Below are 57671 nucleotides of genomic sequence, written 5' to 3'. Positions count from 1 at the left end.
CTGTCCTATTGATTGTTGATGATTACCCCGAAAACCTGCTCAGCATGCGAGCGTTGTTGCAGCGTCAGGATTGGAGAGTCATGACCGCAGCCTCGGGTGTCGAGGCCCTTAATCTGCTGCTTGAACACGAGATCGACCTGGTTCTTCTGGATGTGCAGATGCCCGACATGGACGGTTTCGAAGTGGCACGCCTGATGCGCGGCAGCCAGCGCACGCGGCTCACGCCGATCATTTTCCTGACCGCCAACGAACAATCCCAGGATGCGGTGATCAAGGGTTACGCCAGTGGTGCCGTGGATTACCTGTTCAAACCGTTCGATCCGCAGATTCTCAAGCCCAAGGTCCATGCGTTGCTGGAACACCAGCGCAATCGCCGGGCCTTGCAGCGCCTGAGCCAGGATCTGGAAGCGGCCAGGGCGTTCAACGCCTCGGTGCTGGACAACGCCGCCGAAGGGATTCTGGTGGTGGATGAGAGCGGTTGTATCCGCTTCGCCAACCCGTCTACGTGCCGTCTGCTCAATGCCACCGCCGAGCAATTGCAGGGCATGCCATTGCTGGACTTCCTGCAAAAGCCGCACATCCCCGAGTGGGTCGACTCCGATATCCATATTGCCTACAGCCGTGGTGAAACCTGGCGCGCGCACGATGCTGTCCTGCGCACCGCGCCTGGGCAGCAGGTGTCGGTGGCCTTGTCCTGTGCGCCACTGCCTGAGGAGCAGAAGGCGATGGTGGTGACACTGCAGGACATGTCGGTGGTTCGCCACTTGCACCAGCAGCTTGAATTCCAGGCCGTCACTGACCCGCTGACCGGTTTGCTCAACCGCAGGGGGTTCTATCAGACGGCGGAAAACCTGTTGATGCGCAGCGAGCGCCTGGAAAGCAACTGGGTGTTGCTGTACCTGGATCTCGACGGTTTCAAGCGGGTCAATGATTCCCTGGGCCATGACGCCGGTGACCGGGTGTTGCGCTGGGTGTCGGAACAATTGAAGGCGTGCCTGCGCCCGTTCGACATCCTGGCGCGGCTGGGCGGTGACGAATTCACGGCCCTGCTGGACCTGGAGCTGCCGGAGCACGCGGCCAAGATTGCGGAAAAACTCATCGAACGGGTGTCGATCTGTCAGCAGATCGAAGGCATGGACGTGGCGTTGGGCGCCAGTATCGGCATTGCGACGTATCCGGATTGCGGGTCCAATCTCGACGGTTTGCTGCGCGCCTCTGACATTGCCATGTACGAAGCCAAGCGTGCCGGCCGCCAGCAATATCGTTTTTATGATCACGAAATGAACGGTCGAGCCCGTTCACGGCTGATGCTCGAGGAAAGCGTGCGTTCGGCCATCGAAAACCGTGACTTCAATATGGTCTACCAGCCCCAGGTGTCCATCACCGATGGACGGATCCGTGGGTTCGAGGCGTTGTTGCGCTGGCAGCACCCCAGCGTCGGCGATGTTCCGCCGGGGTTGTTCCTGCCGCTACTGGAGGAGGCGCGGTTGATCAGTCGGCTGGGCAGTTGGATCTATCATCGCAGCGCGGCCCAGCGCAAAGTCTGGGAGCGCATGTTCGCCGACGACCTGGTGTTGGGGGTGAGCCTGAGCAGCACCCAGTTCGGCATGCCTAACCTGGTGACCGAATTGCGCCAGGTCCTGGACCGCCATGCCTTGAAACCCCGGCAACTGGAGGTGGAGGTGACCGAGGATGCGCTGATGCGCAACCCTGACGAAACCCACAAACAACTGCGGCTGCTGCGTCACCTCGGGGTACGGGTGGCGCTGGATGACTTCGGTTCGGGGCCATGCTCGCTGGCGCATCTGCGCGACCTTGAGCTCGATACCCTCAAGCTCGACCGGCACTTGATCGCCCGCCTGCCGGACTCGCCCCGGGATGCGGCGCTGGCTGCTTCGGTGATCGATTTGTGCATGCAACTGGGCTTGCGGGTAATCGCCGAGGGCGTCGAGACGCCGGAGCAATATCTCTGGCTCAAGGCCCATGGCTGCGAATATGTGCAAGGGTTCCTCGTGGCGCGACCGTTGATGGCCGAAGACACCGATGCCTTTGCCAAGCCATTTGACTGGAGCGCGGTGCAGGCCTGAATTCGCTACACTGGCGGCCTTTTGTGACTGTGTTGCCACCGATGACCACGCTCAAATACCTCCAGGCCTATCCCGCCGCCCTGCAAGCACAAGTGCAGCAAATGATTGCTCAGGATCGGCTGGGCGATTACCTGCGCCAGCGTTACCCCGACCGGCATGCGGTCCAGAGCGACAAGGCCCTGTACGGTTATGCGCTGGATCTCAAGCAACAATACCTGCGCAACGCGCCGGCCATCGATAAGGTGCTGTTCGACAACCGCCTGGACCTGACCCACCGCGCCCTCGGCTTGCATACGGCGGTCTCACGGGTGCAGGGCGGCAAGCTCAAGGCCAAGAAGGAAATCCGCATCGCTTCGCTGTTCAAGGAAGCGGCGCCAGAGTTTCTGAAAATGATCGTGGTGCATGAGTTGGCCCACTTCAAGGAGTCGGACCACAACAAGGCGTTCTATCAACTCTGCGAGCACATGCTGCCGGGGTATCACCAGTTGGAGTTCGACTTGCGGGTGTACCTGACCTGGCGTGATCTGCAACAACACAAGGAATGACCGGATGGACGTCAGCAAGACCAAGACCAGCTTCTACCGTCGCTTGTATGTGGCGTACTTGATCGACAGCGGCGTGGCCAGCAACGTCCCCGCCCTCACCGAAGTCACCGGCATGCCACGGCGCACCGCCCAGGACACCGTCGCGGCGCTGGCGGACCTGGATATCATTTGTGAGTTCGAGCAGGAGCAGGGCGCCCGAAATCATGCCGGGTGTTATCGGATTCGCGATTGGGGGGCGATCGATCGGGGGTGGATCGAGGGGAATCTGCAGCGGATCAAGGCGGTGCTTGAATACCCCTGAAATTCGGCTTTGTCTGGACTGGCCTCATCGCGAGCAAGCTCGCTCCCACATTTGATCGTTCACTGAAGATCCACTGTGGGAGCGAGCCTGCTCGCGATGGCGTCATCAGGGCCGATGCATGCCAATGTGTGGAATCCCATCCTCCAGATATTCCACGCCCACCGCCTCAAACCCATACCGCCCGTAATACCCCTGCAGATGTGCCTGGGCCGACAGTGAGATCGACGTCCCGGGCCAGTATTTCTCGGCGTGCTTGAGGCCATGTTCCATCAAGGCGTGGCCCAGCCCCTTGCCCCGTGCGTGTGGCGCGATGACCACGCGCCCGATCACCACGTCGCTGTTTTGCGAGTGCGGGTCGAGCAAGCGCAGGTAGGCCACCAGTTGGTTGCCCTGCCAAGCCATCAAATGGCAGGTGTCGCCCTCCAGGTCCAGGCCGTCGACGTCCGGGTAGGCGCAGTTCTGCTCGACGACGAACACTTCAGCGCGCAATTTGAGGATGGCGTACAGCTGCTCCTTGCTCAGGTCACTGTGGTGTTTGCAGACCCAGTCGATGTCCATTTTTTGAATTTCCTTAAGAACCTGATGCCGATATTAAGCGCGCTGTCTTCGGAAGTCTCTTGCTCGGTCCGGTAAAAAAACTGTGATAAATACCAAAATGCCATCATTCCCTTGTCGCAGCGTTGTCTTCTTTGTGTAATCTTCGAGCCAGAGCTGTGCTGCGGTTTCAATGAGCTAATGTTAGGACCGGATGTCCGAGGATATCCCTTGAGTATCGGCTAAAAACAAACCGGGCTTTGAACCCGTCAAGGATGTTTGGCATGCCGCGTTTGCATCGAGCTCTTGCTTTAGTCGGATTGCTGTTGCTGAGCCACAACGCCTGTGCGCAGAAGTTGCGTCTGGTCGCCGATGGCTGGCCTCCCTTTACCGACTCCACGCTGGTCAATGGTGGCCTGGCGACCGATATCGTCAGCACGGCCCTGGCGCGGGCCGGCTATGCCACGGACTTCGAACAGGTGCCTTGGGCCCGGGCGATGCTGGGCATCGGCGAGGGCCGCTATGATGTGCTGGTCAACGCCTGGTACAGCGAAGAACGCACCCATGTCGGCCAGTTCTCAGCCGAGTACCTGCTCAACCGCGTGCGCTTCCTCAAGCGCAAGGACGCGCCGATCGAGTTCGACAACCTGCAACAGTTGTATGCCTATCCCATCGCCGTGGTGCGCGGTTACGCCTACGCCAAGGAATTCGATGAAGACCAGCAAATGCAGAAGGTCCCTGTGCATAACTTCGCGATGGCCGTGCGCATGCTGGCAGCCGACCGTGTGAAGCTGACCCTGGAAGATGAATACGTCGCCCGTTATTACCTGGCCCGCGAGTCGGCCAAGGTGCGCAACGCCGTGGAGTTCCTGCCCAAGCCGTTGAGCGAAAACAGCCTGCACATCCTGGTCAGCCTGAAGAATCCGCAGCATGAGGAGATCGTGGCGGGCTTCGATCGGGAGATTGCGGCGATGAAAGCGGACGGCAGTTATGCGCGGTTGTTGAAGGCGCATGGGATGTAAGGTTGCCTGGACCGGCCCCATCGCGAGCAAGCTCGCACCCACAGTGGGTCTGCTGTTACACAAAGTCCATGCGCACCGCATTGTGGGAGCGAGCCTGCTCGCGATGAGGCCAGTATGAACACCATAGCCCTCAAGTCTCGCTGGTGTCCTTGACCAAGTGCGCCGCCAAGGTCCGCAACGGCCCCAGTTGCCGACAGATCAATCCCAATTGCGTCTGCACCAACCGCTGCCCCTCGTCAATTTCATCGGGCATCTGCTCGAGCTCATTGGCCAGGGCTTCCTCCTCGTCGCTTTGCACCACAATCGGCGTTTTGCTCGCCAGGCCCTGGGCGATTTCGTCGATGCTCGTCGCCAGTTTCGCTCCCGCGCCATCGATCAATTGTTCGCGCACCTGCGCCGGCAGCTCGGTGCCGCGGTGGGCGCCCAGGCCTGACAGGTAACTGAGCAGCGTGTGGGACAACACCAGGAAGCGGAACCCCACGTCGGCTTCCTTACGGAAATGCCCCGGCTCCATCAGCATGTTGGCCAGCGTGGTGGACAGCGCGGCGTCGGCGTTGTGGGCGTTGCGTCGGGCCAGGCGATAGGCCAGGTCGTCGCTTTTACCGGCGGCGTACTGCTGCATGATCTGACGCAGGTAAATGCTGTTGCAGGTCAGCGTGTTGGCCAGCACCTTGTTCAGTCGTCGGCCCTGCCAGTCGGGCAGGAACAGGAACACCGCCAGCCCGGCGATCAGGCTGCCGAGCAAGGTATCGAATAGCCGCGGCAGCAGCAGCCCGTAGCCGTCGCCCACCTGGTTGAAGCAGAACAGCACCATGATGGTGATCCCAGCAGTTGCCAGGGTGTAGCGGGTCGTGCGGTTGGTAAAGAACACCACCCCGGCGGCAATGGCGAAGCTCGATTGCACCAGCGGGTTGGGAAACAGATCGAACAGCGCCCAGGCCACTGTCAGGCCAATGGCGGTGCCGATGATTCGCTGGCCGAGCTTGCGCCGGGTGGCGCCGTAGTTGGGTTGGCAGACGAACAGCGTGGTGAGGATGATCCAATAACCCTGGGACGGGTGGATCAGATGCACCATGGCGTAGCCCACGCTCAGCGCCAAGGGCAGGCGCAGGGCATGACGGAACAGCAGCGAGGTTGGCGTGAGCTGCGTGCGCAAGCGTAGCCAGACGTCCTTGAGGTTGCGCGGCGAGCGGTCCAGCAGGCTGCTGTCGGTGGCGTCGGCCAGGGCGTCGGGGTTGCTGGCATCGCTGAGCAGGCGATCCATGGTGGCAAGGTTGGCCGAAAGGGCGCGTAACGATCGCAACAAGCCGCGCCAGGCCGGATTGCTCTGGATGCGCAGGTGTTCGAGGGAGGCATGCAGGTCGTTGAGGGCCTCGGCGAAGCTGGCGTCGTAGACGAACGGCTGGCGCAGTTGGATCGATTCGGCCAGCGCCTGGCAGGCCTTGCCCTGCTGGCGCAGCAGGCGTTGGCAGCGGAACATCACGTCGCTGTGGAAGAAGGCCTCGGCCAGTGCGTTGTAGGGGTAATGGGAGGAACTGGCGCGCTCATGGATGTCTTGGGCGAGGAAATACAGCTTCAGGTAACGGCTGACTTTGGAGCCTGGCCGGCCATTGCCCACGCGGTGCAGGATGATCTCCTTCGCCGCGTTCAGCGCCGCGACCACTCGGCCATTCTGTTGGGCCAGTTCCAGGCGTCGGGCTTCGACGTCCAGTTGGCGGATCGGCTCCAGGAGTGAAGATTTGAGTTTCAGGTAGCGGCCCAGCTCACGAAACAGCCGCGCCAGGCTTTGCTGCACCGGTTGATTGGAAAACAGCGCTTGCCACAGCACTGAGAGCAAGCCGTACCACGCAGCGCCAGCCACCAGCAGCAGGGGTTCGTGCCAGAAATCGGTGACCGCGCCACCGCGCTGGTCCACGCCGATCATGGTATAGACCGAAAGAATCAAGGTGGCCGAGGCAATTGCGCCATAGCGCTCACCCAGGGCGCCGAGCATGGTCAGGCCGAAGCTCGCCAGGGCCAGGGCGATGATGAACAGCACGGGATAGGGGAACAGCAGTTCCACCGACAGGGCCGCGACGGTGAAACACACCAGGGTCACGGCCAGCGCATTGAGGCGGCCTTGCCAGGTGTCATCGGTCTCGGCCAGGGCGCTGGCGATGATGCCCAGGAACAGGGGAATCAGCAGTGCCATCTCATCGAGATACCAGCACAGACCCATGCTGCCGGTCAGGGCGATGAACACCCGCACGCTATAACTGAACTTATCCAACGCCCAAAGGCGACGCAAAGACTGGCTAAACGAGTTCGATGACATGAAGTGCACGGGCCTGACGGGCAATGACGCTAAATTGAGGCAGTAATGACGCCGACGCAATGGCGGCGATCACATCGGACAGCAAAAAGTGTTCCTTCGCGTGTGAATGCGATTCAGAAAACGCCATGGACCCTCTGTGGGAGCGAGCTTGCTCGCGATGGCGTCAGGTCGGTCGCATTGATGTTGACTGAACCACCGCTATCGCGAGCAAGCTTGCTCCCACAAGGTCATTGCCTGCCTTTTATTTTTGTTGTGTCAGACGTATTGCGCCGCCGCATAACCCGACGCCCAGGCCCACTGGAAGTTGAACCCGCCCAGGTGCCCAGTGACGTCCAGCACTTCGCCAATGAAATACAGCCCGGGGCTTTTCAGCGATTCCATGGTCTTGGACGAGACCTCCCGAGTGTCGACGCCGCCCAGGGTGACTTCGGCGGTGCGGTAGCCTTCGGTGCCGGCCGGGACGACATTCCAGCTCGCCAGTTTCTCGGCAATGTCCGCCAGTTCCGCGTGGGTGTATTGCTTCATGGGTTTGGAGACGAACCAGGTATCGGCCAGCAGGTTGGCCATTTTCTTGGTGAACAGCTCGCCCAGCAGGGTTTTCAGCTCGCTGTTGGGGCGTTCGGCCTGTTGCTGTTGCAGCCATTGCGGCACGTCGTGGTCGGGCAGCAGGTTGATCTGCACCGTGTCCCCCGGTTCCCAGAACGACGAAATCTGCAAGATCGCCGGGCCGCTGAGGCCGCGGTGGGTGAACAGGATGTTCTCGCGAAAACTCTGCTCGTTGCAGCTCACCAGGCAATCGACCGAAGTGCCCGAGAGTTCGGTGCACAGCGTCTTGAGTTGATCGGTGATGGTGAACGGCACCAGCCCGGCGCGGGTTGGCAGCAGTTGATGGCCAAACTGTTTCGCCACCTGATAGCCGAAGCCGGTAGCGCCCAGGGTGGGGATCGACAGTCCGCCGGTGGCGATCACCAAGGATTGGCAACTGACGGCCCCAAGGGTGGTTTGCAGCAGGTAGCCGCTGTCGGTTTTTTCGATCTGTGTGATCGAGGTATCCAGGTGCAGCTTGACGCCAGCCTGGTCACACTCCTCCAGTAGCAGGCCGAGGATGTCGCTGGACTTGTTATCGCAGAACAACTGGCCGAGTTTTTTCTCGTGATAGGGCACGCCGTGCTTGGCCACCAGGGCGATGAAATCCCATTGGGTGTAGCGGGCCAGGGCCGATTTGCAGAAATGCGGGTTCTGCGAGAGAAAATTGCCCGGCTCGGTGTACATGTTGGTGAAATTGCAGCGTCCACCGCCCGACATGAGGATTTTCTTGCCGGCTTTGTTGGCGTGGTCCAGCAACATCACCTGCCGTCCGCGCGCGGCAGCGGTCAGTGCGCACATCAACCCTGCGGCGCCAGCGCCAATGATCACGACTTCGGTAGAGCGCAAAACGGTGTCCTCTCAGCTTTTCCACATAACTGAATGTGGGAGCGAGCTTGCTCGCGATTGCGGTGTGTCAGTCGACATCAATGCCGCTGATCCTCCGCTATCGCGAGCAAGCTCGCTCCCACAGTTTGATCTCTGTTTGTCAGGCAATTGGATTACAGAATCCGCACCCGCAACGACCGGCCCTTGATCTTGCCATCGTTCAGGCGTTGCAGTGCCTGTTTGGCAATGCCGCGCTCCACGGCCACATAGGCCTGGAAATCGAAAATCGCGATCTTGCCAACCTGGGCGCCGGGGATGCCAGCGTCGCCGGTCAGGGCGCCGAGGATGTCGCCGGGGCGGACTTTGTCTTTGCGCCCGGCACCGATGCACAGCGTGCTCATGGCCGGCAGCAGCGGGCCGCCGCCCTGGGACTTGAGGTTGTCCAGTTGGTCCCAGCTCAACGGCGACTTCTGCAGTTGCTCGATGGCCTGGGCGCGGTGGGCTTCGGACGGCGCCACCAGGCTGATGGCGATGCCTTTTTCCCCGGCGCGGCCGGTGCGGCCGACGCGGTGGATGTGGATTTCCGAATCCCGGGCCAGTTCGACGTTGATCACCATGTCCAGGGCATCGATGTCCAGGCCGCGTGCCGCTACATCGGTAGCCACCAGCACCGAGGTGCTGCGGTTGGCGAACATCGCCAGCACCTGGTCACGGTCGCGCTGTTCCAGGTCGCCATGCAGGCCGACGGCGGAGATGCCTTTGGATGTCAGGTGATCGACGGTTTCCTGGACCTGTTGCTTGGTGAAGCAGAACGCCACGCAGGAGGCCGGGCGGAAGTGCGCCAGCACCTTGACCACCGCGTCCATGCGTTCTTCAGGAGAGATCTCGTAGAAGCGCTGCTCGATCTGCGCGTCGGAGTGAAACGCTTCGGCTTTGACTTGCTGCGGGTTGCGCATGAACTTGGACGACAGCTGCTTGATGCCCACCGGGTAGGTGGCGGAGAACAGCAGTGTCTGGCGGCGTTCCGGGGTCTGCTGGATGATGTCTTCGATGGCATCGTAGAAGCCCATGTCGAGCATGCGGTCGGCTTCGTCGAGGATCAGCGTGTTGAGGCCATCGAGCACCAGCGAGCCTTTGCGCAGGTGTTGCTGGATGCGCCCTGGCGTGCCGACGATGATGTGGGCGCCGTGTTCAAGGGAGGCGATCTGCGGGCCGAAGGACACACCACCGCACAGGGTCAGGACCTTGATGTTGTCTTCGGCGCGGGCCAGGCGACGGATTTCCTTGGCGACCTGGTCGGCCAGTTCGCGGGTCGGGCACATCACCAGTGCCTGGCAGCCGAAGAAGCGCGGGTTGATCGGGTTCAGCAGGCCAATGCCGAAAGCCGCAGTCTTGCCGCTGCCGGTCTTGGCCTGGGCGATCAGGTCCATGCCCTTGAGGATCACCGGCAAGCTTTGCGCCTGGATCGGCGTCATCTGGGCATAACCGAGTGATTCGAGGTTAGCCAGCATGGCGGCGGACAGCGGCAAAGTATTAAAAGCGGTGGCGATGGTGGTCACGGGACTGGCCTGCAAAACAAAATGTCGCGCAGTGTAGCAGCCTCGTGCCACTTTCTTCGAAAGTTCTGGACGAGCTGTGGCGCTCTCGGGGTGATCAATCTGTGGCGAGGGGATTTATCCCCTCGCCACAATAGCTCCTCAAATCTACTGGAGCCTGGTCAGTGCTCGATATGCTCATCCGGCCGCTTGACCCGCCGTCCATCCTGCTTCGACAACTGGGAAAAAATCGTCGCCGCCAGCATCGCCATGATCCCCACCGTGACGAACGTCAACTGGAACGCTCCCAGCACCGTCTCGACCCCATCGTTGCCAACCTGGGCTGTGAAGCCGCCGAGCAGGGCACCGGCGCAGGCCACGCCGAGGCTCAGGGACAGTTGTGCCACCACCGACAGCAGGCTGTTGCCGCTGCTGGCGCTGGCGTCGTCCAGGTCGATCAGGGTCACGGTGTTCATCGCGGTGAATTGCAGCGAGTTGATCGCCCCCAGCACGGCCAGTTGTACCAGCAGCAACCAATATGGCGTTTGCTCGCTGACCAGGCCCATGCTCGCCAGCATCAGGCCCAGGGCCAGGGTGTTGCCGGTCAGGACGATGCGATAGCCCAGGCGTTCGATCAACGGTCGGGCCACGGACTTGGCGAACATGGCCGCCGCCGCCAGCGGCAGCATGCTCATGCCGGCCTGGGACGGCGAGTAGCCCAGGGCCACTTGCAACAGCAACGGCACCAAAAATGGCAGGGCGCCGCTGCCCAGACGGGCGAACAGGTTACCGAGGATGCCCACGGCAAAGGTCCGGGTCTTGAACAGCGACGGTGCGAACAGCGGGTTCTCGACATGCCCGGCCCGCAGCCAATAAGCCGCCAGGCAGGCCATGCCACCGAACAACAGCAACATCACCCGCAAGTGCGGCAGGTGCAGTTCCCCCAGGCCTTCCATGGCAATGGTGATCAACACCATTGCCGCGCCGAACAGCAAAAAGCCCAGGCCATCGAACCGGGTGCGCTCGCTGCCGCGCAGGTCGGGGATGAACTTCCATACCGCATAGCAGCCAATCACGCCCACCGGCAGGTTGATCAGGAAGATCCAGTGCCAGGTCAGGTACTCCACCATCCAGCCGCCCATGGTCGGGCCGATCAGCGGGCCGAGCAGGCCGGGAATGGTGATGAAGCCCATGATCCGCACCAGCTCCGAGCGGGGGTAGGCCCGCAGTACCACCAGCCGACCGACCGGGATCATCAGCGCGCCCCCCAGGCCTTGGATCACCCGCGCGCCGATCAGCATGCCCAGCGAGTGGGACAAGGCGCACAGCAGCGAGCCGAAGCTGAACAACAGGATCGCGCCGAAGAAAATCTTCTTGGTGCCGAAGCGGTCGGCGATCCAGCCCGAGGCCGGGATCAGCAGCGCCACGGTGAGCATGTAGGCAATGATCACGCCCTGCATGCGCAGCGGGTTTTCCGCCAGGTCGCTGGCCATGGCGGGCAGGGCGGTGTTGAGGATGGTCCCGTCCAGGGACTGCATGAAGAAGGCAATCGCCACGACCCACGGGAGCCAGCGGGCGGTGACAGCATCGAGCGGTGCGCGGTTGGGCATGGGGCCTCTTGTATGACAGGTTGATCAAGTGCGAACGCCGTTGTGGCGAGGGGATTTATCCCCTCGCCACAAGTAACCCCCTTTACAGGTGTGCGTAGGGTTGGGTTTACAGCGTTAAAGTCACCCGCTTGACCAGTGCCCCCGGCAACAGCATCGAGGCCGTGGCGCGCTGGCTGTAGGTGCTGGCCGAAAGCAGCAGTTCGCGCTCCCGGGTCAGGCCTTCGAGCTGCGAGCCGAGCAGGCTGTAGACGCTGTCGTCGAAGCGCATGGTACTGACCGGCGCCACGATCTGGCCGTTCTCGACCCAGAACGTGGCGAAGCGGGTCATGCCGGTCAGGCGTGCGGCGGGTTGGTCCGAGTAGTTCAGGTACCAGAGGTTGCTGATGTACAGCCCGGTGCCCAGTTGTTCGAGGATGTCTTTGTGCTCCAGTTGTCCGCCCTTCATGTCCAGTGCCGTGGGGTATTCGTAGCTGCTGGCACCATTGGCGGTAAGGCCGTATTCGGCGGCGCTGCGGGAATTGACCAGCCGCGCATTGGCCGTGCCCTTGGCGATCAGATCCAGGTCGTCACGGGGATAACCTTCGTCGGAAAACGCCGGGCTCAAGGAGCCACTGACCTGCTCGCTCAACCATACGTTGGGGCTGAAACTGGCTTCGTTGGCGTAGAACTTCTGCAACGGGCTCTGCTTGCTGGCAATTGCCCGGGCCGAGAACCCGCCCCAGCTGAGCATGCCCATGATTTCTTCCAGGGCCGCCGGTGCCAGGTAGGCGCGGTATTCGCCGGGCGGCAACGTGCGCAGTGGCCGGCCGAGGAACGCCAGTTGCTCGCGGGCCTGCGCGAAGCGCTGGGCAAACCCTTCGTCGCTCCATTCATGCCCGGCGTAACTGGCCTTCACCGCCTGGCCGTTCTCATGAAACAGGCTGAAATCGAAGTTGAAGCTGTTGGCCTGGTGCCAACCGAACGCCCCTGAAGAGCTGGCGAAGCCACGGCTGATGGGCCCGGCGGCGTAGAAGCCGACCAGGTCCAGGCCTTCGGCGGCGCGGGTGATTTGAGCAACGGCCTGCTCGGTTTCCGGCAGCGGGTGGTCTTGCACGTTGTTGCTCTGCCAGTGGTTGTGGTTGAGCAGCAGGTACGGATCACGGGGCAGCAACGGCAAGGTTTCGCGCAGTTGTTGCAGGCCTTCGGCCAGGCGTTGCACATCCGTCTTGGCTTCACCGGACAAGGTGATCTGCAAGTCGGCGTGGCACCCGTCGTCGATCAGTTTGAAACTGACATTGGCTTGTTGCACCTGCCCGGCCTGGCGGACCTTGCCGTGGTTGAAGCGCACGAAGGCAGAGGATTCGGCGGCGTAGCTGAGGGTGAACTGTTCGGGCTCGCGCAGGGCATCGCCCAGCCAGTCGACCAACGCCTTGAACGCTACGGCCTGATTATTGACGGTGCTCATCAGGCATCTCCCCCAAACACATCAACGTTGCTGAACACGCACGCCGGCGACGCATGGCCGACACGGATGACCTGGTTCGGCTCGCCCTTGCCACAGTTCGGGGTGCCCAAGACCTGGAAGGTACTGGCATCGCCCACGGCGCGCAGGCTCTTCCAGAACTGTGCGGAAATGCCCCGGTAGTTGGGGTTTTTCACCACGCCCTTGAGCTCGCCGTTCTCGATCAATTGGCCCCACTCGCAGCCGAACTGGAATTTGTTGCGGGCATCGTCAATGGACCAGGAGCGGTTGGTGCGCATCAGCACACCGTGCTCGATGCCTTGGATCAGTTGTTCCAGGGACTGGTCGCCGGGCTCGATGTTCAGGTTCGCCATGCGATCGATGGGTGGGCGGTTCCAACCGCAGGCGCGACTGTTGGCGACACCATCGAGGCCGGCACGGAACTGCGAGAGTGCTCCGCCCAGCGGACGCAGCAGCAGGCCTTCGCGAATCAGCAACTGCTTGCTGGCGGCCGTGCCGTCGTCGTCATGGCTGTAGCTGGCCAGTTCCTCGGGAATGTTCGGGTCGAAGGTCACGTTCAACAGGTTGGAGCCGTATTGCAGGTGTCCGAAGTCGCTGGTCTTGACGAAGCTGGTGCCGGCGTAATTGCGCTCGTCTCCCAGGATGCGGTCCAGCTCCAGTGGGTGGCCGATGGACTCGTGGATTTGCAGCATCATCTGGTCGGGCATCAGCAGCAGGTCCCGTGGGCCTTGCGGCGTGTTCGGCGCCATCAGCAGTTGCAGGGCCTGGTCGGCGATCCTGGGGGCGGCGCCGATCAGGCCGCAGCGGCTGATCACATCGAAGCCGCCTTGCTGGCCGAAATTCTCGCGGCCCAGGGTGCGGGTCTGGCTGTCTTGACCGTCGAAAGCGGTGACATCCAGGGCCGGATAGATAAAACGCTGGGCCTGGCGCAGTTCGGCGCCGGCGCTGTTGAGGTAAATCTGCTCGACCTGGGTCAGGCCGATGCTGACTTGCCAGTTCACCAGGCGCTCGTCCACGGGCACTGCGGCCGATTCGTCACTGAGCAATTGGTAACAGTCGCTCAGGGAAGGGAAGGCTTGGTCGAAATCAGGTGAGAGGTAATCGGCGCGGTCGCTGGACACCCCTTGCTCGCGCAGGTCGAGCAGGGCGTGGGGCTGGAGCTGGCGGGCTTGCTGCTCGGCCCGCTCCAGCGCTGCCTGTAGGCCGGCCTGGGACAGATCGTTGGTGGAGGCATACGCCTCGACACCATTGACTCGCGCAGTGAGCATCGCGCCTTCATCGCGGGCCAGGCTGGGCGGTTCGGCGACGTTCTTGCGCACCGACAAGTGCTGGCCGGACTCGCGTACATAACGCAGGGAAAAAAATTCAGCGCCCGTGCGCAAGGCAGCAAAGCGCTGCTTGAGCTGGGGGTGGAAGTCGAACATGGAACCTCCTTGTCTGGAGTGGCGGTGCAGCGAGGTGCGGCGCGTTGACGCGGCGGCCCTAGATTAGGCCTGGGGCGGGGGCGGGATCAAGGTAGATGAGGATTTAGGGTGTCAGGTCGGACGCCATCGCGAGCAAGCTCGCTCCCGCAGTTGACGGCTGTCGGGCACCAAAGTCTGTGCTCGTCGCAGATCCCTGTGGGAGCGAGCTTGCTCGCGATAGCGGTAGAGGTCTTACTGCGCCATAGGCCCCACTTCGCGCATTGGCTTACCACGCACCGGCGCGTCACCGGCCACGTAGTACGGCGCGGTGCTGCGTGGCAATGGTTGGCGCCCGCGGATCTTGTCGGCGATTTTCTCGGCGATCATGATCGTTGGTGCGTTCAGGTTGCCAGTGGTGATGATTGGCATGATCGAGGCGTCGACCACCCGCAGCCCTTGCATGCCATGCACGCGACCTTCGCCGTCCACCACCGCCATGTCGTCAGTGCCCATCTTGCACGAGCAGGATGGGTGGAATGCGGTTTCGGCATGTTCGCGGATGAACTGGTCCAGTTGCTCGTCGGTCTGCACGTCGATGCCGGGGCTGATCTCGCGACCGCGGAATTGGTCCAGCGCCGGCTGCTGCATGATCTCTCGGGTCAGGCGGATGCCGTCGCGAAACTCCTGCCAGTCCTGCTCGGTGGCCATGTAGTTGAACAGGATGCTTGGGTGCTGGCGCGGGTCCTTGGACTTGGCCTGGATCCGGCCACGGCTTGGCGAACGCATGGAGCCCATGTGTGCCTGGAAACCGTGCTCCTTCACACCGTTGCTGCCGTTGTAGTTAATCGCCACCGGCAGGAAGTGATACTGAATATTCGGCCAATCGAAATCCGGGCGGGTGCGGATGAAACCGCCGGCCTCGAATTGGTTGCTGGCGCCGATGCCCGTGCCGTTGAACAGCCATTCGGCGCCGATGGCCGGCTGGTTGTACCAGAGCAGCGATGGGTACAGCGAAACCGGTTGAGTGCAGGCGTATTGCAGGTACAGCTCGAGGTGATCCTGCAGGTTTTCACCAACGCCCGGCAGATCATGGACCACTGGGATGTCGAGGCTTTCCAGCAGTTTGGCCGGACCGACGCCGGAACGTTGCAGGATCTGCGGCGAGGCGATGGCGCCAGAGCACAGCAGCACTTCCTTGCGCGCCCGGGCCTCGACGCGCTCCTCGGCGGCGCCTACCAGATAACGCACGCCCACTGCCCGTTTGCCTTCGAAGATGATCTTGTCGGTCAGGGCGTGGGTGATGATGGTCAGTGTCGAACGCTTCTTGGCGATGTCCAGGTAACCGCGCGCGGTACTGGCACGACGACCGTTCGGCGTGACGGTACGGTCCATCGGGCCAAAACCTTCCTGCTGGTAGCCGTTGAGGTCTTCGGTACGTGGGTAACCGGCCTGCACGCCGGCTTCGACCATGGCGTGGAACAGCGGGTTGTTGCCAGCCTTGGGTGTGGTCACGCTGACCGGGCCATCACCGCCGTGGTAGTCGTTCGGGCCGATGTCGCGGGTTTCGGCTTTGCGGAAGTACGGCAGGCAGTCCAGGTAGGTCCAGTCTTCCAGGCCCGGTAGCTTGGCCCAGTTGTCATAGTCCAGGGCGTTGCCGCGGATGTAGCACATGCCGTTGATCAGCGAAGAGCCGCCCAGGCCCTTGCCGCGACCGCACTCCATGCGACGGCCGTTCATGTGCGGCTCCGGGTCGGTCTCGTAGGCCCAGTTGTAGCGCCGGCCCTGCAACGGGAACGCCAGGGCGGCGGGCATTTGTGTGCGGAAGTCCAGGCGGTAGTCCGGACCGCCGGCTTCGAGCAACAGGACGGTGACGCCTTCATCTTCGGTCAGGCGAGTGGCCAGGGTGTTACCGGCCGAACCGGCACCGATGATGATGTAATCGAATTCTTGGGACATGAAATGCACCCTCTTGTTGAATTGGGTTCAGGTTGGCGAGTGCTCGCACTCGATCGCGAGCAAGCTCGCTCCCACAGGAGACTCAGTCCAATGTGGGAGCGAGCTTGCTCGCGATGGCGGCCTGGCGGGCGAAGCAAATGCCAGATCAGAACACCGACGCGTAATCGCCCAGTTCGACCTGCACCGATTTGATGCGTGTGAAGTTGTTCAGCGAGCTGATCCCGTTCTCACGGCCTACGCCCGATTGCTTGTAGCCGCCGACTGGCATTTCAGCGGCGGATTCACCCCAGGCATTGATCCAGCAGATGCCGGCCTCGAGCTGGTGGATCACGCGGTGGGCGCGGTTCAGGTCGCGGGTGACGACGCCGGCGGCCAGGCCGAAGTCGGTATCGTTGGCGCGGCGGATCACCTCTTCTTCGGTTTCGTAGGTGAGGATGCTCATTACCGGGCCGAAGATTTCCTCACGCACGATGGTCATCTCGTCGGTGCAGTCGGTGAACACGGTCGGGGCGACGAACGCGCCCTTGGCCAATTCGCCGTCGGTCAAGCGCCCGCCGCCGCACAGCAGGCGCGCGCCCTCGGCCTTGCCTTTCTCGATGTAGCCCAACACGCTTTCCATGTGGGCGAAGCTCACCAGTGGGCCGAAGTTGGTGTTTTCGTCTTCTGGATTTCCGATGCGGATGCGCGCCACGCGTTCGGCGATCTTGGCTTCGAACGCCGCCTTGAGATGGCTCGGTACGAACACGCGGGTGCCGTTGGTGCAGACCTGGCCGGAGCTGTAGAAGTTGGCCATCATCGCGGTGTCGGCGGCGCGATCCAGGTCGGCGTCATCGAAGATGATCAGCGGCGACTTGCCGCCCAGTTCCATGGTCACGTCTTTGAGCGAAGAACTCGAGGCGCTGGCCATGACTTTCTTGCCGGTGTCGGTGCCACCGGTGAAGGAAATTTTCTCGATGCGCGGGTGCTCGGTCAGCCAGGTGCCGACTTCGCGGCCACTGCCGGTCAGTACGTTGAACACACCTGCCGGGACGCCGGCCTCGGTATAGATCTCGGCCAGTTTCAAGGTGGTCAGCGAGGTGACTTCGCTCGGCTTGAAGATCATCGCGTTACCGGCTGCCAGGGCCGGGGCGGATTTCCATAGGGCGATCTGGATCGGGTAGTTCCACGCGCCGATACCGGCCACCACGCCCAGCGGCTCGCGGCGGGTATAGACGAACGAAGTGGTGCGCAGCGGAACCTGTTCGCCTTCGATGGCCGGCACCAGGCCGGCGTAGTATTCCAGCACGTCGGCACCGGTGACGATGTCGACGTAGCGGGTTTCGGAGTAGGCCTTGCCGGTGTCGAGGGTTTCCAGGGCAGCCAGCTCATCGTTGCGCTCGCGCAGGATCTCCACGGCACGGCGCAGGATGCGCGAGCGCTGCATGGCGGTCATGGCGGCCCAGACTTTCTGGCCCTTCTCGGCGCTGACCACGGCACGCTCGACGTCCTCGAACGTTGCACGCTGCACTTGGGCAAGAACTTCACCGTTGGCAGGGTTGATGGCTTCGAAAGTGGCGTCGCCGCTGGCATCGCTGTACGCGCCATCGATGTAGAGTTTTTGCAGTTCGAAACGGGCCATAAAGTCCTCGCAAGTGCATAAGTGGTTGGCTGACCACCGGGCGTGTCGTCTATAGCTGACTACGCGGTTCGGCGGCGGTTCAGGAATCGAGCGGTTCTGTGGGCTCTGGTACCCCTGCTTTAGCCAGTTGGAAATCCATGTATTCGTAAGCGATCCGGTGCGCCTGGGCGGTATCGAACGCGTCTCCCGACAGCGCCCCGCGCAACCATAAACCGTCAATCAGAGCGGCCAGGCCCCGAGCTGCGCTGCGGGCCTCATCGAGGGGCAGCACGCGGCGGAACTGGCAACACAGGTTGGAATACAGACGGTGATCGTTGATCCGCTGCAACCTGTGCAGTGACGGGTGGTGCATGCTGGTGGCCCAGAAGGCCAGCCAGGTTTTCATTGCCGGGCCATTGACCTGGCTGGCGTCGAAGTTGCCTTCGATGATCACCTTGAGGTGAGCCCGTGGGCTCGAATCCTCGAGCGCCTGGCGGCGAGCGGTGACGTTCTCGCTCAGGACAGTCATCAGGTACTGGGCCGTGGCCGCGATCAGGCCGTTCTTGTCCTGAAAGTAGTGACTGATGATGCCGTTGGAGACACCGGCCAAACGGGCGATCAGCGCAATGCTGGCGTCCCCCATTCCGACCTGATCGACCGCTTGCAACGTGGCTTCGATCAGTTGTTGGCGGCGGATGGGTTGCATACCGACCTTGGGCATCTAGCACATCTCCTTAGGCCATCCGGCGCACGAATGTCGTCTGCCGGAACGAAAGCCAGTCTATTTTGTTTTGATTGAACGTTCAATCAACAAAAAATAAGTTCTGCGACGACTCGTCGCTGTTTGCCGAAACTCCTATGCGCAAATGGGCATGTGGCACCTGAGAAAGCGTGACCTCGCTGCGTAGGGCGAGGTTTTTCGGGATGTCTTTATAACACCCGTTGATGGGATGCCCACTGATCGATTGACTGAAATGGGGCGAGGTGCCACGGGGGCTTTATGGGCTTGAGATAGGCCCAAACAAAAACGCCGCGTTCATCTCGCGGCGTTTTTGCTGGTGTTGGCTCAGCCCAGGTTCTTGCCGAGCAATGCGTGGTACAGCTCGCTGTCGCCCAGGATCCCGACGACTTTCTGGTTATCGTGAAGCACCAGTTTGTTGCCGGTCTGGTAGCGGATCTGCAAGGCGTCGCGCATGCCGATGTTGGAGTCCACCAAGGTCGGGCGGCGGCCCAGGTCTTCGACGGCTTGGCCCGGTACCCAGTTTTGCAGGTCCAGCGCCGCGCCGTTCTGCCGGGCGCCCTTGATGGTGTTGCCTTCGGCCAGGTCGAGCCAGGAATCGCCGCCTGGGTCCAGGCACACCGAACCGTTGATGCGCTTGCAGTTGTCCAGGGTGCGCATCAGGCTGCGACCGCAGAGGACGTTGAGCGGGTTGGTGTGGGCGACGAAGGTACGCACGTAATCGTCCGCCGGGTTCAATACGATTTCTTCCGGCTTGCTGTACTGGATGATCCGGCCGTCTTTCATGATCGCGATGCGGCTGCCCAGCTTCAGGGCTTCGTCCAGGTCATGGCTGACGAACACGATGGTCTTGCTCAGTTTGCGTTGCAGCTCCAGCAGTTCGTCTTGCAGGCCCTGGCGGATCAGCGGGTCGAGGGCCGAGAAGGGTTCGTCCATCAGCAGGATGTCGGCGTCCATCGCCAGGGCGCGGGCCAGGCCGACCCGTTGTTGCATGCCGCCGGACAACTCGTCGGGTTTCTTGTTGCGCCATTGGGTCAGGCCCACCAACTCAAGCTTTTCGTCCACCAGCTTGCGGCGTTCCTTTTCCGGTCGACCCTGCATTTCCAGGCCGAAGCTGATGTTCTCGCGCACCGTCAGCCAAGGCATCAGGGCGAACTTCTGGAACACCATGGCGATGCGTTTGGTGCGCATCATCTTCAGTTCGGCGGGGGTGCAAGAGGCGATGTCGATCTGCCGGCCGTCGTGCTCGACGAACAGCTTGCCGCGACTCACGGTGTTCAAACCGTTGATGCAACGCAGCAGGCTGGATTTGCCGGAGCCGGACAGGCCCATCAACACGCAGATTTCGCCTTTTTCGATGTCCAGGCTGGCTTTTTCAACGCCGACGATTTGCCCGGTCTTCTTCAGGATTTCGTTGCGGGTCATGCCCTGGTCGAGCAGTTTGAGGGCCTCACGTGGATCCCTGGAGAAGATCACGTCGACCTGGTCGAAGCGGATTATGCTCATGCGTCACCCCCTACTTTGGCGTCGGGTTGCTTGCAGATTCGGTCGAGCATGATCGCCAGCAGTACGATTGCCAGGCCAGCTTCGAAGCCCAGGGCGATATCGGCGGTGTTCAGTGCGTTGACCACGGGTTTGCCCAGGCCATCGGCACCCACCAGTGCGGCGATCACCACCATCGACAACGACAGCATGATGCACTGGGTGATACCGGCCGCGATGCTCGGCATCGCATGGGGCAGTTCAATGCGCGACAGGAGCTGGCGACGGGAGCAGCCGAAGGCTTTGCCAGCGTCCATCAGTTCGTCCGGAACGTCGCGGATGCCCAGGTAAGTCAGGCGGATGGGCGCGGCAATCGCGAACACCACCGTGGAGATCAGGCCTGGGACCACACCCAGACCGAAAAGGGTCAGGGTAGGAATGAGGTACACGAAGGTCGGTACGGTCTGCATCAGATCGAGTACCGGACGCATCAGGGTGTAGAACATCGGCTTGTGCGCGGCAACAATGCCCAGCGGCACGCCGATCAGTACGCAAACCAGGGTCGCGAACAGCACCTGGGCCAGGGTTTCCATGGTTTCCTGCCAGTAACCCAGGTTAAGGATCAGCAGGAAGGACGCGATGACGAATATGGTCAGGCCCCATTTGCGCTGGATGAAGTGCGCCAGCAAGGCGATGAGGCCGATCAAGGCCAGCGGGTTGAACCAGGTCAGCGCAAACGTCACGCCGTGAATCATCGTTTCCAGAAACAGCGCGATTGCATCGAAGGTGTTGGCGCCGTGTTGCGTCAACCATTCGACGAAGCCCGCGATGTACTGGCCCAAGGGTATTTTCTGATCAATGAGCATGGTAGTGAACGTCCGCATGCAAGGGATAAACAGCCCGGGCGAGCGAACCCGCCCGGCATAACATAAGCAGTTATTGCGCGAGCTTGGCTTTCACGGCCTCCAGGCCTGGTTTACCGTCAATGGTGGTCACGCCAGCGAGCCAGGTATCGAGCACCTGTGGGTTCTTCTTCAGCCAGGCCTTGGCGGCGGCTTCAGGTTTCATCTTGTCGTCGAGCACGTTACCCATCAGCGAGCTTTCCATGTCGACGGTGAACTCAAGGTTTTTCAACAGTTGGCCGACGTTGCTGCATTCCTGGCTGTAGCCCTTGCGGGTGTTGGTGGCCACGGTTGCAGCGCCGAAGTCCGGGCCGAAGAAGTCGTCGCCGCCGGTCAGGTACTGAATCTTGAAACGGGTATTCATTGGGTGTGGCGCCCAGCCGAGGAACACCACGTCGGTGCCGCGTTTCGCTGCGCGATCGACCTGCGAGAGCATGCCCGCTTCACTCGACTCGACGACCTTGAAGCCGGCGTCCTTCAGGCCGAAGGCGTTCTTTTCGATCATGCTCTGGATCAGGCGGTTGCCGTCGTTGCCGGGCTCGATCCCGTAGATCTTGCCGTCCAGTTCTTTCTTGAATTTGGGGATGTCGGCGAAGTCGTGCAGGCCTTTGTCGTACAGGGCCTGAGGCACCGCGAGGGTGTACTTGGCGCCCTTGAGGTTGGTACGCACGGTCTCCACGGTGCCAGCCTCACGGTAGGCTTTGATGTCGTTTTCCATGGTCGGCATCCAGTTGCCGAGGAACACGTCCATGTTCTTGCCGTCGGCCAGGGACTTGTAGGTCACCGGCACGGAAATCATCGTGGTCTTGGTCTTGTAGCCCAGGGCGTCGAGTACCACGCTGGTGGTGGCGGTGGTCACGGTGATGTCGGTCCAGCCGACGTCGGAGAAGTTAACGGTGCTGCATTGTGCGGGTTCTGCAGCGTTGGCCAGCATTGGAAGACTCAGCATGGCGGCCAACAACAACGGCGTGGAACCTTTCATGGGTGGACTCCTGGTGTTTTATTGGCAGTGTCCGGTCGGGACAACCGCGCTTATGGATGTTGCGGTTGGTGGCGCGTGGGCACTCTCAGACACGCGGCCTTGCAAACGAGCCGTAACCGATCATGTACCAGTGCAAATCTGACGCCTACAGGGTGAGTCGTATCCAGTACAGGGAGGGTCGCATCCAGTGTCGGTGACGTCGTTTATAGATTTTTTCCGCCCTCGGCAGGCCCCTGATCTGCAAAAAAACGGCGTAAAACCTGGGCAAAAGCTGGGCGACGTTGCTGGGCATGATTGCGTCGGTGTCAGACGTCGCCCCCCAAGGTAAAAGCCGGATGATGCGGCCATCCCGGCGTTGAGCGTAGCAGCTCCGTCACCGGGCGCTCCTGCGCCCGGATGTGCTCGTTCTGGAGATTTTCGGCAATGGCAATCAGCGTGTTCGACCTGTTCAAAATCGGTATCGGTCCGTCCAGTTCCCACACCGTGGGGCCCATGCGCGCCGCGGCGCTGTTTGTTGAAGCGTTGCGTGCCAAAGCACTGCTGCACGACGTGCGGCGAGTCGAGGTGCAATTGTTCGGCTCACTGTCGGCCACAGGCATCGGCCATGGCAGTGACAATGCGGTGATCATGGGCTTGATGGGCGAGTGGCCGGACGCTATCGATCCGTCGCAGATCGGTTCGCGCATCGAACAACTGCGTGAGAGCCAGACCCTGCTGCTGGACGGTCGCTTGCCGGTGCCTTTCGTCTGGTCCCGGGACATGCGCCTGATCGACGAAAACCTGCCGTTCCACCCCAACGCCATGACGCTGGTGGCTGAGGGCGCCAGCGGCGAGCTGCACCGTGATACCTATTATTCAGTCGGCGGTGGTTTCGTCGTCGACCAGGCCCAGGCCTCCAGCGGCGTGGTAGACCTGGACCGCACCGAGCTGCCCTACGATTTTTCCAGCGCCGAAGAACTGCTTGAGCTGTGCCGCAGCCACAACCTGCGGGTGGCCGAGTTGATGATGGCCAACGAAAAGGTCTGGCGTTCGGAAGACGAGATTCGCAGCGGCCTGATGAAGCTCTGGCGGGCCATGCAGGATTGCGTCGAGCAGGGCCTCAAGCACGAAGGCATCCTGCCTGGCGGTTTGAATGTACGTCGGCGTGCGGCCAAATTGCACCGCAGCCTGCAGGAGTTGAACAAGCCGAATGTCATCGGCTCGACCCTCAGCGCCATGGAGTGGGTCAACCTGTATGCCCTGGCGGTCAATGAAGAAAACGCCGCCGGCGGGCGCATGGTCACGGCGCCGACCAACGGCGCGGCGGGGATCATTCCGGCGGTGCTGCATTACTTCATGAAATTCAGCGAGGCGGTCACCGACGCCAACGTCGTGGATTATTTCCTTGGTGCGGCGGCGGTGGGGATCCTGTGCAAGAAGAACGCTTCGATCTCCGGTGCCGAAGTCGGTTGCCAGGGCGAGGTGGGTTCGGCTTGCGCCATGGCGGCGGCGGGCTTGGCGGAAATCCTCGGCGCCACGCCGGAGCAACTGTGCAACGCGGCGGAAATCGGCCTGGAACACAACCTCGGCCTGACCTGCGACCCGGTAGGCGGCCTGGTGCAGGTGCCCTGCATCGAACGTAACGCGATTGCCGCGGTGAAAGCCATCAATGCTGCGCAAATGGCGCTGCGCGGTGATGGCCAGCATTTCATCTCCCTGGACCGGGTGATTCGTACCATGCGCGATACCGGTGCCGATATGCATGACAAATATAAAGAGACTTCGCGCGGTGGCTTGGCGGTCAGTGCGGTGGAATGCTGATCCTTGTGGCGAGGGGATAAATTCCCTCGCCACAAGGGCTCGCATATTGCTCATAAAATGCACACCGGTCCGTAAACGCGCCACCTTTTAGCGCGTCGCAAACAGATAAGACGCCTATTGTCGCGTTCGCCTCGGCATGCCGCTCGACCGTCCGTCATCCGCGCCTGTGGTGATACCCGTTGCGCAAGCCCCGCAGCCCTGTTCCCACAAGTGCTACCGATCTGCTCACAGCTCGCTGTGGCAGGTGTCTGCCGCCATTGATGGCGCTTATAACCGCACTCGCCGCGCGCCTTATATAGACAGGCCGCGATGTCGTTTTCAGGATTTATTGAACGCGCATTCAATTTAGGCATGGCAATTGCTCTATCGCTGTAAAGCCCGTCTCCCTCGTGAGAACGATGGCAATAACCAATAAAAAGAGCCTCCGCCTGAGGCCATCACCCGCTTTGTGTGAGGAGATACCGCGATGACGACGTCCAACTCAGGGGCCCAACCCCAGAACCGTGCGCCTCAATCCATCGGCTTTTTGCTGCTGGACAATTTCACGCTGATTTCCCTGGCGTCCGCGGTAGAACCGCTGCGCATGGCCAACCAGCTGTCCGGTCGCGAGCTGTATCGCTGGACCACGCTCACCGTCGATGGCGGGCAAGTCTGGGCCAGTGACGGTTTGCAGATCACCCCGGATGCTTCCATGCACAAAGCGCCGGCACTGGACACCGTCATCGTTTGTGGCGGCATCGGCATCCAGCGCACCGTCACCCGTGAACACGTATCCTGGCTGCAAGGCCAGGCCCGTCAATCCCGTCGCCTCGGTGCGGTCTGCACCGGCAGCTGGGCCCTGGCGTGCGCCGGCCTGCTCGACGGGTTCGATTGCAGCGTGCACTGGGAATGCCTGGCCGCGATGCAGGAAGCTTTCCCGCGGGTGTCGATGAGCACCCGCCTGTTCACCCTCGACCGCAACCGCTTCACCAGCTCTGGCGGCACCGCGCCGCTGGACATGATGCTGCACCTGATCAGCCGCGATCACGGTCGTGAATTGTCGGCCGCGATCTCGGAAATGTTTGTCTACGAGCGCATCCGCAACGAGCAGGATCACCAGCGTGTGCCGCTCAAGCACATGCTCGGCACCAACCAGCCGAAGTTGCAGGAAATCGTCGCGCTGATGGAGGCCAACCTCGAAGAGCCGATCGACCTGGATGAACTGGCGGTGTACGTCGCCGTATCCCGCCGGCAGTTGGAGCGGTTGTTCCAGAAATACCTGCACTGCTCGCCGTCGCGCTATTACCTCAAGCTGCGGCTGATTCGTGCCCGGCAACTGCTCAAGCAGACGCCGATGTCGATCATCGAGGTGGCCTCGGTGTGCGGTTTCGTCTCCACCCCGCACTTCTCCAAGTGCTACCGCGAATACTTCGGCATTCCACCGCGCGACGAGCGCGTAGGCTCCAACACCACGCAACAGGTGGCGATGATGCCGCTGCCCCAGGCGCTGGTGCTGTCGCCACTGTCCGGCCCGCTGTCGGCGTTGAGCCAGGCGCGCAATGAGTCGACGTTTGCCAGTGTAAGGCTCTAGACCTAGGCGCCTTCATCGCGAGCAGGCTCGCTCCCACAGGTTTTGTGATCGACACAGAACCCTTGTGGGAGCGAGCTTGTTCGCGATTTGGTTTTATCAGCCGCTATGGGTCTGCTGATATTGCGTCAACGCCGGCAACAGCTGCTCATTGATCGCCTGGCGCACGGCCGGCAGGACGGTGGCGCCGCTGGTATACATGTCCTTGACCATCTTGCGCAGTTCATTGGCGCGGGCCCTGTCCAGTCCACGTACCGCGCACTCGCACGCTTGTTCGGCGGTGGAGCCGCTGGGTATTTGCAGTCCCAGGGCCTTGAGCTGGCCCAGCAGGTCTTCCTGGTCGATCAAATCGGCGTGCATCATGACGCTTTTCCTTATTCAGGGATTGGGGTCGTGACTCGATTCTGGTAGCCGCCCGAAGCGGCGGCAAGGGCAAATGGTCGCTATGTCATGAATGACTATGGAGGCGTCGTTTTCGGCTAACTTGCACGGGTCTGGACTGGGCACACTGATCCCAAGCTGAATCACGATGGTTTGGTCACCCTCGCGCGACAGCTCCTCCAGTAACGCAACCTGCCCCGATCCTGTCACGGCTTGATCGGGGATTTTTTTGCCTGGGTGAATCCGGTGGCGATGGGGTGTTGGGCAGACCGCTATCGCGAGCAAGCTCGCTCCCACAGGTTTTGTGAACGACACAGAACCACTGTGGGAGCGAGCTTGCTCGCGATGAACGATGACGCGGTCTAACGCTGTAACACCAGAATTCGCGACAACAACTCATCCCGATCCACATAGCATCCCTGGAAATGCCGGGCCCCGGTGGCCGGGTCGAAGGCATTGCGGGCGTGGAGGGTGCGGCGGTTGTCGAAGCACCAGAGTTGGCCGGGTTCGAGTCGCTGCATCAGGCGCAACTGTGGCTCGCGGGTCAAGGCGATGAAGCGCCGGTAGGCGCGGTAAAGCCTGGGCATCTGCTCGACCGAGGTGTCGAATGGCCCGCGCAGAAAGTTTGCCAGGCGAATTTCCGCGACCTGTCCCAGGGCATCCAGGGCGATGATCGGCGCCAGGCAGCGGTAATCGCTGTGGCGGTCCTTGTTGCGAAATTCCACCGGGATTTCACACAGCGCGGCAAAGGCCTCGGGATCTTCCTGGCGCAGCGCTTCGGCGATGGCGAAGCCGTCGACAAAAATGCTCTCGCCACCGTCGGCGTCGTTCACCAGGCAATGCAGGAACTGCAGCCCCGGTTGCAGCTCCCGAGTCGGCAAGTCGGTGTGCAACGGCAAGTTGAACGCGGTGTAGGCGTTGCTATCGGCATCGGCTTTGGATTGCACGTTGAACAGCACGCCAAAGTTGCTCTCGCGAATGAAGGAAATGCGCTGGGCAATCTGTTTCAGCGAGCCCGGCTCGGTGGGAACGCCGCGCACCTGGGTCAAGCCGATGTCGCGTACCGCCAGCAGCCATTGCAGCAGCGCATCGGCATCGTCCATCAGCGCCTGGTAATCGAACACCGGTAATTGCAGATCGTGGCGCCATAGTTGGCTTTTGGGCTTGTTCGCCAAGCGTTCGGCCCGGGATTGGTCGTCGTAGGCATGGGCGCGCAACCAGCCCGGGTCGAAACGACTGTTGTGGCCGTCCTGCCAATCCACGCACAGGCAGCCTTCTTCGTCGAGGTAGGTTGCGCGAGGCGCCAGGTCTTCAGGTACGTCGATGATTTCCAGCACTTGTTCGCGGGTGACGGTGTAGACGCACTGCGGGCAAGGGCAGTTGTCCCGCAGCCACGGGTGATGAAAGGGGCTGATTCGACCATCGGCCCAGGTCACTTGCAATCGGTCGGCCAGGGACGTTACAGCACTCAGCGCGCAGACCAGGGGATAACGGCGGAAATCGGCAAAAGCGGCGGCGGTGTTCATGGCGGTCTCCTGTTCGAGGCTATCGGGCGGGCGGCAGTGCGATGACCCGGCCGATGTACGCGGGAGGTGGCAGGTCCGATTGTTGGTCGAGCAGGGCTTTGAGACGGTCCAGCGTCGGTTCCGTGAAGGGCGCCGAGCGCGGTCCGGCCAGGTCGACGTGCAGCAGCATTTGCTCATTGCCGGCCAGCTCTTTGTCGCCGCCGGCCAGGTGCAGGCTGTGGTAGAGGTGCAGGCGCTTGGCGTCGTGGCCGATGATTTGCGTGCGCACCTGCACCTCGGCATCGAGTTTCACTTCGTGCAGGTAATTGAGGTGCAGTTCCAGGGTGAACAGCGAGTGGCCACTGGCCTCGCGGTTCTGGCTGTCCATGCCGAGGCTGTCCATCAGCGCGTCGGTGGCGTAGCTGAAAATCAGCAGATAGAAGGCATCGCGCAGGTGGCCGTTGTAATCGACCCATTCCGGGAGGATGCGGGTTTGGTAGGTGGTGAGGGTGGGCATGGTTGTCTCCGAGCATGATCGCTCCCACGCTCTGCGTGGGAACGTCTCTTGTGACGCTCTGCGTCACGCTTCTTTCGGAACGCGGGGCGTCCCAGGCTGCATTCCCACGCAGAGCGTGGGAATGATCAGTTACTCGGTGAAGGCCATGCCATGCTTGGCCTTGGTGGTTTTCACCGCCTCCAGTACCGCCAGCAGGCAATCATCACGATAGCGCTCCAGGGCCGAAATGCTGTGGCTGCCCAGTTGCGCGCTGGTCCCGTCCACCACATCGTCGATCAGCTTTTCCGTCAGTTCCGGTGCCGGCAGGTAAGTCCACGGCAACTGCAATGCCGGGCCGAACTGGGCCATGAAATGGCGCATTCCGGCATCGCCGCCGGCCAGGGTGTAGGTCAGGAACGTGCCCATGAACGACCAGCGCAACCCGGCACCGAAACGGATCGCGTCATCGATTTCCCCGGTGGTGGCCACACCGTCGTTGACCAGGTGCAGGGCTTCGCGCCACAGCGCTTCGAGCAGGCGGTCGGCGATGAAACCGGGTACTTCCTTACGCACATGCAGTGGCCGCATGCCGAGGGATTCATACACCTGCATCGCCGCCTGTACCGCTTCGGGTGCAGTGTTTTTGCCGCCGACCACTTCTACCAGTGGCAACAGGTAGACCGGGTTGAACGGGTGCCCGACCACGCAGCGTTCCGGGTGGGTGGAGCCTTCGTAGAATTCACTTGGCAGCAGCCCCGAAGTGCTGGAGCCGATCAGCGCGTTCGGCTTGGCGGCGGCACTGATCCGAGCGTGCAGTTCGAGTTTCAATTCCAGGCGTTCGGGAGCGCTTTCCTGGATGAAGTCGGCGTCGCGCACGCATTCTTCGATGGTCGCGACAAAGCGCAGCCGATCTTGCGAGGCACCGGGCGCCAGGCCCTGTTTTTCCAGCGCGCCCCAGGCGTTGGCGACGCGTTTGCGCAGCGCCGCTTCGGCACCGGGGGCCGGGTCCCAGGCGACGACGTCCAGGCCGTGGGCCAGGGCGCGGCTGACCCAGCCGCTGCCGATCACACCGCTGCCCAGGGCGGCGAAGGTTTTGATGTCGGTGATGAAACTCATGGGTGATTTCCTGAAAAGAGATCGCTGATCACTTGTGGGAGCAAGGCTCGCCCGCGATGGCGGCGTTGCATTCAACGTTGATGTCGACTGACACACCGTCATCGCGGGCAAGCCTTACTCCCACAGGCCTTTTTCCAAAAGGAGGAGGTGTCGGCTTAGCCGCGTTGGGTCAAGCCCATCTTCTTGCGTCCCTCAGCCGGCGTGAGCACGCGCGCCCCGAGGCGGCTGAGGATTTCGCCGGCGCGCTCCACCAGTTGGCCGTTGGTGGCGAGTACGCCTTTGTCCAGCCAGAGGTTGTCTTCCAGTCCGACCCGCACGTTACCGCCCAGCAGTACGGCCTGGGCCGCCATCGGCATTTGCATGCGGCCGATGCCGAAGCCGGCCCACACGGCGTCTGCCGGCAGGTTGTCGACCATGGCTTTCATGGTGGTGGTGTCGGCCGGCGCCCCCCACGGGATGCCCAGGCAGAGCTGGAACAGCGGGTTGTCCAGCAGGCCTTCCTTGATCAGTTGCTTGGCGAACCACAGGTGGCCGGTGTCGAAGATTTCCAGCTCGGCCTTGACCCCCAGCTCGGTGATGCGTTTGGCTCCGGCCCGCAGTTGCGCTGGGGTGGAGACGTAAATGGTGTCACCGTCGCCGAAGTTCAGGGTGCCGCAATCCAGGGTGCAGATTTCCGGCAACAGCTCCTCGACGTGGGCCAGGCGGGTCAGTGGGCCCACCAGGTCGGTGTTGGGACCGAACTCCATCGGCCGCTCACCTGCGCCGATTTCCAGGTCGCCGCCCATGCCGGCGGTGAGGTTGACGATGATGTCGACGTCCGCTTCACGGATGCGCTCCATCACTTCACGGTACAGCGCCACGTCACGGCTGAACTTGCCGGTCTGTGGGTCGCGAACGTGGCAGTGGACCACCGTGGCCCCGGCCTTCGCCGCCTCGACGGCGGCGGCAGCGATCTGTTTCGGGGTGACCGGTACGTGAGGGCTCTTGGCGGTCGTGTCGCCAGCACCGGTGAGTGCGCAGGTGATGATGACGTCGTGGTTCATGATGCGGATTCCTTCAGGCGTGGTAAGTCACTGCGCAGCCGCTTGGTGCTGCGCAGATGGATAGCGGTTATTCAGTTGCTGGTCAGTTTCAGGTTGTCGGCAGCGGGCTTGCCGTCGAAGGTGGTCACGCCTTCGAGCCAGCGTTGCTTGTCTTGCGGGTGATCCTTGAGCCATTGCCGGGCCGATTCGAGCGGATCCTTGTGGTCCAGCAGCGGCTGCATCATCCGGCTCTCATCCTCGGCAGTGAATGTCAGGTTGCTCAGCAAGCGTCCGACGTTCGGGCATTGCTGGGCGTAGTCCGGCGCGGTGACGGTCCACACGGTGGCCATGCCTTCGTTCGGGCCGAGGGCGTCGTCGCTGCCGGTGAGGTAGGTCATTTGCACGTTGACGTTCATCGGGTGCGGCGCCCAGCCAAAGAACACCACGGCTTCCTTGCGTCGTACGGCGCGATCCACGGCGGCGAGCATGCCGGCTTCGCTGGACTCGACCAATTGGAATTTGCCCAGGCCGAACTGGTTCTTGGTGATCATGGCCTTGATCTGGGTATTGGCGCCGGAGCCCGGTTCGATGCCGTAGATCTTGCCGCCCAGCTCCTTCTCGAACTTGGCGATGTCGGCGAAGGTTTTCAGGCCCTTGTCGGCCAGATACGTCGGCACGGCCAGGGTCGCGCGGGCGTCCTTGAGGCTGGGTTGCTCCAGCACCTTGACCTGCTTGGCCTCGACGAACGGGGTGATGGTCTGAGTCATCAGCGGGTTCCAGTAGCCCAGGAACAGGTCCAGGCGCTGGTCGCGGATGCCGGCGAAGATGATTTGCTGGGAGGCGCTGGTTTGCTTGGTCTTGTAGCCGAGGCCGTCGAGCATCACCTGGGTCAGGGCGCTGGTGGCGATGACGTCGGTCCAATTGACCACGCCCAGGCGCACGTTCTGGCACGCGGCGGGCTCGGCCGCCATGGCGGCGCCATTGAGGATGGTGGTACCGCAAAGTGCAAGAACGCAGGAGCTGATCAGTCGTTTCATGTCGGGTTCCTCGGCAGCTTATTGTTATGGGGCCCGGCATCTGCGCGCCGGTGATGCCAAGTTACGCAGCCCCACGCCCGGCAAAACGCACAGCGGCGACGTGCACTTGCACTGCGGCGACCTGGTGTCCTGTTTCACGAATAGGGGGCTCCAGCGCTTGAACAGCCCTTGCAACTGGCGTATCAAGATCCGCACGCTACCCGCCAACCGAGTGCGCGCCATGTCCCAGGATTTCTATTTCTTGCTGATGCCGGGTTTCTCGGCCATCGGTTTCATTTCGGCCATCGAGCCGTTGCGGGTCGCCAATCGTTTTCGGGGCGAGCTGTATCGCTGGCATGTGTTGAGTGTCGATGGTGGAGCGGTGCTGGCGAGCAATGGCATGTCGGTCAACGCCGATGCCGCGCTGGAGCCGCTGAAGAAGGGCGCGACCCTTTGGGTGGTGGCCGGGTTCGAACCGCTCAAGTTCGTGACGCCGGCGTTGGAGCGCTGGCTGCATCGGCTGGACAGCGAAGGCGTGACCCTGGGCGGCATCGACACCGGTAGCGTGGTCCTGGCCGAGGCGGGCCTGCTGGAAGGGCATCGCGTGACCCTGCACTGGGAAGCGATCGAGGCGTTCAAGGAGTCTTATCCACAGCTCAGCGTGACCCAGGAACTGTTCGAAATCGACCGTCGTCGCATCACCTGCGCCGGCGGTACCGCTTCCATCGATCTGATGCTGGATCTGATCGGCCAGGCCCACGGCGCCGAGTTGGCGATTCAGGTCAGCGAACAGTTCGTACTCGGGCGCATCCGCCCGCGCAAAGACCACCAGCGCATGGAGATCGCCAGCCGCTACGGCATTCGCAACAAGAAGCTGGTGCACGTCATCGGTGAGATGGAGACCCATAGCGAACCGCCCTTGAGCACCCTTGAACTGGCCGAGTCCATTGGCGTTACCCGCCGCCAGCTCGAGCGCCTGTTCCGCCTGCACCTGAACGACACCCCGAGCAACTTCTACCTGCGCTTGCGCCTGGAAAAGGCCCGGCAATTGCTGCGCCAGACCGACATGAGCGTGCTGGAAGTGAGCATTGCCTGCGGTTTTGAATCACCGTCGTACTTCACTCGCAGCTACCGGGCACGGTTTGCCCGCTGTCCGCGGGAGGATCGGCGGCGCCAGGGGGATGGGCGGGAGCTGGTTTGACAGGCTTTTATACCCAATTATACTCGCGACTATAAATTATACCTGTCGCCATAATTGAGTATAAAACCATGTCCAAGCACCAAGGTTTTGTCTTCCGGCGCCCCGATCTGGCCCGCAATATTGTCGATGGGCTGGTGGGCGCCGGGATTCAGGATTACACCTCAGGCCTGTTCCTGGCCGCTCCGAGACGTACCGGGAAAAGTACGTTCCTGCGCGAAGACTTGATTCCCGAATGTGAAAGCCGTGGCTGGCTCGCGGTTTACGTCGACCTGTGGGCCAACAAGGAAAAAGATCCCGCCGAGTTGATCGCCTCGGCCATCGCCGCGGCATTGGTACCTTATGAAAAGGGCATCCGCAAGCTTGCCAAGTCCATGGGGATCGACAAACTCAGCTTCTTGCGCACGCTGTCATGGGATTTCAGCGTGCCGCAATTGCCCGAAGGGGCGACGCTGACCCAAGCGCTGGAGTTGTTGCACAGCGCTGCCGCTAAAACCGTGGTGCTGGTGATCGACGAAGCCCAGCATGCGTTGACCACTGAGGCCGGGGTCAACGCAATGTTCGCCCTCAAGGCCGCCCGCGATCAGCTCAACCAGGGGCGGGAAGACGCTACCAGCGGCCTGCGCCTGGTGTTTACCGGCTCCAACCGAGACAAACTCGCGCACTTGGTGCTCAGCCGCAACCAGCCTTTCTATGGATCCAGCATCACGCCGTTCCCCTTGCTGGGCAAAGAGTTCACCAAGGCTTATGCCACTCATTTGAACGCGCATCTGGCCCAAACCAACCAGTTCAATGCCGATGACCTCGACCAGGCATTCGAGCTGGTAGGGCGCCGCCCTGAAATGTTGCGCAGCGTCATCGGCGAAATTGCCTTGGAGCTGGGTGAGGCGAGCCACCTGGGCGAATTGCTGCGTAACAGCGCCGAGATGTTGCGCGCCGGCGTCTGGACTGAGTTTGAAAGCGCCTGGAATGCCCTGACGGTGCCACAACGGGCAGTGTTGCAGGTCATGGCCGAACGCTCGCAAAACAACGAACCTTTTGCGCCCTTCACGGATTCAACGCTGGAAGCTGTGGGCAAAGTGCTCAAAACCATGGGAAGCGAGGTCGTGCCCGGCACCCAGACCATCCAATCCTGCATCGACGCTTTGCGTGACAAGGAACTGGTGTGGAAATCCAATCGGGGTGGTTATGCGCTGGAGGACAAGGCGTTTGCGGATTGGTTGAAGGGCTATCGCAAGCGGCATGGCTAATCCTGCCCGGCAAACTGCCACGCAAAGAACCTGTGGCAAGGGGATAAATCCCCTCGCCACAGCGGCGGTGTCTGGTTGGGCATCGGTAGAAAGTCTATTTCTTCACCAACGCCGAACACGCCGCCTTATAAGCCTCATGCTGATACTTGTTCAGCGTCGCCGGCAGGGCGAAGTCATGCTTTTTGCTCTGCGCATTGATGGTCTGCGGCGACAGTAGTGTCACCTCGCAACCTTCCAGCAACTGGAACACTCCTTCGATCTTGAACGTCGTCGGCCCTCCGGCGAACTCACCTTTCTTGCTGCGCTTCTTGATGGCGATGCGTTCGATACCGTTATCCACCACGAACGCCCGCACCTGAGCGGCGAAGGCCTTGACGTTGGCGGCTTCGTCATCGTCGTCCAGGGCGATTTTCTTGGTGTTGAGGGCGATATGGGTCAGCGTCTGTTGATCCAGCGAGGCAACGGCGATGATCGCTTCGCTGCCTTTGATTTCGATGCCGCAGGTTTTCATGGGAGTCCTTTTACCAGGTGGTGAGGTGCAGCCTACAGCTCCAGCTGATCGGGATGGATACCAAAGGCCGCGGCAATTTTTTCGCGTGTCGCCCGGCGAGGTCTGGCGACTGATTCCTGCTGCGCAAACGCCGGTTGAGAGATGCCCAGGCGTCTGGCGACCTCATCCTGGGTCAGGCTCAGATGTTCGCGCCAGGCGCGGATGGGCGTGGCGCCGTCGACGATACGGCTGACCACTTCATGGGGAATCAGATCGGGTTCCAGCTTCTGCGCAACGTATTGTGCATAGGGGACGACCACAATTGCTCCGTGGATAACCCCTTACTCCTGCCCAATCGACTCCAAAAACTCCGACCGATCATCGCTCACCTGGGCCATGCAGTCGTTTTCGGCGATTTTGTACGCTTCGCTGCCGGGTTTGGCTGGAAAGGCGGCGATGGCGCAGTCGGCGTCGCGCTGTTTTTGCCACAGCTGTTGGGCGGCCTTGATCTTGGCGGTGATGTCGCTGAGCTGGGCCTTGTCGCTGGCGTAGCGGGTTTGCAGACGCTCAAAGAGGCCCTGCAGGTTTTCATTGAGCAGTTGTTCGGCGGCGGTCTTGCCGTAGGCCGAACAGGCCAGGGTCTGGACGTCGTTTTCCACGGCGTCGCAGGGGTTTGGTTCGGTGTCTTCGGTCGCGTGTGCGACGGTGCTGATCAGTGCCAAAGCCAGAAAGATTGATTTCATTGCGTCGCCGCTCGAGTCCAGTGAAAGCCAGTGATGCAGCGGATTCTGGCGTAAGCCTCGGGTAAAGAACAGACGGGCAGGGTGGGTCGGTCATAGCCCTTTGTCGCAGATTGACGCTTTCGGCAATTCCCCTGTCGTTTTTGCACCCGGTCGCCACGGCCCTCAGGCATATGCTGGCCCCAAAGCGCCGGCACACGATTCGGCGCATGAATCGCTGACAAAAGGGGACTGCCTGATGAGCCCAGCCGAATTGCACGCCGACAGCATCGTTATCGACGGGCTGATCATTGCCAAGTGGAACCGCGACCTGTTCGAAGACATGCGCAAGGGCGGCCTGACCGCGGCCAACTGCACCGTGTCGGTGTGGGAAGGTTTCCAGGCCACCATCAACAACATCGTCGCCAGCCAGAAACTGATCCGCGAGAACAGCGACCTGGTGATCCCGGTGAAAACCACCGCCGACATCCGTCGCGCCAAGGAGCAAGGCAAGACCGGCATCATCTTCGGTTTCCAGAACGCACACGCTTTCGAAGACCAGCTCGGCTACGTCGAGATCTTCAAGCAGCTGGGCGTGGGTGTGGTGCAGATGTGCTACAACACCCAGAACCTGGTCGGCACTGGCTGCTACGAGCGTGACGGCGGCCTGTCGGGCTTCGGTCGCGAAATCGTCGCCGAGATGAACCGGGTCGGCATCATGTGTGACCTGTCCCACGTCGGTTCCAAGACTTCCGAGGAAGTCATCCTCGAATCGAAGAAGCCAGTGTGCTATTCCCACTGCCTGCCGTCCGGCCTGAAAGAGCACCCGCGCAACAAGTCCGATGAAGAACTGAAGTTCATCGCCGACCACGGCGGCTTCGTTGGCGTAACCATGTTCGCGCCGTTCCTGGCCAAAGGCATCGATTCGACCATCGACGACTACGCCGAAGCCATCGAATACACCATGAACATCGTCGGCGAAGACGCCATCGGCATCGGCACCGACTTCACTCAGGGCCATGGCCAGGACTTCTTCGAAATGCTGACCCACGACAAGGGCTACGCCCGTCGTCTGACCAGCTTCGGCAAGATCATCAACCCGCTGGGTATCCGTACCGTGGGCGAGTTCCCGAACCTCACCGAGACGCTGCTCAAGCGCGGCCATCCTGAGCGGGTGGTACGCAAGATCATGGGCGAGAACTGGGTCAACGTCCTGAAGGACGTCTGGGGCGAATAACCGCCACCGCACCGCCGAATCCTTTACCTGCGGCCCTCAGCGCCGCAGGCACACCACGCATTTCCGGAGTCAAGTTTTCATGGCCAAAATCGCCCCCCAACTGCCTATCGAAGTCGACAGTGAAACCGGTGTCTGGACCTCCGACGCCCTGCCGATGCTCTACGTGCCGCGTCACTTCTTCGTCAATAACCACATGGGCATCGAAGAAGTGCTGGGTGCCGAAGCCTACGCCGAGATTCTCTACAAGGCCGGCTACAAGTCCGCCTGGCATTGGTGTGAAAAAGAAGCCGAATGCCACGGCCTGGAAGGCGTCGCGGTATTCGAGCACTACATGAAGCGCTTGTCCCAGCGTGGTTGGGGCCTGTTCAAGATCCAGGACATCGACCTCGACAAAGGCACCGCTAGCGTCAAGCTCGAACACTCGGCGTTCGTCTATGTGTACGGCAAGGTCGGACGCAAGGTCGACTACATGTTCACCGGCTGGTTCGCCGGCGCCATGGACCAGATCCTCGCCGCCCGTGGCAGTTCGATCCGCACCGTGGCCGAGCAGGTCTACGGCGGTTCCGAAGAAGGCCACGACGACGGCCTGTTCATCGTCAAGCCGTTGTAAGTCGAGGATCGCACCATGGCCTTTGAAGCAATGTTCCAGCCGATCCAGATCGGCAAACTGACCATCCGCAACCGCGTGCTCAGCACCGCCCACGCCGAGGTCTACGCCACCGACGGCGGCATGACCACCGATCGGTACGTGAAGTATTACGAAGAGAAGGCCAAGGGCGGTATCGGCCTGGCGATCTGCGGGGGCTCCTCGGTGGTTGCCATCGACAGCCCGCAGGAATGGTGGAGTTCGGTGAACCTGTCCACCGACCGCATCATCCCGCATTTCCAGAACCTGGCCGACGCCATGCACAAGCATGGCGCCAAGATCATGATCCAGATTACCCACATGGGCCGGCGCTCGCGCTGGGACGGTTTCAACTGGCCGACCCTGATGTCGCCGTCCGGCGTACGTGAGCCGGTGCACCGCGCCACCTGCAAGACCATTGAGCCGGAAGAAATCTGGCGGGTGATCGGCAACTACGCCAGCGCCGCCAAGCGCGCCAAGGCCGGTGGCCTGGACGGCGTCGAGCTGTCGGCCGTGCACCAGCACATGATCGACCAGTTCTGGAGCCCACGGGTCAACAAGCGTACCGACGAATGGGGCGGCACTTTCGAAGGCCGGATGAAGTTCGGCCTGGAAGTGTTGAAAGCCGTGCGCGCCGAGGTCGGTGACGACTTCTGCGTGGGCATGCGTATCTGCGGTGACGAATTCCACCCGGACGGTCTGTCCCATGAGGACATGAAGCAAATCGCCAAGTACTACGATGACACCGGCATGCTGGACTTCATCGGCGTGGTGGGCTCGGGCTGCGACACCCACAACACCCTGGCCAACGTCATCCCGAACATGAGTTATCCACCGGAGCCGTTCCTGCACCTGGCCGCCGGTATCAAGGAAGTGGTCAAGGTCCCGGTGCTGCACGCACAGAACATCAAGGACCCGAACCAGGCCACGCGGATTCTGGAGGGCGGTTACGTCGACATGGTCGGCATGACCCGCGCCCATATCGCCGACCCGCACCTGATCGCCAAGATCAAGATGGGCCAGATCGATCAGATCAAGCAATGCGTCGGTGCCAACTACTGCATCGACCGTCAGTACCAGGGCCTGGATGTGCTGTGTATCCAGAACGCCGCGACCTCCCGTGAATACATGGGCGTGCCGCACATCATCGAGAAGTCCACCGGGCCGAAACGCAAGGTGGTGGTGGTCGGTGCCGGCCCGGCCGGGATGGAAGCGGCGCGTGTCGCCGCCGAGCGCGGGCATGACGTGACCCTGTTCGAGAAGAAGGAATTCATCGGTGGACAGATCACCACCGCTTCGAAAGCCCCGCAACGGGACCAGATCGCCGGTATCACCCGCTGGTTCCAACTGGAACTGGCGCGGCTGAAAGTCGACTTGCGCCTGGGCGTGGCGGCTGATGCGGCGACCATCATGGACTTGCGTCCGGACGTGGTGGTGCTGGCCGTCGGCGGGCATCCGAACCTGGAGCAGAACGAGCATTGGGGCGCCGCCGAAGGGTTGGTGGTCAGCAGCTGGGACGTGCTCGACGGCAAGGTTGCACCGGGCAAGAACGTGCTGGTCTACGACACCATTTGCGAATTCACCGGCATGTCGGTGGCCGACTTCCTCGCCGACAAGGGCAGCCAGGTCGAGATCGTCACCGACGACATCAAGCCGGGCGTGGCGATTGGCGGGACGTCGTTCCCTACCTACTACCGCAGCATGTACCCCAAGGAAGTGATCATGACCGGGGACATGATGCTGGAGAAGGTCTACCGCGAAGGCGACAAGCTGGTGGCGGTGCTGGAGAACGAATACACCGGTGCCAAGGAAGAGCGCGTGGTGGACCAGGTGGTGGTGGAAAACGGCGTGCGGCCGGACGAGGAAATCTACTACGCGCTCAAGGAAGGTTCGCGCAACAAGGGCCAGATCGACGTCGAAGCCCTGTTCGCGATCAAGCCGCAACCGTGCCTGGAGCAGAGCGGCGAGGGCTACCTGCTGTTCCGCATCGGCGACTGTGTGGCCCAGCGTAATACCCACGCCGCCATCTACGACGCTTTGCGGCTGTGCAAGGATTTCTAACGGCTTGCACATGATCCTGTGGGAGCGAGCTTGCTCGCGAAAGCGGTGGGTCAGTCAATGCAAATGGGACTGACAGAATGCAATCGCGAGCAAGCTCGCTCCCACAGGCACCGAGTAAGGCATCTCGACCTGCAAGACCCTGAGGTCTTTGGGAGCAACACCTATGTTGAACACCCTTCTCCCCATCCTGCTGTTCGCTGCCCTGGGCCTCGCGGTCCTTGGCGCCTTGCGGCGGGTGAACATGTGGCGCCGGGGCCGACCGTCCAAGGTCGACCTGATCGGCGGTCTCTTCGCCATGCCCAAGCGCTACATGGTGGACTTGCACCACGTAGTGGCGCGGGACAAATACATCGCCAACACCCACGTCGCCACGGCGGGCGGCTTTGTGCTGGCGGCGGTACTGGCGATTCTGGTGCACGGCTTCGGCCTGCAAAGCCGCATCCTTGGCTATGCCTTGCTGTTCGCCACGCTGCTGATGTTCAGCGGCGCGATTTTCGTCGCCCTGCGCCGGCGCAACCCGCCGTCACGGCTGTCGAAAGGCCCATGGATGCGCCTGCCGAAAAGCCTGTTCGCATTTTCCATCAGCTTCTTCCTGGTGACCTTGCCGGTGGCCGGGATCCTGCCAGCGGACTTCGGTGGCTGGGTGTTGGTGGTATTGCTGGGCCTGGGCGTGCTTTGGGGCGTGTCGGAGATGTTCTTCGGCATGACCTGGGGCGGGCCGATGAAACACGCCTTCGCCGGTGCGCTACACCTGGCCTGGCACCGTCGTGCCGAGCGCTTTGGCGGTGGCCGTTCCACCGGCCTCAAGCCGCTGGACCTGAGCGACCCCGCTGCGCCGCTGGGCGTCGAGAAACCCAAGGATTTCACTTGGAATCAATTGCTCGGTTTCGATGCCTGCGTGCAATGCGGCAAGTGCGAAGCCGCCTGCCCGGCCTTTGCCGCCGGTCAGCCGCTGAACCCGAAGAAACTCATCCAGGACATGGTCGTCGGCCTGGCCGGCGGCACCGATGCGAAATTCGCCGGTAGCCCGTACCCCGGTAAACCGGTGGGCGAACACGCTGGTAATCCCCATCAGCCAATCGTCAACGGCCTGGTGGACGCCGAGACACTATGGTCGTGCACCACTTGCCGGGCCTGTGTCGAGGAATGCCCGATGATGATCGAGCACGTCGATGCCATCGTCGACATGCGCAGGCACCTGACCCTGGAAAAGGGCGCCACGCCGAACAAGGGCGCCGAGGTCCTGGAAAACCTCATCGCCACCGACAACCCGGGTGGTTTCGCCCCGGGTGGGCGGATGAACTGGGCGGCGGACCTGAACCTCAATCTGCTCAGCGAGAAGAAGTCTACCGACGTGCTGTTCTGGGTTGGCGACGGTGCTTTCGACATGCGCAACCAACGCACCCTGCGTGCCTTCGTCAAAGTGCTCAAGGCCGCAAAAGTCGACTTCGCCGTGCTCGGTCTCGAAGAGCGCGACAGCGGCGATGTGGCCCGGCGCCTGGGCGATGAAGCGACCTTCCAGCTGTTGGCCAAACGCAACATCCAGACCCTGGCCAAGTACAGTTTCAATCGCATCGTCACCTGCGACCCCCATAGCTTCCACGTGCTGAAAAACGAATACGGCGCTTTCGATGGCAACTACCTGGTGCAGCACCACAGCACCTACCTGGCGGAGATCATCGACGCTGGTGCCCTCAGCCTCGGCCAGCACAAGGGCGACAGCGTGACCTATCACGACCCGTGCTACCTGGGCCGCTACAACGGCGAATACGAGGCGCCACGCCAAGTGCTGCGTGCGCTGGGTATCGAGGTCAAGGAAATGCAGCGTTCCGGTTTCCGCTCGCGTTGCTGCGGCGGTGGCGGCGGTGCGCCGATCACCGACATCCCGGGCAAGCAGCGGATTCCCGACATGCGCATGGAAGACATCCGCGAAACCGGCGCCGAGCTGGTGGCCGTGGGTTGTCCACAATGCACCGCGATGCTCGAAGGCGTGGTCGAGCCACGACCGATGATCAAGGACATCGCCGAACTGGTGGCCGACGCCCTGCTCGAAGACGCGCCACCGAGCAAGCCCGTGACCCCGGCCAAACGTGAACCTGCGGAGGTGCATTAATGAGCGACATCATCCGCCGCGACCCTCGCGCCGAGTGGATCGCCCGCAACCGCCTGCACCCGCTGCACGCAGCCATGCAGCCGGTGCAACACAGCTGGATGGGGCCCAACGGCGTCATCCGCAAGAATGTCCACGGTGTGGGTTTCATCGGCCCCAACGGCATCAAACGCATCGACCGCAGCGGTGCCCAGCAGGGTGGCGCGAGCAAGCGTACCGCCGCCGCAGAGGTGCAACTGCCACTGCATCAAGTGCCACAACCAGCGTTCTACATCAGTGTGGTGCCGGACATGGTTGGTGGCCGCCTCAGCAGTCACGACCGCGATCTGCTAGGCCTGGCCCATCAATTGGCCGGTGCCGACGGTGCGGTCCTGGCAGTGGTCTTCGGTGAGCACAAGGAAAACGCTTTCGCCACCGCCGGTGTCGACCGCTTGCTGGTATTGGCGGGCGAGCAATTCAGCGGTTATGCGCCGGAACAACGGGTGCAGGGCCTGCGGGCTGTGGATAACCAATTCAATCCACGCCATTGGCTGCTGCCCGACAGCCGCACCGGTGGCGGTGAGCTGGGCCGGCGTCTGGCTGCGGCTCTGGGCGAACGCCCGGCGACGCGGGTCTGGCAGGTCAAGGGCGAGGAGTGCATTGGCCGTGCCGGTGCCGGCCTGCAAGACCTGGCCCGGCCATTGGCGCGCTTGATCCTGGCGGCGGCCGAATGTGCCGAGCCGGTCAGCGAAACCCGTCACGAAGCCCTGCCGGTGGAGTTATCCACAAGTGTGGCGCGCAGTTTGTCGCGCATTGAGGATCTTGGCGCGGTGGCGGTGGACCCGGGGGCGATCCCGATGGCCGAAGCCGAATTCATTTTCTCCGGCGGTAACGGGGTCAAGGACTGGGATCTTTTCCACAAAACCGCTGCGGCCCTGGGCGCCACCGAAGGCGCCTCGCGGGTGGCGGTGGACGATGGTTTCATGGCCCGCGACCGTCAGGTCGGCGCGTCCGGCACCTGGGTCACGGCGCGGGTCTACGTGGCCGTAGGGATTTCCGGGGCGATCCAGCACCTGCAAGGCATCGGTGCCTGCGACAAGGTGGTGGCGATCAACCTCGACCCGGGCTGCGACATGATCAAACGGGCAGACCTGTCGGTGATCGGCGACAGTGCGGCGATTCTCCAGGCCTTGATCGCGGCGGTAGAGGCTTACCGCAACGAAGCCAAGCGCGATGCGGCTTAAGAAGGACAAGTTGATGAGTACCCAAGTGATCAGCCTCGTATCCATCGGCGCCCACCCCACCTCCGGTCGGCCCCGCCGTGCCGAGCAGGATGCCCGGGCTGTGGAACTGGGCCTGCAACTGGCCGGCAATGACCTGCAAGTGCTGCACGCCGGCGACGTGGCCGAACCGGCCCTGCGCGCCTATTTGGGCATGGGCCTGGACGAACTCCATGTGTTGGAAAACCCTGCGGGCGCCGACGCACTGCCGGCCCTGACCGATTACCTGCGCGACGTTGGCGCCCAAGTGGTGCTCACCGGCAGCCAGGCGGAAACCGGTGAAGGCTCGGGCATGCTCCCATTTCTGTTGGCGGAAAACCTTGGCTGGCCGCTGGTGGTGGGGTTGGCTCAGGTCGAATCCATCGACAACGGCGTGGCCTTGGTGCTGCAAGCCTTGCCCCGTGGCCAACGGCGCCGTCTCAAAGTACGCCTGCCATTCCTGGCCACTGTGGATAACGCCGCACCGAAACCTCGGCAAAGTGCCTACGGCCCGGCGCGGCGCGGCGCCTTGCACGCTGAAGAGGTTGAGGTTGTCGATGACACCTTGTTGGCAGTGGCGACCCTGCAACCGGCCAAGCCACGTCCCAAACGCCTGAAAGTGATCAAGGCCAAGAGCGGCGCGGACCGCATGAAGGCCGCCACGGCCAAGGCCAGCGGTGGAGGCGGGCAAGTGCTCAAGGGCCTGAGCCCGGAGGCGGGCGCCGAGGCGATTCTCAAGTTGCTGGTTGAGGAAGGGGTGGTTCGCTGAGTCCAGAATCACCTTGAATCCCTGTGGGGGCGAGCTTGCTCGCGATAGCGGTCTGTCGGCTGGCGATGATGGCGACTGCTGGTCCGTCATCGCGAGCAAGCTTGCCCCCACAGGGGCATTCAGGTTTATTCACAATCGCTGTGCGCGCCTCTGTGGATAACCTGTTCGGCCCTGTCCGGACACCGCGCCAATCAGGCCTTTCAAGGCCGCGTTCAAAAAATGATCAGTCTGACCTGCTGCAACATCCGGCCATAAAACCGCTGGTCCGGCGTGTTGTCGGGCCTCAGATCTGCGCGTGAAAAAATGCCTTTGATCGCTAACGGAGCTACATCGATGGAAGTTGAATTTCGCCCGGCCTTGCCCACGGATACCCGCGAGATCGCTCGTCTATTCCGGATTTCCTCAGAGGGCGCGTCGGATTACATCTGGAGCCAGTTGGCGGAGCCGGGGCAGGACCTCCTGGAGGTGGGGGCTGCTCGTTACGCCCGAGAAAATGTCGATTTTTCCTACCAGAATTGTCTTGTTGCCCAGGCCGATGGCCGGGTCATCGGCATGATGCACTGTTACGTGACGCGTGAGGATCCGCTGGCGGCTCCCGTCACTGATCCGATCCTGGCGCCCTACGCCGACATGGAGGTCCCCGATACCCTCTATATATCGAGCCTGGCCCTGCATGAAGGCTGGCGTAACAAGGGGCTCGGCGTGCGCTTTCTCGAGCGGGCGCAACAGCGTGCCGATCAACTGGCACTCAATGGCCTGAGCCTGATCGACTATGCCGCGAACACCGGTGCCCGACGCTTTTATGAGCGCCATGGCTTTGGCATCGTCAAAACCTGCCAGGTTGTCCCGCATCCGATGATTCGGGTGACGGGGGAGGCGTATCTGATGCATCGGCCTTAACCGTCACGGCGGGTTGTTCTGAAGCCAAGAGACTCCTGTGGGAGCGAGCTTGCTCGCCATAGCGGTCTGTCAGGTAACGATGAGGGTGACGGCTAGTCGATCATCGCGAGCAAGCTCGCTCCCACAGGGGTTATGCGTTTACCCACATTCCCTGTGTGCGCCTCTGTGGATAACCTGTTCGCCCCTCGCCACACCCCACGCAGATCAGGCCCTCCAAGCGAGCGCTTAAAAAACAACCAGCCTAACCCACGGTTTTTACTGGGTTTTATTTGTGAATAAGCTTGGGCGCAGCCCCATACTTGCCCCCAATCTCTGTTGGCGCTTCTGTGGATAAGATGTTCGCTGTCCTCTACAAGCCATACGGAGCGAGGCTTTCAATGAATTGATCATTAAATGATCAGTTCCTTGTTTTTACCCGATAAATCCCAGCGGAACCCCGATTTATAAGCCGTTAAAGAGGTTTTCCACAGAATCATCAGAATTACCCCCAAACACTGTTGGCGCTTCTGTGGATAAGGTGTTCGCTGTCCTCCACACCCCAGGCCTGGCAAGCCTTTCAGGCATCTGATCAATAATTGACCTGCGCGCCGTAAAAACCGTCATTGTTCATAAGTCACGGTTTTTCTTGGCTTTATCGAAAGAAAAATCCGACGGTCGAGGCACTTGTCCCCATTTGCTGTGGGTGGCCATGTGGATAACTTGTTTGCGAAAGGCTGTAGGCCCCGGCGGGCTTAGTTCAAAACGCGATAGATCAAATTTCATACACTTCTAAGTAGCTGCCTTGACGTGGGTCTGTCACCTGTCTTCACTCATGGCACAAGGACACAACGCGATTTTATCCATATCAGGTTCAGGGAGAACGCATGATGGATAGCCAGCCCCCCCGCACCTATTTGTTTTCTCCTATGACGTGCGTTCCGACGCGTCCCACCTCGCTGCCCAAGCGCCCTCGCCGACGCGCCGTCAACCAGCGTGCGCGGCTATAGCGCCCTGATCAATACCTGAGTTTCCTCCGTAATACCGCTTACTGCCGCTCGCCCCCGAGGGATAGCGGCCAGGCGTTCGTGCGCCTGTCAATTTGCAGGCAACCGCAGAGTTGCCCCATCTGCCTGAGAGGACTTGAACATGACACGAATCTCGACCCCCATCAGCGACATCCAGGAGCATTACGACGTTATCGTCATTGGTTCGGGCTATGGCGGCGGTATTGCCGCCTCACGCCTGTCCCGAGCGGGGCGCAAGGTGTGCCTGCTGGAGCGTGGCCGGGAGATCCAGCCCGGCGAATACCCCAACACCATGCTTGCGGCTACTGAGGAGCTGCAGGTGCATGATCCGGAGGGTCATATCGGTTCGCGCACCGGGCTGTTCGACCTGCACGTCAACGCCCAGCAGAACGTGGTGGTCGGTTGTGGCCTGGGCGGCACTTCGCTGATCAACGCCAACGTTTCGCTGGAGCCGGAACCTGGTGTGTTCGATGATCCGCGCTGGCCGTTGGCGGTGCGTGAACACCGCGATACGTTGCTCAAGGAGGGCTATGCGCGGGCCCGGGAGATGCTCAAGCCCAATCCGTATCCGGATTCGTCGCCGAAGTTGCCCAAGCTCGACGCCCACAAGAAGTCGGCCGATTACCTCAAGCAAGGCGCGCATTTCTACAAGCCGCCGATCAACGTGACCTTCGACAAGCTGCCCAACAACCTCAACCACGTTGGTGTCGAGCAGTTGCCGTGCAACGGCTGTGGTGATTGCGTCTCGGGCTGTAACAACAAGGCCAAGAACACCACGTTGATGAATTACCTGCCAGATGCCTGGAACCACGGTGCGGAAATTTTCTGCCAGGCCGAGGTGCGGCACCTGGAGCGTGACGGTGACGGCTGGATCGTGCACTTCCAGTACCTGGACAGCGGTCGCGAGATGTTCTCGGCGCCGACGTTGTTCGTGCGGGCCGACATCGTGGTGGTGTCCGCCGGAACTCTGGGTTCCACCGAGATCATGTTGCGTTCCCGGGATAAAGGGCTGGCGATGTCCAGCCAATTGGGCGAGAACATGAGTGGCAACGGCGACATTCTCGGCTTCGGCCACAACTGCGACCAGACCATCAACGGTATTGGCTTCGGCGCTCACTCGGCCAAGGAACTGGAGCCAGTGGGGCCCTGCATCACGTCGATCATCGACATGCGCACCGAGGGCGACCGGCGCAGCCGCATGGTCATCGAGGAAGGCTCGATCCCCGGCGCGCTCGGCCGGCCCATGGTGCCGAGCATGGCAGCGTTCGCCGAGATGATCGGCGTGCCCACCGACACCGGTTTCGGGGCCAGCCTCAAATACAAAGGCCGGGAGGCCGAAAGCTTCCTGCGTGGGCCCTATCACGGCGCGCTGCATAACATGCAGACCTACCTGATCATGAGCCATGACAACGGCGAGGGGCGCATGGTGCTCGACAACAAGGACCAATTGCGCATCGACTGGCCCGGCGTCGGCGAACAGGAAAACGTTACCCTCGGCAATGAGCGCCTGCACCAATGCACCAAGGCCCTGGGCGGGATCTGGGTCGAGAACCCGATCTGGACCAAGCTGCTCAAGCACAGCATTGTATCGGTGCACCCACTGGGCGGCTGCGTGATGGGTGAAGACGCGACGCAAGGCGTGGTCAACCACAAAGGCCAGGTGTTCAGCGGCGCCAGCGGTACGGATGTCTACCCCGGCCTGTATGTGTCCGACGGTGCGGTGATCCCGACGTCCCTGGCGGTCAATCCGTTGTTGACCATCTCGGCGGTGAGCGAGCGCAACATGGGGCTGCTGGCGGCTGACCGGGGCTGGATCATCGACTACACGCTGCCTTCGGCCCCGCGCAAACCAGTGGCGGCACCGACCCTCGGCGTGCAGTTCACCGAAACCATGAAGGGCTACTTTTCCACAGCCTTCACCCAGCCCCAGGGCACCGACCTCAAGGTCTATGAAGCGGCGGCCAAGCGCGGCAAGGCCGACAACTCGTCCATCGAGTTCACCCTGACCATTACTGCCGCCGACCTCAATCGCCTGATCAAGGAGCCGGAACACGCCGCGACCCTGGTGGGCACGCTGGATGCGCCACTGCTTTCGCCCAAGCCGCTGGTCGCCAGCAATGGGGTGTTCAACCTGTTCGAGCAATACCAGGAACAGGTCGGCGTGCGGCACATGAACTACGACATGAAACTGACCGCCGAAGACGGCAGCGACTACTACTTCAGCGCCTTCAAGACCGTGCCCGAGGATGACGGCGTGCTGAACATCTGGCCTGACACCAGCACCCTGTATGTCACGCTGTATCGCGGGCCGGACAAGAGCGGTGCGGTGATCGGCTCGGGGGTGATGCACATCCTGCCGGCCGACTTCGCCAAGCAGATGACCACCATGAAAGTGCTCAACGCCCGCAACGAGCGCGAGCGCGTGGAAGCACTGGCGCGGTTCGGCAAGTTCTTCGCCGGGATCTTGTGGGAGAGCTATGGCGGGGTGTTCGCTGGCGATATCTACTTCAACCCCGACGCGCCACCGCGGCTCAAACGGCCGCTGGACGCACCGGCGCCGACCGTGCATTTTTTCCAGACCGAAGACAACGTCGAGCTGCGCCTGACCCGGTACCAGGCGGGCACCAAGGGCCCGGTGATGTTGGTTCACGGCTTGGGCGTGGGGTCGAATATCTTCTCCACCGACACTATCCAGACCAACTTGCTGGAGTACCTGTGCAAGCACGAGTACGACGTCTGGTTGCTGGACCTGCGGGTGAGCATCCTGCTGCCGGCCAGCAAGCATGAATGGAACGGCGACCAGGTGGCCCAGTACGACTTCAAGGCAGCCATCGAGCAGATCCAGCAAGCGACCCTGGCCCGTGACGTGCAGTGCGTGGTGCATTGCTATGGCGCGACGACCTTCTTCATGTCGATGCTGGCGGGGTTGCAAGGGGTACGCTCGGTGGTCTGCTCACAGATCGCCGCCGATACGGTGGTCGCCACGGCGACCGGTTTGAAAGCCGGCCTGCACTTGCCAGGAATGCTCGACGCCATCGGCATCAAATCCCTCACGGCGTACGCCGACACCAAGGAAAACTGGTTCAACAAGCTCTACGACAAGGCTCTCAATGGGTATGCCCGGATCGAGGCCCAGGGCTACTGCACCAACCCGGTCTGCCACCGCATCACGTTCATGTATGCCTCGCTGTATCGCCACGACACCCTCAATGAAACCCTGCACGACAACCTTCATGAATTGTTCGGCGAGTCGAACATGCACACCTTCGAACACCTGGCGCTGATCGTGCGCAAGGGGCACCTGGTGGACTTCAAGGGCAACGACGTCTACATGCCGCATTTCGATCGGCTGAAGTTGCCGATCTGCTTCATCAGCGGCGCCGACAACCAGTGCTACCTGCCGCAAAGCACCCTCAAGACCTACGAGCGACTCTGCGATATGCACGGCCCGCAGTTGTTCAGCCGCCACGAGGTGCCGGGCTACGGCCACATCGACTGCATCTTCGGCAAGGATGCGGTGGTGGATGTGTATCCGCTCATCCTTGAACACCTGGAGAAGACGGCGCTCGGTTGACTCAAGACCGAGTCGACTGCATCGCGAGCAAGCTCGCTCCCACAGGGGGGTATGTGCCGCTGAATTTGGCACGCCACACATCCAGTGTGGGAGCGAGCTTGCTCGCGATGGCAATCACCAGAACGCCGTATCTCGTGAGTCAGGAATAAGGAAAAAGGATGCCCATGAATACTTACATCCGCTGGTTCCAACGCGTCATCTGGATCGGGATTGTCATGAACATGTTCTTCGCGATCCCGGCGCTGTTCGCGCCGGCGTTGCTGACGTCCATGCTCGGCCTGCCCCCCGTGCTGTCCGATCCCTGGCTGGAAAACACCGGCATGTTGCTGGTGGGGATCAGCCTGTTCTACATGCCCTCGGGGTTCAACGCGCCGCGTTTCGTGGTGCATTCGTGGTTGTGCGTGCTGTCACGGCTGGTGGCGGTGGTGTTCTGGATCTACTTGATCAACACCAACAACCAGGGCCCATTGTTCGTGCCGATGTTGATGGGCGACCTGAGCATGTTCCTGATCCTGGGCGTGTTGCTATACCTGGGCAGCCCGGTGGCCAATCGTCCGCTGGCCTTGCTCTGCGCCGGGTGGCGGGAATGGCGCGCCGGTTGGGCACGGCGCTGGCAGAGCCACGCTTTCAAGGTCGGCACGTTGGTGGTGCTGTTGCTGTTGGGCTTCATCGGCTACCAGACCTGGTACCAGATGATCCGGGAAGTGCCGCAGCCGGACTTCGCCTCCGACGAGGACCATTACAAATATGCCGCCATTGGCCTGGGCATCGAGGCGCGAATCCCCTATTACCTGTTCGCCGTACTGCCGCAGATGTGCCCGGAAAAGCTGCCCAAGCCGGGCGGCTACGAGGTGTTCGGGTTCCTCTATGAGAATGGTAACGACCTGCCCATCGGCATGGCCAAGCGGCAGCTCGGTTACCCCACCGTGGAGCCCAACTGTGCCCTGTGTCACACCGGCTCCTACCGGGCCAATGCCAGCGACGTAGCGATTCCGGTCGCCACCGCGCCGGCCAATACCTTGCAACTGCAAGCCTTCCAGTGGTTTGCCTACGATTGCGCCAGCGACCCGAAATTCACTCCAGATGCGGTGATGGCGGCGATCAACAGCAAGTTCCAACTGGGCTTTTTCGAAAAGCTGTACAACCGTTACCTGATCATCCCGATGGCCAAGAGTGCGCTGCTCAAGCAGAAGCAGGCGTACGCCTGGCAAAAACTGCGTCCGGCCCAGGGGCCTGGGCGGACCGATACCTTCAATCCGACCAAAATGGTGGTGTTCGGCTTCCCGGATGACTCCACCATCGGCACCGTGGATCTGCCGCAGGTCTGGAACCAGAAACCTCGCGAGTCGATGTATCTGCATTGGGACGGCAATAACAACAAGATCCACGAGCGCAATTACGCCGCGGCCATGGCCGTGGGCGCGACCCCGCAATCGGTGCTGCCGCCGAGTTTCAATCGGGTGACCAATTGGCTGTTGGGCCACAAGGCACCCGCCTGGCCGTTCGCCCTGGACCAGGCGAAAGTCGCCCAGGGCAAACCGATCTGGGAGAAGAACTGCGCCGGTTGCCATGACTTCGGCCGCAGCGACACTGGCCAGGTCACCACCAACATCGACCAGTTGGGCACCGACCCTCATCGCCTGAACTCCTTTACCACGGGCCTGGTGACGGCGTTCCACGGCTTCAAGAAACCACCGTTCGACTTCGGCGCCTACCGCAAGACCCAGAGTTACAGCAACACGCCCACCGACGGCGTCTGGCTGCGCGCGCCATACCTGCACAACGGTTCGGTGCCGACCCTGTGGGATTTGCTGCAACCGCCGGAGCAACGTCCGCAGGTGTTCTACACCGGCTCCGACATCTACGACCCGGAGAAGGTCGGCTTCATCACCAGCGGCGCGCAGATGAAGGCGTCGGCGGATTTCAAATACGACACCCGCCTGGAAGGCAACCACAACGGCGGCCACCTGTATGGCACCCAGCTGTCGGACGTCGACAAACGGGCCCTGATCGAATTCATGAAAACCCTGTAGCCCAGGGCATTGCGAAGGAGCGTTCACATGTCATTACTGCACCATTGGGAACATGAGTTCGACAAGGTCAAAGTCCGCCTGCACGGGTTGGTCACGCGGCTGGAGATGTCCTGGAAAAAACTGGTCAATGACTTGGAGCCCGAGGAATTCCAGGCCATCGTCAAGCTGCTGCAGCGAGGCCACGATCAAGCCCGGCACGTCATTGAACACGGCGATTTGCCGGACGACGAGCCCGCCGTGCCCTGGGAACTGGCCCACGGTCTGTCGATCCTGAAGATCGGCAACGCCACGCCCTTGCCACAAAGCGAGGACGAACTGCCGACCCGGGTACTCAAGGACGGCACCTTGCTCGGCTGCCGCAAATGGGAACTGCTGGACCTGCTGTGGAGCGAGGCGCTGCTCAAGTGGATCGAGAACCTGCGTCACCACGCGACGTTCGCCACCAACCCTGCATTGGTGAAGATGGACAGCGACGTGGTGCTGGCCATCGCCGGCGACTGGGGCACCGGGCCATTCGACAGCCATGCACCGGCGGTGGCCGTGGCCAATCAGATGCAATTGGCCCAGGCCGATTTCACCATCCATCTGGGCGATGTGTATTACGCCGGGACCCATTCCCAGGAAGACGTCGACATGGTCGGCTGGCCCCAGGGCAAGCGTGGCTCGTTCACCCTCAATTCCAACCACGAGATGTACAGTGGCGCCCATGGCTATTTCAAGGAGCTGGCCAAGCGTTTCCCGGTGCAGCAAGGCACCAGTTACTTTGCCTTGTACAACGATGACTGGCTGGTGGTCGGCCTGGACAGCGCCTATGCCTCGGATGCCATGAACCTGTACATGGACGGCACCCTCAATACACAGCAGATCGAGTGGATGAAAACCCTGCCCAAGCGCAAGAAGCTCATGGTGCTCAGTCATCACCAGGGCTTCGACATTTCCGGGCACAACAAGACCGCGCTTTACCAACCGGTGTGCGATGCCCTTGGGCGTGAGCCGGATTACTGGTATTGGGGGCATTTGCACAACGGTATCTGCTACGCGCCGCAAGGCGGATTGCACGCGCGCTGCGCCGGGCACGGGGCGATTCCCTATGGCACCACCAGTGAGCTGAACGGGCATGCCCGGGTGTTGTGGTCGGAGACTCAGTTGGCGGGGGACGAGGCGTATCCGGAGCGGGTATTGAACGGTTATGTGAAGGTGCAGTTGAAGGGGGAGGAGATTGTCGAGACGTTTTATGGGGAGGATGGCAGTGTGCGGTGGTCTTCCAAGTAGTAGGTGAATATTAGACCGCTATCGCGAGCAAGCTCGCTCCCACATTGGGTCTTCGGTGCGCAGAAGATCCCTTGTGGGAGCGAGCTTGCTCGCGATGCTTTTGATCCTAGCCCTGGACCGGAACGCCCTTGAGGTACGGTGCCGGCTCGGCCCCCAGGTTGTTGAGCATGCGCTCGCTGTACCAGTCGACGAAGTTCACCACGCCGAACTCATAGGTCTTGGAGTATGGGCCAGGCTGGTAGGCGGTGGAGTTGATACCGCGCTGGTTTTCTTCGGCCAGGCGACGGTCCTGGTCGTTGGTGGCGTCCCAGACCTGGCGCATGCGTTCGACGTCGTAGTCCACCCCTTCGACTGCGTCCTTGTGCACCAGCCACTTGGTGGTGACCATGGTTTCCTGGGCGCTGATCGGCCACACGGTGAACACGATGATGTGGTCGCCCATGCAGTGGTTCCACGAGTGCGGCAGGTGCAGGATGCGCATCGAGCCCAGGTCTGGGTTCTTGATGCGGCCCATCAGCTTGGCGCAGCCCTGCTTGCCGTCCATGGTCATCGACACGGTGCCCTTGAGCAGCGGCATGCGCACGATACGGTTACGCAGGCCGAAACTGGCGTGGGCGTAAGGGATCTTCTCGGCTTCCCAGGCGGCGGCGGAGGCGGCCACGTGGTCCTTGAACGCCTGGTCGGCGCGCGGGTCGGTGACGTCGTCCCACTCCAGCAGGGTCTTGAGCAATTCCGGGTGCGAACCACCACAGTGGTAGCACTCGCGGTTGTTTTCCAGTACCAGCTTCCAGTTGGCTTTTTCCATCAAGGTGGTTTGCACCGCCACCTTGGTGTTTTCCATGTCGTAGGGTTCCATGTAATGGGACAGGGTCGACAGGAAATCGTCAATGGCTGGCGGGTTTTCCGCCAGGCTGATGAAGATGTAGCCACCGGCGGTCTTCACGTTCACAGGCTTGAGGCCGTACTGTTTCATGTCGAAGTCGGCGCCCATCTCGGTGCCGGCGAACAGTAAGCGACCGTCCAGCTCGTAGGTCCACTGATGGTAATGGCAAACCAGCTTGGCGACCTTGCCTTTGTCGCTGGTGCACAGCCGCGAACCACGGTGACGGCAGACGTTATGGAAGGCATGCACCACGCCATCGGCGCCGCGAATCACGATGATCGGATTCTTGCCGACTTGCAGGGTCAGGTAGTTGCCCTTGGCCGGGATTTCGCAGGTCATGCCGGCGATCAACCACTCTTTCTGGAAGATTTCCTGCATGTCGATATCAAACAGACGCTCATCGGAGTAGAACGGCTGCGGTAGCGAAAAGGTGCGCTCGCGCTCTTGCAGCATTTGCGCGGTGGCCTTGCGTGCGGGTTCCAGCGGATCGCCCAGGCTCAGGGTAGTGGTGTCCATCGTTTTATCCTCGTGGCCCTCTAAGCGGAGCCGGTGAAAATGACTAATCGGTTGTGCTACGCAAGGCAGAAAACTTTGTTTATCTGTTGAGGCGAGTGTGGGGCCGCGCAGGGGCCGAACCTTATCCATGGGCGACATGGCCCAATCTGTTCCCGACGCGCAAGCCCCGGTAGTTGGGGGCTGGTCGCGATAAGTATGTGAATGTCGCAGATAGGTAAATGGTCGCCCAGGCGCCTGCGCACAATCGCCCTCATGAAGGCCGACAGTCGGCCGTGGAGATCAGCATGTCCAATAACTTCCTGAACCCGGTCACCACCCAGACCTGGGCCAATGGCCGACATATCGTACGTTGCGTCAAAGTCATCCAGGAAACCTGGGATGTGCGCACCTTCTGCTTCATGGCCGACCAGCCGATCCTGTTCTTTTTCAAGCCGGGGCAGTTTGTCACCCTGGAGCTGGAAATCGAAGGCCAACCGGTCATGCGCTCCTACACCATCTCCAGTTCGCCGTCGGTGCCCTACAGTTTCTCGGTGACCATCAAGCGTGTGCCGGGGGGCAAGGTTTCCAATTGGCTGCACGATACCCTGCACGAAGGCCAGGAGCTGGCGGTGCACGGGCCGGTGGGGTTGTTCAACGCTATCGACTTCCCGAGCCCGAAAGTTCTGTACCTGAGCGGTGGTGTGGGGATCACGCCGTGCATGTCCATGGCGCGCTGGTTCTACGACACCAACGCCAATGTCGACATGACCTTTATCCACAGCGCCCGCTCGCCCAAGGACATCATCTACCACCGCGAGCTGGAACACATGGCGTCGCGGATCGACAACTTCAGCTTGCACCTGATCTGTGAAAAGCATGGCCTGGGCGAGCCTTGGGCCGGTTATCGCGGCTACCTGAACCATAAGATGCTGGAGCTGATGGCACCGGACTTCCTGGAGCGCGAAGTGTTCTGCTGTGGCCCGACGCCGTACATGAATGCGGTCAAGCGTCTGCTGGAAGCCGCTGGCTTCGACATGAAGCGTTATCACGAGGAGTCCTTCGGCGCCACGCCACCGGAAGCCCGAGCCGATGCCGTGGAGCAGGCCGAACAGGCCGCCGACGCACCGGAAGTCGATGTCGCGGACCTGCATCTGGTGGAATTCACGGCTTCTGGCAAGAGCATTCGCGTGGGGCCGGGAGAAACCGTACACGCCGCTGCCGCCAAGCTCGGCATGATGATCCCCAAGGCCTGCGGCATGGGTATCTGCGGCACCTGCAAGGTGTTGAAGCTGGGCGGGGAAGTGGAGATGGATCACAACGGCGGGATCACCGAGGACGACGAAGCCGAGGGCTACATCCTGTCGTGCTGCAGCGTGCCGAAAGGGGATGTGCGGATCGAGTTCTGACACCTGCTTGGTGCAGGGGGAACGCGGAGCGTCCGTGGAGGCATTCCCACGCAGGAGCGTGGGAACGATCAGGTCGCGAGAGCTGTGAAATCGATCGTTCCTCACGCTCTGCGTGGGAATGCAGCCCGGGACGCTCTGCGTCCCCAAGAGCCGAACGCGGAGCGTCCGTGGAGGCGTTCCCACGCGGAGCGTGGGAACGATCGTCAGATGGACATCACTTCCCGAATATCCGCCGCCAATTCCCTTGCTCGCGCCTCTTCCGTATCCCACGAGCACATGAACCGTGCGCCGCCCTTGCCGATGAAGGTGTAGAAACGCCAGCCCCGGGCGGTGAGGGCAGCGATGGCCGGTTCCGAGAGTTGCAGGAACACGCCGTTGGCCTGGACCGGGAACATCAGTTCCACGCCGGGAATGTCGCTGACCAGTTGCGCCAGCAATTGGGCGCAGTGGTTGGCGTGGCGGGCGTGCTTGAGCCAGGCGTCGTTTTGCAGCAGGCCGACCCAGGGGGCGGAGAGGAAGCGCATCTTCGAGGCCAGTTGCCCGGCCTGTTTGCAGCGGTAGTCGAAGTCCACGGCCAGGTCGTGGTTGAAGAACAGGATTGCCTCACCCACCGCCATACCGTTTTTCGTGCCGCCGAAGCACAACACGTCCACACCGACCTTCCAGGTCAGGTCTGCCGGTGAACAGCCGAGGAAGGCGCAGGCGTTGGAGAACCGCGCGCCGTCCATGTGCAGGTTCAACCCCAGTTCCTTGCAGGTGACGCTGATGGCGCGGATTTCATCCGGGGTGTAGACGCTGCCGACTTCCGTCGCCTGGGTCAGGGTCACGACCCGTGGCTTGGGGTAATGGATGTCCTGGCGCTTGAGGGCGATCTCGCGGATCGCCTCGGGGGTCAGCTTGCCGTTTTCAGTACGTGCCAGCAGCAGCTTGGAACCGTTGGAGAAGAACTCCGGCGCGCCACATTCGTCGGTTTCGACGTGGGCGGTTTCCGAACAGATCACGCTGTGGTAACTCTGGCACAGCGAGGACAGCGCCAGGGAGTTGGCTGCCGTGCCGTTGAAGGCAAAGAACACCTCGCAGTCGGTTTCGAACAAGGCTCGGAAATCATCCGCCGCGCGGTGAGTCCACTCATCATCGCCGTAGGCGCGCTGGTGGCCCTGATTGGCTTCTTCCATGGCCGCCCAGGCTTCGGGGCAAATGCCGGAATAGTTGTCGCTGGCAAACTGTTGACTCTTGTCGGTCATGGCCTTGCTCCTGAGATAGAGAGTCCTGGGTAAAGATCCCTGGCGGAATTCCCGGGTGGGGCGTTCCCTGGTTTTCGGCGTGCTTGAGTCCACAGCGCCGTGGTCGATCATGGTTCGGCGCGCTTGGGGGCGCATCGCCGTGGCCATGTTGGTGCGCACTTTACCCAAGATTAGCGGGGGAACACACCGGATGTTTCTGTCAGAAAATCATAAAGTCATCAGGTCGCTGTACACGTGAGTCGGCGTGACGGTGCTTTGGATCTGCTCAAATGGTCGGCATTGCTGGCGATGGTGCTCGATCATCTGCGATATGTCGGTTTCTCCATCGACTGGTTGTACGTGCCGGGACGCCTGGCGTTCCCCTGGTTCTGCCTGGCGATGGCGGCGAACCTGGCGCGCACCGGGGCCGGTGCGAGCCCGTGGCGGTACCTGGGCTGGTTGCTGCTGTTCAGCGCCGTGAGCGAAATACCCTACCGGCTGTTCTTTCCCGATCCAGCCACCCTGAATGTGTTGCCGACCCTGGTCCTGGGGTTGTTGGTGGCGCGCAGTTGGCAGACGCCGACATGGCAGGCGCGGTGCCTGGCGGTGGGGGCGTTGCTGCTGGCGGCGCTGTTTTCGTCGCGGCTGATGTTCGGTTTCTTTGGTGTGCTGCTGCCGCTGGTGTTGCTGCTGGTGTTTCGTCGGCCCTGGTATTTCGCGGTGTTGCCGGGGTTGGTGTGCCTGGCGGCCAATCAATGGCAGGTGCTGTATGGCGCGGCGTGGCTGGGGGATGCGGTGGCGATCGGCGGCTTACTGGCGTGTCTGTTTGCGCCATGGCTTGGGCTTGTGCTTTTGCGCCAGGCGGGTCGCATTCATCCGCCTGCGATGCGGCGTTGGGCGTATGCGCTGTATCCCGCGCACTTTCTGATCTTGCTCGCGGTTCGCCAAGTCGCCGCATAACCCTGTGTGAGCAAGGCTTGCCCGCGATGAAAGCGACGCGGTCTCCCATGAACCGAGGTGCCTGGATCGCGAGCAAGCTTTGCTCCCACAGTGCTATCCCACAGGCCTTGCTCCCCGACTCTTTGAACACATGTCGTAAACGCACCTTTGCGTGGCGTCCATAGGCATTTGACCTGCCTGCGCCAGCCATACCATCGCATCCAAAGGGCACGACCGAACGGTGGTCAGTGCCTCACCGAGACGAAAGGCGCACCGCCGCCGCTGGGAGAGATGCGATGTTCAGCAAGCAAGACCAGATTCAAGGTTATGACGATGCACTGCTGGCGGCGATGAATGCCGAAGAGCAACGCCAGGAAGATCACATCGAGCTGATCGCGTCAGAGAACTACACCAGCAAGCGCGTGATGCAGGCCCAGGGCAGTGGCCTGACCAACAAGTACGCCGAAGGTTATCCAGGCAAGCGCTACTACGGCGGCTGCGAGCATGTCGATAAAGTCGAAGCCCTGGCCATCGAGCGCGCCAAGCAACTGTTCGGTGCCGATTACGCCAACGTCCAGCCGCACTCCGGTTCTTCGGCCAACAGTGCCGTGTACCTGGCCTTGCTGCAGGCCGGTGACACCATCCTGGGCATGAGCCTGGCCCACGGCGGTCACCTGACCCACGGCGCCAAGGTGTCGTCCTCGGGCAAGCTCTACAACGCGGTGCAATACGGCATCGACACCACCACCGGCCTGATCGACTACGACGAAGTCGAGCGCCTGGCGGTGGAGCACAAGCCGAAAATGATCGTGGCCGGCTTCTCTGCCTATTCCAAGACCCTCGACTTCCCACGCTTCCGTCAGATCGCCGACAAAGTTGGTGCGCTGCTGTTCGTCGACATGGCTCACGTGGCTGGCCTGGTCGCTGCCGGTCTGTACCCGAACCCACTGCCGTACGCCGACGTGGTCACCACCACCACCCACAAGACCCTGCGCGGTCCACGTGGCGGCCTGATCCTGGCCAAGGCCAACGAAGAGATCGAGAAAAAACTCAACGCCGCTGTATTCCCTGGCGCCCAGGGCGGTCCGCTGATGCATGTGATCGCCGGCAAGGCGGTGTGCTTCAAGGAAGCGGCGGAGCCTGGTTTCAAGGCTTATCAGCAGCAAGTGATCGATAACGCCCAGGCCATGGCTGGCGTGTTCATCAAGCGCGGCTACGATGTAGTGTCCGGCGGCACCGATAACCACCTGTTCCTGGTCAGCCTGATCCGTCAGGGCCTGACCGGCAAGGACGCCGATGCTGCCCTGGGCCGCGCCCACATCACCGTCAACAAGAACGCCGTGCCGAACGACCCGCAGTCGCCGTTCGTGACCTCGGGCCTGCGCATCGGCACCCCGGCGGTGACCACTCGCGGCTTCAAGGTTACCCAGTGCGTCACGTTGGCCGGCTGGATCTGCG

General features: G+C 61.7%; 46 protein-coding genes (2 of these 46 only partly in view). 21 read left to right on the top strand and 25 right to left on the bottom strand.

Annotated features, from left to right (window positions below; all coding sequences use genetic code 11):
- The 3 genes in view from J9870_RS27245 to J9870_RS27235 are tightly spaced (at most 41 nt apart) and all read left to right on the top strand, a layout consistent with a single transcriptional unit that may run on beyond the window.
- A protein-coding gene (locus tag J9870_RS27245; protein ID WP_210641680.1) for an EAL domain-containing protein crosses the window boundary here: on the top strand, positions 1-2087 show its 3' portion. Its footprint begins 37 nt before the window's first position; 2087 of the gene's 2124 nt are visible here — the last part of the coding sequence; its start codon lies beyond the left edge, outside the window; the stop codon is at positions 2085-2087.
- Positions 2088-2128: 41 nt separating this feature from the next.
- Positions 2129-2632, top strand: a complete 504-nt coding sequence (locus J9870_RS27240) for a M48 family metallopeptidase (protein ID WP_210645444.1) — start codon at positions 2129-2131, stop codon at positions 2630-2632.
- Positions 2633-2636: 4 nt separating this feature from the next.
- Positions 2637-2933, top strand: coding sequence for a winged helix-turn-helix domain-containing protein (locus J9870_RS27235; protein ID WP_210641678.1), 297 nt, complete (start codon positions 2637-2639; stop codon positions 2931-2933).
- 105 nt (positions 2934-3038) lie between these two features.
- Here the strand turns inward: J9870_RS27235 and J9870_RS27230 are convergent, their stop codons facing one another.
- Entirely contained in the window at positions 3039-3491 is a 453-nt protein-coding gene (locus J9870_RS27230; protein ID WP_210641670.1) for a GNAT family N-acetyltransferase, read from the bottom strand.
- Between the two features lie 260 nt (positions 3492-3751).
- Between J9870_RS27230 and J9870_RS27225 the strand changes: the two genes are divergently transcribed.
- Entirely contained in the window at positions 3752-4489 is a 738-nt protein-coding gene (locus tag J9870_RS27225; RefSeq protein ID WP_210641669.1) for a transporter substrate-binding domain-containing protein, read from the top strand.
- A 130-nt stretch (positions 4490-4619) separates the two neighbouring features.
- Here J9870_RS27225 and yccS read toward each other — a convergent pair whose 3' ends face one another.
- From yccS to J9870_RS27160, 13 genes are all read right to left on the bottom strand, one after another.
- Positions 4620-6803 carry a YccS family putative transporter gene (yccS, locus tag J9870_RS27220; RefSeq protein ID WP_210641666.1) on the bottom strand — a complete coding sequence of 728 codons (2184 nt, stop codon included), beginning with the start codon at positions 6801-6803 and terminating at the stop codon, positions 4620-4622.
- Positions 6784-6930, bottom strand: a complete 147-nt coding sequence (locus tag J9870_RS27215) for a hypothetical protein (protein ID WP_210641665.1) — start codon at positions 6928-6930, stop codon at positions 6784-6786. Before J9870_RS27215 ends, yccS begins: the two co-directional genes overlap by 20 nt.
- A gap of 128 nt (positions 6931-7058) precedes the next feature.
- A complete protein-coding gene (locus J9870_RS27210; RefSeq protein WP_210641663.1) occupies positions 7059-8237 on the bottom strand; it encodes an NAD(P)/FAD-dependent oxidoreductase in 1179 nt (392 codons plus the stop codon).
- A 152-nt stretch (positions 8238-8389) separates the two neighbouring features.
- Positions 8390-9727 (bottom strand): ATP-dependent RNA helicase DbpA, encoded by a 1338-nt coding sequence (gene dbpA, locus J9870_RS27205; protein WP_238340361.1) that lies wholly within the window; start codon positions 9725-9727, stop codon positions 8390-8392.
- Between the two features lie 206 nt (positions 9728-9933).
- Positions 9934-11361: a multidrug transporter subunit MdtD gene (gene mdtD / locus J9870_RS27200; RefSeq protein ID WP_210641661.1), complete on the bottom strand. Its 1428-nt coding sequence runs from the start codon at positions 11359-11361 to the stop codon at positions 9934-9936.
- Positions 11362-11467: 106 nt separating this feature from the next.
- Positions 11468-12805 (bottom strand): TldD/PmbA family protein, encoded by a 1338-nt coding sequence (locus tag J9870_RS27195; RefSeq protein ID WP_210641659.1) that lies wholly within the window; start codon positions 12803-12805, stop codon positions 11468-11470.
- Positions 12805-14247 carry a TldD/PmbA family protein gene (locus J9870_RS27190; protein ID WP_210641657.1) on the bottom strand — a complete coding sequence of 481 codons (1443 nt, stop codon included), beginning with the start codon at positions 14245-14247 and terminating at the stop codon, positions 12805-12807. The genes J9870_RS27195 and J9870_RS27190 overlap by 1 nt, the downstream gene beginning before the upstream one ends.
- 231 nt (positions 14248-14478) lie before the next feature.
- The gene (gene betA / locus J9870_RS27185) at positions 14479-16182 is read right to left on the bottom strand and encodes a choline dehydrogenase (RefSeq protein WP_210641655.1); all 1704 of its coding nucleotides are present in this window, start codon (positions 16180-16182) and stop codon (positions 14479-14481) included.
- A 145-nt stretch (positions 16183-16327) separates the two neighbouring features.
- Positions 16328-17800 carry a betaine-aldehyde dehydrogenase gene (gene betB / locus J9870_RS27180; RefSeq protein WP_176688988.1) on the bottom strand — a complete coding sequence of 491 codons (1473 nt, stop codon included), beginning with the start codon at positions 17798-17800 and terminating at the stop codon, positions 16328-16330.
- 79 nt (positions 17801-17879) lie between these two features.
- On the bottom strand, positions 17880-18500 hold the full coding sequence (gene betI, locus J9870_RS27175; protein WP_210641647.1) for a transcriptional regulator BetI: 621 nt from the start codon (positions 18498-18500) through the stop codon (positions 17880-17882).
- Between the two features lie 345 nt (positions 18501-18845).
- Positions 18846-20024, bottom strand: coding sequence for a choline ABC transporter ATP-binding protein (gene choV, locus J9870_RS27170; RefSeq protein WP_210641645.1), 1179 nt, complete (start codon positions 20022-20024; stop codon positions 18846-18848).
- The gene (gene choW, locus J9870_RS27165; RefSeq protein ID WP_210641643.1) at positions 20021-20866 is read right to left on the bottom strand and encodes a choline ABC transporter permease subunit; all 846 of its coding nucleotides are present in this window, start codon (positions 20864-20866) and stop codon (positions 20021-20023) included. The genes choV and choW overlap by 4 nt, the downstream gene beginning before the upstream one ends.
- Before the next feature lie 70 nt (positions 20867-20936).
- Positions 20937-21884 carry a choline ABC transporter substrate-binding protein gene (locus J9870_RS27160; protein WP_210641641.1) on the bottom strand — a complete coding sequence of 316 codons (948 nt, stop codon included), beginning with the start codon at positions 21882-21884 and terminating at the stop codon, positions 20937-20939.
- 423 nt (positions 21885-22307) lie between these two features.
- Between J9870_RS27160 and J9870_RS27155 the strand changes: the two genes are divergently transcribed.
- Entirely contained in the window at positions 22308-23684 is a 1377-nt protein-coding gene (locus tag J9870_RS27155) for an L-serine ammonia-lyase (RefSeq protein WP_210641640.1), read from the top strand.
- A gap of 466 nt (positions 23685-24150) precedes the next feature.
- Entirely contained in the window at positions 24151-25254 is a 1104-nt protein-coding gene (locus tag J9870_RS27150) for a GlxA family transcriptional regulator (RefSeq protein WP_013694424.1), read from the top strand.
- Positions 25255-25350: 96 nt separating this feature from the next.
- On the opposite strand, the gene J9870_RS27145 is transcribed toward J9870_RS27150, so the two are convergent.
- The 6 genes from J9870_RS27145 to J9870_RS27120 all read right to left on the bottom strand — a co-directional run bounded on the left by J9870_RS27145 (position 25351) and on the right by J9870_RS27120 (position 30808).
- A complete protein-coding gene (locus J9870_RS27145; RefSeq protein ID WP_134926159.1) occupies positions 25351-25614 on the bottom strand; it encodes a hypothetical protein in 264 nt (87 codons plus the stop codon).
- A 380-nt stretch (positions 25615-25994) separates the two neighbouring features.
- The gene (locus J9870_RS27140) at positions 25995-27158 is read right to left on the bottom strand and encodes a gamma-butyrobetaine dioxygenase (RefSeq protein WP_210641638.1); all 1164 of its coding nucleotides are present in this window, start codon (positions 27156-27158) and stop codon (positions 25995-25997) included.
- A 19-nt stretch (positions 27159-27177) separates the two neighbouring features.
- Entirely contained in the window at positions 27178-27654 is a 477-nt protein-coding gene (locus J9870_RS27135; RefSeq protein ID WP_210641636.1) for a thioesterase family protein, read from the bottom strand.
- Between the two features lie 129 nt (positions 27655-27783).
- Entirely contained in the window at positions 27784-28749 is a 966-nt protein-coding gene (locus J9870_RS27130) for an L-carnitine dehydrogenase (RefSeq protein ID WP_210641634.1), read from the bottom strand.
- 155 nt (positions 28750-28904) lie between these two features.
- Positions 28905-29792: a 3-keto-5-aminohexanoate cleavage protein gene (locus J9870_RS27125; protein ID WP_014340599.1), complete on the bottom strand. Its 888-nt coding sequence runs from the start codon at positions 29790-29792 to the stop codon at positions 28905-28907.
- A gap of 71 nt (positions 29793-29863) precedes the next feature.
- A complete protein-coding gene (locus tag J9870_RS27120; protein ID WP_210641632.1) occupies positions 29864-30808 on the bottom strand; it encodes a choline ABC transporter substrate-binding protein in 945 nt (314 codons plus the stop codon).
- A gap of 220 nt (positions 30809-31028) precedes the next feature.
- Here J9870_RS27120 and J9870_RS27115 point away from each other — a divergent pair, with 220 nt between their 5' ends.
- Both J9870_RS27115 and J9870_RS27110 read left to right on the top strand, forming a co-directional pair.
- Positions 31029-31988: a GlxA family transcriptional regulator gene (locus tag J9870_RS27115; RefSeq protein WP_210645442.1), complete on the top strand. Its 960-nt coding sequence runs from the start codon at positions 31029-31031 to the stop codon at positions 31986-31988.
- A gap of 68 nt (positions 31989-32056) precedes the next feature.
- A complete protein-coding gene (locus J9870_RS27110) occupies positions 32057-33235 on the top strand; it encodes an AAA family ATPase (protein ID WP_210641630.1) in 1179 nt (392 codons plus the stop codon).
- A gap of 94 nt (positions 33236-33329) precedes the next feature.
- Here the strand turns inward: J9870_RS27110 and J9870_RS27105 are convergent, their stop codons facing one another.
- The 3 genes from J9870_RS27105 to J9870_RS27095 are packed head-to-tail and all read right to left on the bottom strand — an operon-like array spanning position 33330 to position 34468.
- Complete coding sequence (locus J9870_RS27105) at positions 33330-33746, bottom strand: DUF3010 family protein (RefSeq protein ID WP_210641628.1); 417 nt, start codon at positions 33744-33746, stop codon at positions 33330-33332.
- 32 nt (positions 33747-33778) lie between these two features.
- Positions 33779-34048, bottom strand: coding sequence for a helix-turn-helix transcriptional regulator (locus tag J9870_RS27100; protein WP_348772634.1), 270 nt, complete (start codon positions 34046-34048; stop codon positions 33779-33781).
- Between the two features lie 18 nt (positions 34049-34066).
- Positions 34067-34468: a lysozyme inhibitor LprI family protein gene (locus J9870_RS27095; protein ID WP_210641626.1), complete on the bottom strand. Its 402-nt coding sequence runs from the start codon at positions 34466-34468 to the stop codon at positions 34067-34069.
- Positions 34469-34703: 235 nt separating this feature from the next.
- Here J9870_RS27095 and J9870_RS27090 point away from each other — a divergent pair, with 235 nt between their 5' ends.
- The 10 genes from J9870_RS27090 (at position 34704) to J9870_RS27045 (ending at position 51267) form a co-directional block, all read left to right on the top strand.
- Positions 34704-35681, top strand: coding sequence for a dipeptidase (locus tag J9870_RS27090; protein ID WP_030139307.1), 978 nt, complete (start codon positions 34704-34706; stop codon positions 35679-35681).
- A 79-nt stretch (positions 35682-35760) separates the two neighbouring features.
- Positions 35761-36291 (top strand): DUF5943 domain-containing protein, encoded by a 531-nt coding sequence (locus J9870_RS27085; protein ID WP_053156148.1) that lies wholly within the window; start codon positions 35761-35763, stop codon positions 36289-36291.
- Between the two features lie 15 nt (positions 36292-36306).
- A complete protein-coding gene (dgcA, locus tag J9870_RS27080) occupies positions 36307-38367 on the top strand; it encodes a dimethylglycine demethylation protein DgcA (protein WP_135847539.1) in 2061 nt (686 codons plus the stop codon).
- 163 nt (positions 38368-38530) lie between these two features.
- Positions 38531-40480 carry a dimethylglycine demethylation protein DgcB gene (gene dgcB / locus J9870_RS27075; protein ID WP_210641624.1) on the top strand — a complete coding sequence of 650 codons (1950 nt, stop codon included), beginning with the start codon at positions 38531-38533 and terminating at the stop codon, positions 40478-40480.
- Entirely contained in the window at positions 40480-41700 is a 1221-nt protein-coding gene (locus J9870_RS27070) for an electron transfer flavoprotein subunit alpha/FixB family protein (RefSeq protein WP_210641622.1), read from the top strand. The genes dgcB and J9870_RS27070 overlap by 1 nt, the downstream gene beginning before the upstream one ends.
- Positions 41701-41713: 13 nt before the next feature.
- The gene (locus tag J9870_RS27065) at positions 41714-42484 is read left to right on the top strand and encodes an electron transfer flavoprotein subunit beta (protein WP_210641621.1); all 771 of its coding nucleotides are present in this window, start codon (positions 41714-41716) and stop codon (positions 42482-42484) included.
- Between the two features lie 333 nt (positions 42485-42817).
- Entirely contained in the window at positions 42818-43384 is a 567-nt protein-coding gene (locus tag J9870_RS27060) for a GNAT family N-acetyltransferase (protein ID WP_210641619.1), read from the top strand.
- Between the two features lie 1125 nt (positions 43385-44509).
- Positions 44510-47962, top strand: a complete 3453-nt coding sequence (locus tag J9870_RS27055; RefSeq protein ID WP_210641617.1) for a GMC oxidoreductase — start codon at positions 44510-44512, stop codon at positions 47960-47962.
- Between the two features lie 164 nt (positions 47963-48126).
- On the top strand, positions 48127-49995 hold the full coding sequence (locus tag J9870_RS27050; protein WP_210641615.1) for a hypothetical protein: 1869 nt from the start codon (positions 48127-48129) through the stop codon (positions 49993-49995).
- Between the two features lie 27 nt (positions 49996-50022).
- On the top strand, positions 50023-51267 hold the full coding sequence (locus J9870_RS27045; RefSeq protein WP_210641613.1) for a metallophosphoesterase: 1245 nt from the start codon (positions 50023-50025) through the stop codon (positions 51265-51267).
- A gap of 106 nt (positions 51268-51373) precedes the next feature.
- Here the strand turns inward: J9870_RS27045 and gbcA are convergent, their stop codons facing one another.
- Positions 51374-52666, bottom strand: a complete 1293-nt coding sequence (gene gbcA, locus J9870_RS27040; RefSeq protein WP_210641611.1) for a glycine-betaine demethylase subunit GbcA — start codon at positions 52664-52666, stop codon at positions 51374-51376.
- A 284-nt stretch (positions 52667-52950) separates the two neighbouring features.
- Here gbcA and gbcB point away from each other — a divergent pair, with 284 nt between their 5' ends.
- On the top strand, positions 52951-54051 hold the full coding sequence (gbcB, locus tag J9870_RS27035) for a glycine-betaine demethylase subunit GbcB (protein WP_210641609.1): 1101 nt from the start codon (positions 52951-52953) through the stop codon (positions 54049-54051).
- Positions 54052-54254: 203 nt separating this feature from the next.
- Here gbcB and J9870_RS27030 read toward each other — a convergent pair whose 3' ends face one another.
- Positions 54255-55295 (bottom strand): low specificity L-threonine aldolase, encoded by a 1041-nt coding sequence (locus J9870_RS27030; RefSeq protein ID WP_210641608.1) that lies wholly within the window; start codon positions 55293-55295, stop codon positions 54255-54257.
- A 234-nt stretch (positions 55296-55529) separates the two neighbouring features.
- On the opposite strand from J9870_RS27030, the gene J9870_RS27025 reads away from it, so the two are divergent.
- Positions 55530-56234: a TraX family protein gene (locus J9870_RS27025; RefSeq protein WP_210641606.1), complete on the top strand. Its 705-nt coding sequence runs from the start codon at positions 55530-55532 to the stop codon at positions 56232-56234.
- A 275-nt stretch (positions 56235-56509) separates the two neighbouring features.
- On the top strand, positions 56510-57671 hold the 5' portion of the coding sequence (glyA, locus tag J9870_RS27020) for a serine hydroxymethyltransferase (RefSeq protein WP_047228145.1). 92 nt of this gene lie beyond the right edge of the window; the window shows 1162 of its 1254 coding nt (coding positions 1-1162); the start codon lies at positions 56510-56512; the stop codon falls past the right edge of the window.

The organism is Pseudomonas sp. Tri1, from assembly GCF_017968885.1.
GTDB lineage: Bacteria > Pseudomonadota > Gammaproteobacteria > Pseudomonadales > Pseudomonadaceae > Aquipseudomonas.
The sequence above is the reverse complement of the archived record's forward strand: the minus strand, read 5'-3'. Positions and strand labels throughout refer to the sequence as shown.

Coding starts and splice junctions, on each gene's coding strand:
- J9870_RS27145 (WP_134926159.1), bottom strand. CDS start 25,614: ATGATGCACGCCGATTTGATCGACCAGGAAGACCTGCTGGGCCAGCTC.
- J9870_RS27215 (WP_210641665.1), bottom strand. CDS start 6,930: ATGGCGTTTTCTGAATCGCATTCACACGCGAAGGAACACTTTTTGCTG.
- J9870_RS27135 (WP_210641636.1), bottom strand. CDS start 27,654: ATGCCCACCCTCACCACCTACCAAACCCGCATCCTCCCGGAATGGGTC.
- mdtD (WP_210641661.1), bottom strand. CDS start 11,361: ATGCCCAACCGCGCACCGCTCGATGCTGTCACCGCCCGCTGGCTCCCG.
- J9870_RS27030 (WP_210641608.1), bottom strand. CDS start 55,295: ATGACCGACAAGAGTCAACAGTTTGCCAGCGACAACTATTCCGGCATT.
- dgcA (WP_135847539.1), top strand. CDS start 36,307: ATGGCCTTTGAAGCAATGTTCCAGCCGATCCAGATCGGCAAACTGACC.
- J9870_RS27095 (WP_210641626.1), bottom strand. CDS start 34,468: ATGAAATCAATCTTTCTGGCTTTGGCACTGATCAGCACCGTCGCACAC.
- J9870_RS27085 (WP_053156148.1), top strand. CDS start 35,761: ATGGCCAAAATCGCCCCCCAACTGCCTATCGAAGTCGACAGTGAAACC.
- gbcA (WP_210641611.1), bottom strand. CDS start 52,666: ATGGACACCACTACCCTGAGCCTGGGCGATCCGCTGGAACCCGCACGC.
- J9870_RS27240 (WP_210645444.1), top strand. CDS start 2,129: ATGACCACGCTCAAATACCTCCAGGCCTATCCCGCCGCCCTGCAAGCA.
- J9870_RS27110 (WP_210641630.1), top strand. CDS start 32,057: ATGTCCAAGCACCAAGGTTTTGTCTTCCGGCGCCCCGATCTGGCCCGC.
- J9870_RS27195 (WP_210641659.1), bottom strand. CDS start 12,805: ATGAGCACCGTCAATAATCAGGCCGTAGCGTTCAAGGCGTTGGTCGAC.
- J9870_RS27230 (WP_210641670.1), bottom strand. CDS start 3,491: ATGGACATCGACTGGGTCTGCAAACACCACAGTGACCTGAGCAAGGAG.
- J9870_RS27050 (WP_210641615.1), top strand. CDS start 48,127: ATGAATACTTACATCCGCTGGTTCCAACGCGTCATCTGGATCGGGATT.
- J9870_RS27115 (WP_210645442.1), top strand. CDS start 31,029: ATGTCCCAGGATTTCTATTTCTTGCTGATGCCGGGTTTCTCGGCCATC.
- J9870_RS27120 (WP_210641632.1), bottom strand. CDS start 30,808: ATGAAACGACTGATCAGCTCCTGCGTTCTTGCACTTTGCGGTACCACC.
- betI (WP_210641647.1), bottom strand. CDS start 18,500: ATGCCCAAGGTCGGTATGCAACCCATCCGCCGCCAACAACTGATCGAA.
- J9870_RS27055 (WP_210641617.1), top strand. CDS start 44,510: ATGACACGAATCTCGACCCCCATCAGCGACATCCAGGAGCATTACGAC.
- J9870_RS27130 (WP_210641634.1), bottom strand. CDS start 28,749: ATGAGTTTCATCACCGACATCAAAACCTTCGCCGCCCTGGGCAGCGGT.
- J9870_RS27065 (WP_210641621.1), top strand. CDS start 41,714: ATGAGTACCCAAGTGATCAGCCTCGTATCCATCGGCGCCCACCCCACC.
- gbcB (WP_210641609.1), top strand. CDS start 52,951: ATGTCCAATAACTTCCTGAACCCGGTCACCACCCAGACCTGGGCCAAT.
- choV (WP_210641645.1), bottom strand. CDS start 20,024: ATGAGCATAATCCGCTTCGACCAGGTCGACGTGATCTTCTCCAGGGAT.
- J9870_RS27140 (WP_210641638.1), bottom strand. CDS start 27,158: ATGAACACCGCCGCCGCTTTTGCCGATTTCCGCCGTTATCCCCTGGTC.
- choW (WP_210641643.1), bottom strand. CDS start 20,866: ATGCTCATTGATCAGAAAATACCCTTGGGCCAGTACATCGCGGGCTTC.
- betA (WP_210641655.1), bottom strand. CDS start 16,182: ATGTCCCAAGAATTCGATTACATCATCATCGGTGCCGGTTCGGCCGGT.
- J9870_RS27235 (WP_210641678.1), top strand. CDS start 2,637: ATGGACGTCAGCAAGACCAAGACCAGCTTCTACCGTCGCTTGTATGTG.
- J9870_RS27045 (WP_210641613.1), top strand. CDS start 50,023: ATGTCATTACTGCACCATTGGGAACATGAGTTCGACAAGGTCAAAGTC.
- J9870_RS27160 (WP_210641641.1), bottom strand. CDS start 21,884: ATGAAAGGTTCCACGCCGTTGTTGTTGGCCGCCATGCTGAGTCTTCCA.
- J9870_RS27125 (WP_014340599.1), bottom strand. CDS start 29,792: ATGAACCACGACGTCATCATCACCTGCGCACTCACCGGTGCTGGCGAC.
- J9870_RS27070 (WP_210641622.1), top strand. CDS start 40,480: ATGAGCGACATCATCCGCCGCGACCCTCGCGCCGAGTGGATCGCCCGC.
- yccS (WP_210641666.1), bottom strand. CDS start 6,803: ATGTCATCGAACTCGTTTAGCCAGTCTTTGCGTCGCCTTTGGGCGTTG.
- betB (WP_176688988.1), bottom strand. CDS start 17,800: ATGGCCCGTTTCGAACTGCAAAAACTCTACATCGATGGCGCGTACAGC.
- J9870_RS27060 (WP_210641619.1), top strand. CDS start 42,818: ATGGAAGTTGAATTTCGCCCGGCCTTGCCCACGGATACCCGCGAGATC.
- J9870_RS27150 (WP_013694424.1), top strand. CDS start 24,151: ATGACGACGTCCAACTCAGGGGCCCAACCCCAGAACCGTGCGCCTCAA.
- dgcB (WP_210641624.1), top strand. CDS start 38,531: ATGTTGAACACCCTTCTCCCCATCCTGCTGTTCGCTGCCCTGGGCCTC.
- J9870_RS27155 (WP_210641640.1), top strand. CDS start 22,308: ATGGCAATCAGCGTGTTCGACCTGTTCAAAATCGGTATCGGTCCGTCC.
- J9870_RS27105 (WP_210641628.1), bottom strand. CDS start 33,746: ATGAAAACCTGCGGCATCGAAATCAAAGGCAGCGAAGCGATCATCGCC.
- J9870_RS27090 (WP_030139307.1), top strand. CDS start 34,704: ATGAGCCCAGCCGAATTGCACGCCGACAGCATCGTTATCGACGGGCTG.
- J9870_RS27225 (WP_210641669.1), top strand. CDS start 3,752: ATGCCGCGTTTGCATCGAGCTCTTGCTTTAGTCGGATTGCTGTTGCTG.
- J9870_RS27190 (WP_210641657.1), bottom strand. CDS start 14,247: ATGTTCGACTTCCACCCCCAGCTCAAGCAGCGCTTTGCTGCCTTGCGC.
- dbpA (WP_238340361.1), bottom strand. CDS start 9,727: ATGCTGGCTAACCTCGAATCACTCGGTTATGCCCAGATGACGCCGATC.